The following is a 55,394-nucleotide window of genomic DNA, read 5'->3' as shown; positions in this document are numbered from 1 at the left end:
TGATGGCGTCTGCCTCTTCCTTCGTCTTCACGAGAATGTGACGGGCATGCACCTCGTTGACGGCCGGCTGCGCGGCGATTTCCTTGTCGTAGCGGGCGCGCACCTCGTCGTCGGTGATCTTGTCGACCACCTCCTTCTCGACGATCTCGCCATGCAGCGCGCGTTCCTGCAGGAAGGCGGCGCGGCGCTGGAAATCGGCGTCCTTGTCGAGGCCGTCGGCCACCGCCTTGGCGGCCATCACCTTGATCTCGATAGCGGCCGAAAGGGCCGCGGCGCGGCGCTGCTCGGCCGGCAGCTGCGCGAATTGCTGGGAAAGCTCGCCCTCGGCCATGGCAAGGTCCGCCTCGGTGATCGGCTTGCCGCCGATGGTGGCAACCACGGCATCAGGATCGACGGGCTTGGCGGCCGCCGCTGCATCCGGCGCGGCAGGGGCGGTTTCCTGCGCCGCCAGCGGCGACAGGACAAGGGCCGACAGGCCGAGCGCCAGGCCAAGGCCGGCAAACGACGGGCGGCAGAACGAAAATTGCATGAAGATCACTCCGGTGGGGGAACTGTCCGGCTGTTGAGATCAACCGAAATGTGGCGGAATTGGGCGCGCTCGAGCCGGCGCACGCAACGTTGACATCGTTTGTGGCCCCTCTTATCTGTCCAGCGACTTTGCGTCCAGAACAAGTTCCGGGCGCTTTTCGGTGTTTTATCCGTTCAGGATCGGCTTGACGGGCCTCGATCGAGCCCGCCGCCACGATCAGGAATACAAGCGAAAGGACCATTTATGGTCAGTCTCGGCTCTCTCGCCCGCAAGGTCTTCGGATCGGCAAACGACCGTCGCGTCAAGTCGACGCGCCCGCGAGTGGAGGCGATCAATGCGATGGAAAACGAGATGCGGGCGTTGTCCGACGCCGATCTCGTCGCCCGCACGCAAAAATTCCGCGACGATCTCGCCAACGGCGCCTCGCTCGACGACCTTCTGGTTCCCGCCTTCGCCACCGTGCGCGAGGCGGCGCGACGCGTGCTCGGCATGCGTCCCTTCGACGTGCAGCTGGTCGGCGGCATGGTTCTGCACGGCGGCGGCATCGCCGAGATGCGCACCGGCGAGGGCAAGACGCTGGTCGCCACCGCGCCCGTCTATCTCAACGCGCTGGCCGGCAAGGGCGTCCATGTCGTCACCGTCAACGACTACCTCGCCAGCCGCGACGCCGAATGGATGGGCCGCATCTACAAGTTCCTCGGCATGACCGTCGGCATCATCGTCCACGGCCTCGACGACGAGGAGCGGCGCGCGGCCTATGCCTGCGACATCACCTACGCCACCAACAACGAGCTCGGCTTCGACTATCTGCGCGACAACATGAAGTACGAGCGCGCGCAGATGGTGCAGCGCGGCCACAACTACGCAATCGTCGACGAGGTCGACTCCATCCTGATCGACGAGGCGCGCACGCCGCTCATCATCTCCGGTCCGCTGGAGGACCGTTCGGAGATGTACAACACCGTCGACGCCTTCATCGTCCAGCTGCTGCCCGAAGACTACGAGGTCGACGAGAAGCAGAAGACGGCGATCTTCACCGAGGACGGCACCGAGAAGGTGGAAAACATGCTGCGCGGCGCCGGCCTGCTCAAGGGCGAGTCGCTCTACGACGTCGAGAACGTCGCCATGGTCCACCACGTCAACAATGCGCTCAAGGCGCATCGCCTGTTCCAGAAGGACAAGGACTATATCGTCCGCAACGGCGAGATCGTCATCATCGACGAATTCACCGGCCGCATGATGCCCGGCCGCCGCTATTCGGAAGGCCTGCACCAGGCGCTGGAGGCGAAGGAGCACGTGGCGATCCAGCCGGAAAACCAGACGCTCGCCTCGGTCACCTTCCAGAACTACTTCCGCATGTACAAGAAGCTGGCCGGCATGACCGGCACGGCGCTGACCGAGGCGGAGGAATTCGGCAACATCTACGGCCTGGAAGTCACCGATATCCCGACCAACCTGCCGGTCCAGCGCATCGACGAGGACGACGAGGTCTACCGCACGGTCGAGGAAAAGTACCGCGCCATCATCCAGGAAATCCGCGACACCCACGCCAAGGGCCAGCCGGTGCTGGTCGGCACCACCTCGATCGAGAAGTCCGAGCTTCTGGCCGAACTGCTCAAGAAGGCAGGCATCAAGGGCTTCCAGGTGCTCAATGCCCGCCATCACGAGCAGGAAGCCTCCATCGTCGCCCAGGCCGGCGTGCCGGGCGCCATCACCATCGCCACCAACATGGCCGGCCGCGGCACCGACATCCAGCTCGGCGGCAACGCCGACATGCGCATCGAGCAGGAGCTGGCCGACATGCCAGCCGGCCCCGAGCGCGAGGCGCGCGAGAAGGCCATCCGCGAGGACGTGGCGAAGCTGAAGGAAAAGGCGCTGGCCGCCGGCGGCCTTTACGTGCTGGCCACCGAGCGTCACGAAAGCCGCCGCATCGACAACCAGCTGCGCGGTCGCTCCGGCCGCCAGGGCGATCCCGGCCGCTCCAAGTTCTACCTGTCGCTTCAGGACGACCTGATGCGCATCTTCGGCTCCGAGCGCATGGACGGCATGCTGACCAAGCTCGGCCTGAAGGAGAACGAGGCCATCATCCATCCCTGGATCAACAAGGCGCTGGAGAAGGCCCAGACCAAGGTCGAGGCGCGCAACTTCGACATCCGCAAGAATCTGCTGAAATACGACGACGTCTCCAACGACCAGCGCAAGGTGGTGTTCGAACAGCGCATCGAACTGATGGACGGCGAGAACCTGTCGGAGACGGTCGCCGGCATGCGCAACGACGTCATCGACGAGATGGTCGCCAAGGCGATCCCGGAAAACGCCTATGCCGAGCAATGGGACGCCGCCGGCCTGAAGGCGGAGGTGCAGCAGTACCTCAACCTCGACCTGCCGATCGAGGAGTGGGTGAAGGAGGAGGGCATCGCCGAGGACAACATCCTCGAGCGCATCACCGCCGCCGCCGATGCCGCCGCCGCCGACCGCGCCGGCCGTTTCGGCCCCGACGTGACGGCCTATGTCGAGCGCTCCATCGTGCTGCAGACGCTCGACGCCCTGTGGCGCGAGCACATCGTCAACCTTGACCACCTGCGCTCGGTGGTCGGCTTCCGCGGCTATGCCCAGCGCGACCCGCTGCAGGAATACAAGCAGGAAGCCTTCGAGCTGTTCCAGGCAATGCTCGGCAACATGCGCCAGGCGGTGACGGCGCAGTTGATGCGCGTCGAGCTGGTGCGTCAGGCCGCCGAGGCGCCGCCGCCGGAAGCGCCGCAGGCGATCGGCCAGCATATCGACCCCGTCACCGGCGAGGACGACTTCAACGAGGGCGGCGCCCTGCTCGCCGTGCTGGAGAACACCCGCACCGTGCCGGCGGAAGAGCGCGACCCGGCCAACCCCGCCACCTGGGGCAAGGTCGGCCGCAACGAGCCCTGCCCCTGCGGTTCGGGCAAGAAATACAAGCACTGCCACGGCGCCTTCGCCTGAGGCAGCGCCTCTCTCCGCAAATCGTTGAGCCGGCCGCCCGGGCCGGTTCCGCTCATGCCGGTTGCGGCAAGGCCGGCTTCACCCGCGGGAAAGCCAGCGCCATGCCGGCCGCGCCCAGCCCGACCAGCGCCGAGCCGATGAACAGCCACGAATAGCTGGCATAGGCGTCGTAGATCATGCCGCCGGCCAACGGGCCGAAGGACATGCCGAGCGCCGACAGCATCGTCGCCGCGCCGAACACCGTGCCCATGATGCGCGGTCCGAAATACTCCCGTGCCAAGACCGCATAGAGCGGCATGGTGCCGCCATAGGTGGCGCCGAAGATCACCGCCAGCCCGTAGAACTGCCCGAGCCCGCCGGCCAGCAGATAGGCCGGGATCACCGCCGCCTGGATCAGCAGGCCGGCGACCAGCACCGGCTTGGCGCCCAGCCTGTCTCCGGCGACGCCGAACAGGATGCGCCCGCCCAGCCCCGCCAGCCCTTCGACGCTGTAGATGGTGACCGCCGCCATCGGCGCCACGCCGCACAGCATGGCGTAGCTGACCATGTGGAAGATCGGCCCCGAATGCGCCGCGCAGCAGGCGAAGAAGGTGAGCCCCAGCACCAGGAACTGCGGCGAGCGCAACGCCTGCCAGACCGTCATGTCCGGCTCACCGGCGATTTCGCCGCCGGCCGGCACATCCCCTGCCGTTTGCGGCGGCTGGCGCACCAGCAGCGCGGTCGGCAACAGCAGCACCCAGGCGCCGATGCCGATGACCAGCATGGCCGTGCGCCAGTCATAGGCAGTGATCAGCCAGCGCGCGAAGGGCGAGACCGTCATCGGCGCAACCCCCATGCCGGCCGAGACGAGCGAGACGGCAAGGCTGCGCTGTCGGTCGAACCAGGCGGTGGTGAGCGCGATCATCGGTGCGAAGAAGGTCGACGCCGCGATCCCCACCAGCACGCCGTAACCGAGCTGGAAGGCCAGTAGCGAGTGAGCCTGGCTCGCCAGCACCAGCGCCAGCCCCAAAAGCACCGCGCCGGTCAGCACCACGATGCGGGCGCCGAACCGGTCCGTCACCGCGCCCCAGGCGAAGCCGCTCACCCCCATGACGAGGAAGTTCAGCGTCATGGCGCTGGAGATGCCGGCACGCGACCATTGCGTATCGACGGCGATCGGCTCAAGGAAGATGGCCAGCGAAAACATCGCGCCGATGGCCACGCAGCCCATCAGGGCGCCGGCGGCGACGATCATCCAACGGTAGGAATGCGTCATTCTCGTTCCTCCCGGATACGACGCATCGCAGACGAAATGAAAGCGCGCGCGGTCCGTTTATGCAAGGACGGCGCGACGCGGCACGATCCGACAGGATTGAAAAAAGAGGCCGATACCTTCCTGCCACGACCTGCCATCAGGTCGCGACAGGCAGGAAGAAGCGGTAGGAGACCGCATCAACCGCCGGGAGCGGCGGTGTCGGCGGCCGGCGTGCCGTTGTCCAGCATCTCGCCGTAGAAGCCGACGCCGCCCCAGACGGCGAAGGCGAGCAGCAGGGCCGCGACAAGCACGATCAGCACATGCCAACCCCAGCGCCCCTGACGGGCTTCGTTGTGTGGAATGATCTTGACCATGGTCGCCTCCTTGGAGCGCCGTGTGCCGCAGGGCACAAGGAATCCAACGCATTGATCCTGCATTGGAACGCGACGCTTTCAGGGAGGCTAACGATGGGTAACCGCGAAGGTTCCAGCCTTCGGGCGCCTCAAATGCCGGCTCCAGGGTCCGGGTCGTCCGGTCCGGATTTGACGTTCTCGCGGTAGATCGCATAGGCGAGCATCGCCGCCGCCGGACCGAGGATCAGGCCTAGCCCGCCCTTGCCGCGCGCGAGCGCCGGCAGCAGCGCCAGCGCCGCGGTGAGACCGACCGCGGTCATGTCGGCCTTGCGACGGCGTTCCCGCTGCCTGGCACGCGAACCGGCCGACAGCCTAAAGACAAGCAGGATCAGTCCCGCGATGACCAGGAAGCCGACGCCGAACCCGGTGGCGGCCTCGATCGAGCCATAGCGCAGCGCCGTCCAGATATAGAGGGCGCCGACGAGGAAGCCGGCGCCGACAAGTGCCGCCGTTCCAGCAAGCAGATGGACGATTGCGGCGAGCTTCGCTCGCTTCAACGCAGCGGCCGTCTCCCCTGAGGCGAAACCCGCGAGCAGCGATGCCAGTGTTCCCATGGCGGCGCCCGGCTAGAGCATGTTGCAGCCAAGTGGAAACACTTGGCGTCGCATACATGCGGCAAAATCAAATAGATAGATCATGATGTCGTCCGAAAACCGTTTCACACTTTTCGGCATCATGGCCTAGCGGCGCGACAGGAGCGCGAACAGAAAGCCGACGCCGGCCGCGATCGCCAGCGATGTCACCGGCTTTTCGCGCACGCTCGCCAGAACCTGTTCCTCCAGGTCGCGCGCATTGGTCTTGAGGCTGTCCATCGCCGCCTCGCCCTGCACGCGCAACTGCTCGACGCCCTCGGCGGCGGCGCGACGCGCGGTGCCGTAGCCCTGCTGGCCGGTGGCCGCCATCTGCTTGGCCAGCTTTTCGATGTCGGCCCTGAGCTGCCGGATATCGGCTTCGAGATCGGCCGTGGCATTGTCGCCGGCGGTGGTCTGGTTGACGGTCTTTGCGGTCGCCATTCTGGTGCTCCTGTGTTTGGTCATTGCAAACGTCCGGTACGGTCCATTGTTCCGCCAGCGTTCGGCCTGCCGAAAACGGCCGCCTCATACCAGCGGCCGGCGCTCCTCGCCGAGCCCTTCCCAATGCGCCAGTTCCTTCAATCCGTCGACATCGAGCACCTCGCAGCCGCCGTCGCGCCAGCGCACCAGCCCGCGCGCCGCCAGCTTGCGGATCGTCTTGTTGGTGTGGACAAGCGACAGGCCGAGCGTATCGGCGACATGCTGCTGGGTGATCGGGATGGCGACGGGCTTGCGCGCGATCAGGCCGACGCCGTCCGCGCGCGCGCATATGAAGGCGATGAGATAGGCGCAGCGCTCCAGCGCCGAGCGACGGCCGACGCTGAGCAGGTTCTCGTCCAGCATCCGTTCCTCGCGCGAGGCAAGCCATGTGATGTCATAGGCCAGTTCGGGATAGTTGCGATAGAGATCATGCAGTTCGCCGCGCTCGAACACGCAAAGCAGCATCGGCGACAGCGCTTCGACCGAGTGCTGCATCTCGCCCATGACGCTGCCCTGCAGGCCGATCAGGTCGCCCGGCATGGTGTAATTGAGGATCTGCCGCCGGCCGTCCGACAACAGCTTGTAGCGAAACGCCCACCCGGACAGCACCGTATAGAGATGCGCGCTGTGGCTGCCTTCGACCAACACGGTCGCGCCCCGCTCCACCGCCAGCTCGCCCTTCTTGAAATGGGTGACATAGGCGAGTTCCTTGGCCGTGAATTCGCGGAAGACCGGCAACGGCCGCAACGGGCAGTTTTCGCAAGGATATCGACGCGTGGAAACGGAGCGGCCGTTTTGACCTGACATTCAGACCCCCTCAATGCCGGACAGCAACGTCCCAGCGTCGATAGGGTTCCGCCCGCTCACGCTCAGATGTCGCCCCGCATGTCTTTTTTAAATGACAGGAGCGCCGTCAACGCTCATGACTCGCCGGCTTTTTAAGGACGCGATTCTGCGGTTTGCCGAGGCTCAACGAATGTCTGATTTGCTCGACGGCCTGCGCGTGCTCCTGCTCGAGGATGAACCCTTGATCGCCATGGACGTGGAACAGTTGTGCCTGGACAACGGCGCGGCGGAGGTCATCACCGTGCGCGCGCTGGAGGAAATCGACCCGCAGGCCGCCGTCTCGTCCGTCGACGTCGCCATCGTCGATCTGATGCTCAACGGCGTCTCGACACTCGATTTCGCCCGCCGGCTGCAACAGGCGGGCAAACCGTTCGTCTTCGCTTCGGGCCATTCCGACGCCGACGAAGTCCAGGCTTCGTTTCCCGAAGTCGCCTTCGTCGCCAAACCCTATGCCGGCGCCGACCTGGTGAACGCCGTCGCCGCGGCCTGCGGCCGCCTCTCGCCGGCCTGAACGCGGATCAGGCGGCCGGCTTGCCCATCACCTGGGTGGAGATGGCGTCCGGGCCGTACTCGTCCTCGCCGGTGATCTGCAGGATTTCCTGCAGCTTGGCACGGGCCCGCGAGACGCGGCTCTTGATGGTACCGACAGCACAACCGCAGATCTCGGCCGCTTCCTCATAGGAAAAGCCGGACGCGCCGATCAGGATGATCGCCTCGCGCTGGTCCTCCGGTAGCTGCTCCAGCGCGCCGCGGAAATCCTCGAGGTCGAGCTGGCCGTGCTGGGCCGGATGGACGGCGAGCTTGGCCGTCATGATGCCGTCGCTGTCCTGCACCTCGCGGCCGCGCTTGCGCATCTGCGAATAGAACTCGTTGCGCAGGATGGTGAACAGCCAGGCCTTGAGGTTGGTGCCGGGCTGGAAGGAGGCGTGCTTGTCCCATGCCTTGACCAGTGTTTCCTGGACGAGGTCGTCCGCCTTGTCAGCGTTCTGCGCCAACGACAGCGCGAACGCGCGCAAGGACGGGATCGAACCGAGCAGATCGGTCTTGAAGCCCTGCGAAACGGCCATGCGTCAGTCCTTCTTGGAGGCAGGTTTTGCCTGCTCCAGCTGCGCCAGCAGCTGGGCGAAGCGATCCGGCACGTCCTCGGAAACCAGGTCGTCGTAATATTGTCGGAGTTTGCGGCCGATTTCAGAGTTCGGCCCGAGCAGGTCGCCGGAACCCTTCCGACGCTGTCGCGCGTCAGCCGTGGAGGTCTTCATCATGTCCTTCATATTTTCCCCGTCCCCGCCGCCGTCCACCATACGTCAAGGCGAGCGGCACCCTTGTCTGGTCACCCCGATTGGAGCCGAAAACGCATGTTGCGGAAAATCGTTCCCTTGCCGCGGAACTTTTTTCACCGGCTGACGTTTTTAGGTCCGGGCCTTGCACCGTGGGGGTTTGCAATCCGCCTGATCCGATCCTAAGCACGTCATCTGAGGGAGACGTTCATCATGAGCTTGTCCGCAACCATCGCTCCGCACCTGCCGTTCCTGCGCCGTTTCTCACGCGCCGTTTCGGGCTCGCAGGAAAGCGGCGATGCCCTGGTGGCCGCGATGCTGGAAGCGATCATCGCCGACGTCGACATCTTCCCCAAGGCGTCCAGCGACCGCATCGCGCTCTACAAGGTCTTCGCCAGGCTGTTCACCTCCGTCGCCATCCGCGTGCCGCAGGAGGAAGCCCAGTCGGCATGGGAACAACGCGCCGCCGCCAACCTCAACGCGCTGGCGCCGCTGCCGCGCCAGGCTTTCCTGCTGGTCGCGGTCGAGGGCTTCAGCGCGGCCGAAGCCGCCGAGATCCTCGACATCGACGAAGACGCCTTCTCCGACCTGCTGGCCGAGGCCTCGAACGAGATTTCGCGCCAGGTCGCGACCGATATCCTCATCATCGAGGACGAGCCGCTGATCGCCATGGACATCGAGGAGATGGTGGAAAGCCTCGGCCATCGCGTCGTCGGCACGGCACGCACCCATGCCGAGGCGGTTGCCCTTTTCGGCCGCACGCACCCGCATATGGTGCTGGCAGACATTCAGCTCGCCGACGGCAGCTCGGGCATCGAGGCCGTCAACGAGATCCTGTCCTCGACCTCGGTGCCGGTGATCTTCATCACCGCCTTCCCGGAGCGGCTGCTGACGGGCGAGCGTCCGGAACCGGCCTTCCTCGTCACCAAGCCGTTCAATCCCGATATGGTCAAGGCGCTCATCAGCCAGGCGCTGTTCTTCGACCGGCAGGCCAAGGCCGCCGCCTGAGGCGGCGCTTTTCGCACAATCATGGAACAAACGGCGATGACCGGCGTTTTCAGCCATCGCTTGAAGGAGATGGACAATGCTCTACTGGGCGCTGGTGTTTCTTGTCGTGGCCATCATCGCCGGCGCGCTCGGATTCGGCGGCATAGCCGGGGCCTCGGCCGGGCTGGCCAAGATCCTGTTCTTCATCTTCCTGGCGTTCCTCGTGCTCTCCCTGCTGGCCGCGCTCTTCAGGCGAGCGTGAATGGCCGGCCGTTCGATACTGGAAGCCGCCCCCCTCAATCGGTTTCCAGTCGCCGCCGGGTTGCGGTCCTCACCGGACAGCAGCCCGGCGGAACCCTTTCGTCACACTTTTCACCGATCATCGCCGGCCTGATGGAACCTAATCCAGCATATGCCGTTGCAACTGCCTGGAGGGGATGCGTTGGCACATGAGTTTCGGGTCTACCCCAAAAGGGCAGAGTTCCTATAGCGACGAGACGATAGGCCTGCCGACCGACGAGAAAGACGGACAGCTCGGCCGGGCGCTGATGCACGCCCTGCGCAATGCGGGCGTCGCCGTGCTCTACCAGGACCGTGACCTGAAGATGGTGTGGGGCCGCAACATGCGCGCGCCCTGGGTATCCGGCGACGGCGAGGCCGGGCAGAACATGCTCCCGGCCGCACAGGCCGAACGCCTCGACACGGCCCGTCGCAAAGTCGTCGCCACCGGCAAGCCGGAGCGTTTCGAGATCGGCATGCCGGCCGAAGACGGCATGCGCTGGTTCGAGATCTGGGTCGACGCCGACCTCGACGACAGCGGCGCAGTGCAGGGCATCGTCACCACCAAGGTCGAGACCACCGAGCAGAAGCGGCGCGAACAGACGCTGCGCACGCTGCTGCGCGAAGTCAGTCACCGGTCCAAGAACCTGCTTGCCATCATCCAGGGCATCGCCTCCCAGACCGGCCGCTATTCCGACGGCATCGCCGACTTCCTGACCCGCTTCCGCGGCCGGCTGCAATCGCTCGCCTCCTCGCAGGATCTGGTGACCTCGTCGAACTGGCGCGGCGCGCGGTTGCGCGAACTGGTGGCCGGCCAGGTCGGCCGCTACGGCCCAGACCCGGTGAACAGCCTGCGCTTCGAGGGCGCCAACCCGTTCCTCAACCCGAACGCCGCCCTCCACATCGGCCTTGCCATGCACGAGCTAGCCGTCAATTCCGTCAGCTACGGCGCGCTCTCCAGGCCGGACGGCTTCGTCGAGGTCGTTGCCGGGCTTGAGGGCGAGCCGGACGACCTTTCGCTGTCGCTGGCATGGCACGAACGGATCGCGCCGCACAAAGAACCGAAGAACGGCAAGCGCTTCGGTTCGGTGGCGCTGGAACGTGTCGTGCCGGCCTCGCTCAACGGCGCGGCCAAGCTCGATATAGGCAACGACCGTCTGGACTACAGTCTCACCGTGCCGCACGGCAACTTCGAGATCGATTGAGCCCGACGGGCCGGGAGCATCGGGCAGGGCCGGCATGACGACGCATCCTCGGCCGGTGCGCGGTTAACCTCTCATTTACCATAACGGCGCATGGTTCGCGGGGGAGCGGTCGACGATACGCGAGGCTTCGAAAATGGGCGCCGACATGTACAGGCTCGAACGCGCCGCCCGGCTGGCCATGGGACCGATCCCGGACATCGCGCCGGAAATCCTGCCGCCGCAGCCGGCCTTCCGCATAGCCCAGCACTTTGCCGTCCTCGCCGCGGCAACGGTGGCGTTGGCGGCCGCGACAGCCCTATTGCTTTTCTAGATCAGATTCGCGCCCATCCCGCCGGGCCACCCGCCACGGCAGCCGAGCGAATTCCCGACCGAGCGGAAAACAGCGGATCAGCGCGTCGGCACCGGGTGCTCGCCGCGATAATCGTAGAAGCCGCGGCCCGCCTTGCGGCCGAGCCAGCCGGCCTCGACATACTTCACCAGAAGCGGGCATGGCCGGTACTTCGAATCCGACAGGCCATCATGCAGAACCTGCATGATCGACAGGCAGGTATCGAGGCCGATGAAGTCAGCCAGCTGCAGCGGTCCCATCGGGTGGTTGGCGCCGAGCTTCATCGCCGTGTCGATCGCCTCGACGCTGCCGACGCCTTCGTAGAGCGTATAGATTGCCTCGTTGATCATCGGCAAAAGGATGCGGTTGACGATGAAGGCCGGGAAATCCTCCGACACGGTGGCGGTCTTGTCGAGTTGGGCGACATAGCCCTTTGACGCCTCGAAGGTGCGGTCGTCGGTGGCGATGCCGCGCACCAATTCGACGAGCTTCATCACCGGCACCGGATTCATGAAATGGATGCCGATGAACCGCTCGGGACGGTCCGTGGTGGACGCCAGCCGCGTGATCGAAATCGAGGAGGTGTTGGTGGCGAGGATCGCTTCCGGGTTGAGCAGCGGGCAGAGTTGCGCGAAGATCTTGCGCTTGACGGCCTCGTCCTCGGTGGCCGCTTCGATGACCAGATCAGCCCCCGCAAGCCCCGCCATGTCGGGCGCTGCCGAAATGCGCGCCATGGCGTCCTTGCGCACCTGCTCCTCCAGCTTGCCGGAGGCGACCTGACGGGCCATGTTGCCGCTGATGGTGGCGATGCCCGTCTCGATGCGCTCGGCGCCGACGTCGTAGATCAGAACCTTGTAGCCCGCGAGCGCCGACACATGGGCGATGCCGCCGCCCATCTGACCCGCGCCGACGATACCGATGGTTTCGATCTTGCTCATGATGGCATCCCGTTGCCCGCTTTTTGTGCACCGCAAAATTAAAAGGGCGGGGCGACTTCGTCTACCCCGCCCTTACAATTTAATATCGGATCGGAACCGCCGTCAAAGCGCCTTCTGGAGTTCCGGCAGGACGGTGAAGAGGTCGCCGACGATGCCGTAGTCGGCGACCTGGAAGATCGGCGCTTCCTCGTCCTTGTTGATGGCGACGATGACCTTCGAGTCCTTCATGCCGGCGAGGTGCTGGATGGCGCCGGAGATGCCGCAGGCGATGTAGAGGTCGGGCGCGACCACCTTGCCGGTCTGGCCGACCTGCCAGTCGTTCGGCGCATAGCCGGCGTCGACTGCCGCACGGGAGGCGCCGACGGCGGCACCCAGCTTGTCGGCCACCGGCAGGATGACCTCCTGGAACTTTTCCGCCGAACCCAGCGCACGGCCGCCCGAGATGATGATCTTGGCCGAGGTGAGCTCGGGACGATCCGATTCCGACAGCTTGTTCTCGACGAAGGTCGACAGGCCCGGATTGGCGGCAGCAGATACGGTCTCGACGCTGGCCGAGCCGCCTTCGGGGGCCGCCTGGAAGGAGGCGGTGCGCACGGTCACCACCTTCTTGGCATCGGTCGACTGCACCGTCTGGATGGCGTTGCCGGCATAGATCGGCCGCTTGAAGGTGTCCGGCGAGACGACCTCGATGATTTCCGACACCTGCGCCACGTCGAGCAGGGCGGCGACGCGCGGGGCGACGTTCTTGCCGGTGGCGGTGGCGGGCGCGACGATCGCGTCGTAGTTGCCGGCGAGCGAGACGACGAGTGCGGCGGTCGGCTCGGCCAGCCGCTCGGCCAGTTCGTCGGCCTCGGCCAGAAGAACCTTGCGGACACCCTTCAGCTTGGCGGCGGCATCGGCCGCTGCCTTGGCGCCCTTGCCGGCCACCAGCACGTCGACATCCGAGCCGATCTTGCTTGCCGCCGACAGCGCCTTGGCGGTCTGGTCCGACAGCGAGGCGTTGTCGTGTTCGGCGATGAGGAGAATTGCCATTTCTTGTTCCTTTCCCGATCGCTTACAGCACGCCGGCTTCGTTCTTGAGCTTGTCGACCAGCTCGGCGACGGTCTTGACCTTGACGCCCGCCTTGCGGCCGCCCGGCTCCTCGGTCTTGAGCACCTTCAGCCGCGGCGCGACGTCGGCGCCGAAATCGGTGGCCGTCTTCTCGTCCAGCGGCTTCTTCTTCGCCTTCATGATGTTAGGCAGCGAGGCGTAGCGGGGCTGGTTCAAGCGCAGGTCCGCCGTCACGATGGCCGGCATCTTCAGATCCACCGCCTGAAGGCCGCCGTCGACCTCGCGCGTTACCTTGGCACGGTCGCCGGCAAGCTCGATCTTCGAGGCGAAGGTGCCCTGCGACCAGCCCAGAAGTGCGGCCAGCATCTGGCCGGTCTGGTTGGAATCGTCGTCGATCGCCTGCTTGCCGAGGATGACGAGGCCGGGCTTCTCCGCCTCGACCACGCCCTTCAGAACCTTGGCGACGCCCAGCGGCTCGACCTCGCCGTCGACCTTGACCAGGATCGCCCGGTCGGCACCCATGGCGAGCGCGGTGCGCAGCGTCTCGGCCGCCTGCGCGGGACCGATCGACACAACCACGATCTCCTCGGCCTTGCCGGCTTCCTTCAGCCGGATCGCCTCTTCCACCGCAATCTCGTCGAACGGGTTCATCGCCATCTTGACGTTGGCAAGCTCGACGCCCGAACCGTCGGCCTTCACACGAACCTTCACGTTGGCGTCCACAACCCGCTTCACGGGCACGAGAACTTTCATCTCAATCTCACCTCTCAACGATGTCCGGGTGCGCTCTTACCAGCGCCTGCCCGGCGGGATTTGCCGAATGCCGACATTTGCGGCGAAAATTCCGTTCTTCCGACGCCTCGCGGGTGGCGGAAAGGCTGCCAAAGGCGCGCGGACCCTAGTGGCGCCCGCCCTCACCGTCAATATCGCAGTGCACACCAAATCGGTTGAAAGACCTGCCTTTTCGACCTTACTGGCGACCCCAGCGCGGCGCGGACACCGCCGCCGGCGGCTCCTCGACAGGCACGATCGGCTCGGCGTCGATGGAAGCCGGCGCCACGACGATCTCCTCATCCTCGAGCGGCACGTCGCGGCGGCGCAGGATGAGCACCAGCACCGCGCCCGCCACGATGCCGCCGACATGGCAGGCCCAGGACACCTGGTCCTCGCCGCCGGCCAGGAACATGACCACCTGCAGGAAAATCCACAGCGCCAGCACGATATAGGCGGGAATGCGCAGCGGAATGCGGGCGAAGGCGAGGATCCACACCTTCACGCGGGGAAACAGGATCAGGTAGGCGGTGACCACGCCGGCGATGGCGCCGGAAGCGCCGATCAGCGGCTCCTGCGAATCCGGTGCGACGAGGCCGTGGACGAAGGCGCCGGCAACGGCGCAGGCCAGGTAGAAGACAAGATAGCGGACATGGCCGAGCGCATCCTCGACATTGTCGCCGAAGACCCACAAAAACAGCATGTTGCCGCCGAGATGGAAGATGTCAGCGTGCAGGAAGGCGTAGCTGAGGTAGCTCAGGCTCTCCGGGATGACGACGAATTGCGGAGCCAGTTCCGCCGTGTCGTGGACGACCGAGGGGATGAAGCCGAGGCCGAGCACGGCGGCGTTGGTGAACTGCTCCCCACCGAGGCTGGTGCACAGATAGGCCACGACGTTGAGCGCGATCAGCCCGAAAGTGACGTATTGCAGGCTGATCGAGCGCAGATGGTTGGAATCGTAAAGCGGAATGAACATCAGGCCGGTTCCCGGTGCCTTCCGCCCGACCCTGTTGCATCCAACCCGGCCGTCAGCGGTTCTTGCCCGGCACCCATAGCACGTCCGCCTTGCCGTTGTCATTGACGGCGCGCGCGGCGACGAACAGGAAATCGGACACGCGGTTGAGATATTTGAGCGCGTCGCGGTTGACATGCTCGTCCGGCTCCTGCGCCAGCGCCACGACAAGCCGTTCGGCCCGCCGCGCCACGGTACGGCCAAGATGCAACGCCGCCGCCGCCGGCGTTCCGCCGTTCAGCACGAAGGAGCGCAACGGCGCGATCTCCTTGTTGAGCAGGTCGATGTCCTTTTCCAGCCGCTCGACCTGGGCGGGCACGATGCGCAGCGGCTCGTAGTCCAGCTTCTCGCCGGTATCGGGCACGGCAAGGTCGGCGCCGAGGTCGAACAGATCGTTCTGGATGCGCGCCAGCATGGCGTCGATTTCAGGATGCGACGCCCCGGTATGGATCCGCGCCATGCCGACGCAGGCATTGACCTCGTCGACGGTGCCGTAGGCTTCCACCCGAAGATCCGATTTCAGCCGCCGCTCGCCGGAGCCGAGGCCGGTCGTGCCGTCGTCGCCCGTGCGGGTGTAGATCTTGTTCAGTCTGACCACGACGAGCCTCCGCTTCCGGCTACTTGCGCGTCATGTAGACGACGATCAGGATCAGCACCAGCGCCACGAACTGCAGCAGCACGCGCGCCTGCATGAGCTTGTTGGAGGTCACGCCGGAACCGCCGCGCATCATGTTGACGAGGCCGCGGACGAGCACCGCCACGACGGCGACCATGGCGACGATGGCGAGGGCTTTGACGAAGGTTTCCATGGACGTTCCCGATTGGTCAGGTCGTGCGGGCAAGGATACGGTAAAACAGCGCCGCCGGCAGCACGCGCTTGAGTATGACGCCGAGTCGCGCCGGCATGGTTACCACATAATGCGGCTTCGGGCGTTGCGACAGAAGCGCATGCCTGAGCGCCGCGTAGACGACCTGCGGATCGTTCCTGCGGGCCTCGGCGGCAGCCAGCCGCGCCTGCTCCATTTGCTCGCCATAGCCGGCGCTGTGGACCGAGGCTGCCTTGTCGATGGTCTTCTCGAACAGCGGCCTGCCGTTGGCGTGGATGTTCGAGCGCACAGGCCCCGGCTCGATCAGCGAGACATGGATGCCGCTGCCGCGCAGTTCCTGCCGCAGGCATAGCATCAGTCCCTCGATCGCGTATTTCGAGGCGCAGTAGGCGCCGCGGAAGCGGGCCGGCATCAGCCCGAGGACCGAAGAGCAATGCACCAGCCGGCCATGACCCTGCCGGCGCATCACCGGCACGACGCGCCGGGTGAGATCGTGCCAGCCGAAGACATTGGCCTCGAACTGGTCGCGCAGCGCCTCGACCGGCAGGTCCTCGACCGCACCCGCCTGCGCATGCGCTCCGTTGTTGTAGAGTGCGTCGAGCCGCCCGCCGGTGCGTTCCAACACCAGTGTCACCAGCGCCTCGATGGAGGCGGCGTCGCGATAGTCCATGAAGAAGGCCTCGAAGCCCTCCGCCTCAAGGGCCGCGATATCCGCCGCCTTGCGCGCGGTGGCGAAGACCCGCCAGCCGTCGGCCTTAAGCGCCCGCGCGCAATAGGCGCCGATACCGGAGGATGCGCCGGTGACGATGATGGACGGCGGCTCGGCCGCGCGATCGGTGGCTGCAAGGCTTGCCATTTGCGGCAAACCCTTCCCATATTCGCGGCCGGTACACAATCGCAGGTAGGGACCCTTGCTGCGCAACATCGTCGCCGTAAAGCGCGTCCTCTACGATGCGTTGGGCCATTTCAACAACGACGACGGCTGGGCGATGTCCTCTCACCTGGCCATCACGGCGCTGATGGCGTTGTTCCCCTTCCTCATCTTCGCAACGACGCTGGCCTCCTTCCTCGGCGCGCAGGCCTTCGCCGACACCGCCGTGCACATCGTCTTCGACACCTGGCCCGAGCAGATCGCCAAGCCGATCGCCCGCGAGGTGCTCAATGTGCTGACCGTGCAGCGCACCGACCTTCTGACCTACGGCGTGGTACTGGCCGCCTATTTCGCCTCCAACGGCATCGAGGCGCTGCGCACCTCGCTCAACCGCGCCTACCGGGTGAGCGAAACGCGCGGTTTCTTCTACCGCCGCGCCCAGAGCCTCGTCTTCGTGCTCATCGCCACGGCGGGCATCCTCGCCATATCCGTTCTGCTCGTCTTCGCGCCCATCCTGGCGCGGCTGGCGGAAGCCCATATCGAGTGGATCAAGCCCTACATGGGCACCATCACCGTTTGGCGCTACGCCGTCGCCTCGGCGGTCATCGTCGGCGGCCTGTTCGCCGTGCATTTCTGGCTGCCGGCGGGCAAGCGGCGCTTCGTCTCGCTGGTTCCCGGCATCCTGTTCACGCTGATCGGCTGGCTGATCGGCTCGACCGTCTTCGCCAGCTATATCGACCATTTCTCCAGCTATGTGACGACCTATGCGGGACTGGCCTCGATCATGATCGCCGTCGTCTTCCTCTACATCGTCTCGGCGGTCTTCATCCTCGGCGGCGAGCTCAACGCCGCCATCAGCCGCTACCTGGAGGCGCGGGCGCGGGTGACCGGCTGAGGCACCTTCTGGGCCGTCGCCAGACCGACGCCCAGCGTGGCGACCGCCATGCCGAAAATCTGCACAAGGTTGAGGTCCTCGCCGAACAGCAGCCATGCCATGACGGCGGTGACGGCCGGCACCAGGTAGAACAGCGAGGCGACCTTCGCCATCGCGCCCTCGCGGATCATCAGCATCAGAAGGAAGATGGCGCCGATCGACAGCACCAGCACCAGCCAGGCAAGCGCGAAGACCAGCTCGCCGTTGAAGGTGACCTGGCGCGTCTCCAGAAGGGCCGAGCCCAGCGCCACGGTCGCCAGCCCGCCGACATATTGCCAGAACGTCGCCGCCCACAGGTTGCCGCCGGAAGCGAAACGCTTCTGCCAGACGGTCCCCAGGCTCATGCCGATCACCGAGACGATCGACGCCGTCAGCGTGGCGGCGGTGACGCCGCTGCCGAGCGCGCCGAGCTTCGGCCACAGCACGATGACGACGCCGACGAAGCCGACGGCCAGGCCGAGCCAGTGGCGCGGCAGGATTTTTTCGCCGAGCAGTTTGCCGGCGATAACGGCGGTGATCAGCGGTTGCAGCCCGACGATCAGCGCCGAGATGCCGGCAGGCAGGCCGCGATGGATCGCCCAGAACACGCCGCCGAGATAGACGCCGTGCATCAGAACGCCCGCGATCGCCGCGTGAAACGCTTCGGCCGAAGTCAGGCGTTTCGATGCGAGAGCAGTCATCAGCGCGGCGAACAGGACCGCGGCGATGCCGAAGCGCAGCGCCAGGAAGGTGAACGGCTCGGCCCACGGCATGGCGTAGCGCGCGCCGATGAAACCGGTCGCCCACAGGACGACGAAGGTGGCGGGAACCAGCCGCTTCAGGCCGTGCATTGCCGGGAAACCTTGTCCGGAGGAATCGGAAGCGCCGATGTAATGCGGTTTGGCTGGCCAGGCAAAACGAAACCGCTGATTCATAGACTAAGGGGAGCTGAAGGGCAGACCGCTATTCCAGCCCCACCGCCCGCCGCACGTCGCCCGGCGTCGCACCGGCCTCCCGCAAAGCCGCCAGTCCGGTATCCCTGAAACTCTTGGAAAGCTTGCGGCCGTCCGGCCCGAGGATCAGCCGGTGGTGGAAATGGCGCGGTGCGGGAAACCCGAGCAATTCCTGCAACAGGCGCTGCACACCGGTCGCCCGATAAAGATCCATGCCGCGCACGACATGGCTGATGCCTTGCAAGGCATCGTCGGCCACCACCGCCAGATGGTAGCTCGTCGGCACGTCGCGCCGCGCGATCACCACGTCGCCCCAGGCTTGCGGCTGCGCCTCGACCTGCCGGGACGCCGAAAGCGTCTCGTCGGTGAATTCCGTCCAGCAAAGCCCCTCGCCCGCCCGCGCCGTCGCCGCCCGCATATCGAGCCGCCACGAAAACGGCGCGCCGTCTGCGATCCGCCTTTGCCGTTCCTTGTCCGGCAGCGCCTTGTCGACGGCCGGATAGAGCGGCGCGCCGTCGGGATCGCGTGGCCAGCTTGCCGCCTTGCCGCTGTCGGCGATGAAGGCGCGGATTTCGCCCCGGCTCATGAAGGCCGGATAGACCAGCCCCTCTTGCACCAGCCGGTCGAGCAGCCCCGCATAGTCGGCGAAATGCCCGGACTGGCGCCGCACCGGCCTTTCCCATTCGAGGCCCAGCCATTCGAGGTCGCGATAGATGCCGGCTTCCAGTTCGGGCGTGCAGCGCGCCGTGTCGATGTCCTCGATGCGTAATAGAAGCCGCCCGCCAGCCGTCCGCGCCAGCTTCTGGTTGAGCAGCGCCGAATAGGCATGGCCGAGATGCAGCGCGCCGTTCGGGCTCGGCGCGAAACGGAATGTCAGCAGCGTCATGATGCGGCAACGGTCGGGCTGTGCGGCATGGCTTTCGATTGCTACCGTGCGGCCATGGAAGTCAAGTCGGCGGGCATCGCCTTCGGCCATGGAGGAAACATGCAGCGCATCGCCACGCTGGACGACGTTGCGCGCGGGCTGGATGCGCTCGTCGCGCTCGACCCGCGCCTCTCGGCGGTGCGCGGCAGGGCCGGCGCTGTGCCGCTGCGCTTGTCCGAGCCGGGTTTCGAAAGCCTCGCCTCCATCATCGTCTCGCAGCAGGTGTCGCGCGCCAGCGCCGACGCCATCTTCGGGCGGCTGACCGGCCTGCTCGACCCACTGACGCCGCAGGCGGTGCTCGGCGCCGGCGAGGCGGTGTTCCGCGAGGCAGGCCTGTCGCGGCCGAAGCAGCGCGGGCTCCTGGCGGCCGCCCAGGCGGTGGCCGGCGGCCTCGACCTCCACCACCTGTGCTCGCTCGATGCCGGCGAGGCCATCGCGGCGCTGACCGCCGTGCCGGGCATCGGCCCCTGGACGGCGGAGTGCTATCTTCTGTTCTCGGCCGGGCACCCGGACGTGTTTCCGGCGCGCGACGTCGCCCTGCAGAGCGCCGTCGGCCATGCACTCGGCATCGATCCTCGCCCGCCGGAAAAAACGCTGATCCGCATAGCCGAATCATGGGCGCCCTGGCGCGGCGTCGCGTCGCGGCTTTTCTGGGCCTACTATCGCGAAATGAAGGGCCGCGACGCCACGCCGATCGCCTGAACCGCGAAAATGCGTGAAAATAGCGCATTTTCGGCGTCTCGCGCGGCTCACAATCCGCTTCACATCGCTGTCATGTCGGGCTTACAGTATCGGCACCGTACGGTTCGAGACACAAGGAGACGAGGAACGTGACGGTTGCCGTATCTCCGGATGCGCTGCCCGCACTGGTGCTGAACGCGGACTACCGCCCGCTCAGCTACTACCCCTTGTCGCTGTGGTCCTGGCAGGACGCGATCAAGGCGGTGTTCCTCGAGCGCGTCAACATCGTCGCCGAATACGAGCACGCCGTCTCCTCGCCGACCTTTTCCATGAAGCTGCCCTCGGTGGTCAGCCTCAAGGCCTACGTGAAGCCGTCCCGGCATCCGGCCTTCACCCGCTTCAACGTGTTCCTGCGCGACCGTTTCCAGTGCCAATATTGCGGGACGGGGGAGGATCTCACCTTCGACCATGTGGTCCCGCGTCATCGCGGCGGCGCGACGACGTGGGAAAATGTGGTAGCCGCCTGTTCGCCCTGCAATCTCAGGAAGGGCGGCATGATGCCTGCGCAGGCCAAGATGTGGCCTTTGCAGAAACCCTACAAGCCGACCGTGCACGACCTCCACAACAACGGCCGCCTCTTCCCTCCCAACCATCTGCACGAAAGCTGGATGGACTATCTCTATTGGGATGTCGAACTGGAGCCGTAAGGCGCCGTCTTCCCCGCACTTCAATCCTTGCCGAACGCGCCCTTGAAGGCCACCGCGCCGAGGATGAGGGCCGCGATCGCCTGCCAGCCGGCCAGAGACAGGCCGAGGATGCGCAGCGCCGCCTTGTCGCAGGACGGCGGCACGAACTCGTTCAGCGCGTCGAGCACGCCGTTGCCGCCGGTATCGACCGAGACGCCGACCGTGGTGCAGTCGGTCGGCCCCGGCCACCAGCCCCATTCGACGCCGGAATGGAAGACGCCGAGATAGAGGCCGTAGACCATCAGGAGCCCCCCGATGGCAAGCAGGCCGCGCACGGCCCAGGCCGGCGCCCGCATCAGCGAGGCGAGGCAGGCTACCAGCATCAGCGGCGCGCCGATATAGTAGGGCAGACGCTGCTCGTAGCAGAGCTTGCAGGGGATGTAGCCGCCTATGTACTGGAAGGCGAGCGCCCCGCCGACGGTGGCCGCCATGGCGACGGCGAGGAAGCCGGCGATCTGCGTGCGGCGGAGCGTGGCGGCAGGGGTGGCGATATCGGTCATGGCAAGGTCATCCGTGATGAAGTCCGCTCAGAACACCCATTTGACGACGATGTAGAGCAGAATGAGGGCGACGGCGGCAGCGCCCGCGATCATGCCGAGGCGCTTCTCGATGAAATCCTTGATCTGCTCGCCGTAGCGGCGCAGCAACCAGGCGAGCAAAAGGAAGCGCGCCCCGCGCGCGACGATGGCGAGCCCGATGAACAGGACAAGGTTGACGCCGATGACCCCCGACAGGATGGTCACCACCTTGATCGGCGGCAGGTGGGCGGCGCCCGAGGTGATCAGCATCAGGATGATGAAGCCGATGCCGGAGGAGGTGCGCAGCGCCTCGAACTCGTCGTACTTGCCGTAGAATTGCAGGATCGGCACGGCGATCGTCTCATAGGCGTAGTGGCCGATGAACCAGCCGGCGACGCCGCCGAGCACCGAGGCGACCGTGGCGATCAGCGCATAGCGATAGGCCCGGTCCGGCCGCGACAGCGCCATCGGCAGGTAGAGCACGTCGGCCGGCACGAGGAACACCGAGCTTTCGACGAAGGCGATGACGGCCAGCCACCATTCGGCGGATTTCCTTGCCGCGAGCGACAAGGTCCAGTCATAGAGTCCGCGAAGCATGGAAAGCCCTCGTGATGCGGAGCTTGTCTAGAAAGTTTCCGCCCGCCGCACAATGGCGCAGGGTTCACGAAATCGACAGCGCGGTAAACCGGCGAGGCCAGTTGACGAACAGGCCCCTGACCGTATAGTCCGCGCCCATCCGGACCTGCCCGGTCCGTGCCCCTATGGCGGAATTGGTAGACGCGCTCGACTCAAAATCGAGTTCCGCAAGGAGTGCTGGTTCGATCCCGGCTAGGGGCACCATTTTCCTGATCTCATGCGAATTCGCTTCGCTCACCGCTCCGATTGGGCGGCCTGACGGTCGACGAACGGTCGTCATCGCGAACCCTGCGGGTATCTGAAAAGGGCAACGGGCGCGCTTTTGGCGCGCCCGTCTCCCCCCGTTGCCGGCCTATTGCTTGGCCGGCCCCTCATGCATGATGTCGTCGTTCTTCGGGCCGTCGACGATCAGGTAGCCCGCCAGGCCGCGCTCGGCGCGCGACAGGGCATGGTCGACCAGCACGTAGTGGCCGCCGCGCTCGATCTTGAAATCGACGACCGTGGCGCCGCCCGGTGGCACGCTCACCGTCTGCACGCCCGTCAGCGGCGGCGAAGTCACGCTGCCCAACGAATAGACGTGGTCGAAGATCTCGCCGATGACATGGAAGGACGAGGTGTAGTTCGGCCCGCCGACACCGAAGAAGATGCGTACCGTTTCGCCGGCATTGGCGTAGAGCGGATGCGCCTTGGTGAGCGCGCCGACCGAGCCGTTGAACAGGAAGTATTCCGGGCGCTCGGAGATCAGCTTGTCGTAGTCCATCTCCATCTCGCCCTTCGTGCCGAACGGCTCGACCGTATAGAGCTCGCCCTGCATGACGTAGAACTCGCGGTCGACCTGCGGCAGGCCGCCTTCCGGTTCCACCACGATCAGCCCGTACATGCCGCTGGCGATGTGGTGAGCGACGCTGGGCGTGGCGCAGTGGTAGACGAAGACGCCGGGCTTCAGCGCCTTGAACGTCACCACGGCTTCCTCGCCGGGCGCGATCTGGGTGAAGTCGGCGCCGCCGCCGGGGCCGGTCGCGGCATGGAGGTCGATCGAGTGCATCATGACGCTGTCGGCCGCGTTCTTGATGTGAAGCTCGACCGTGTCGCCGACGCGCACCCTGAGCATCGGTCCGGGAACCTTGTTGTTGAAGGTCCAGTAGACATAGGAGGTGCCGTCATCCAGCCGGCCCTTGAGCTCGACGGTCTCCATGTCGACGCGCACCACCTGCGGCGGCCGCTGCCCGATCGGACCCGGCAGGTCCGCAGGATCGCGCACGATGTCGGCCGCGTCCGTCGCCATGCCGGAGCGCGGGCCGGGCATCACCTGGATCACGCCCTCCATGCCCGCCGCACGGTGGCCGGCGATGGAGCAGAAATAGGCGAATTCGCCGACCTTGTTGGCGAGAAACGAGAAGGTCGAGGAGGCGTTCTTGCCGACCACCACCGCCGAGCGGGCGGCGTACTGGTCGAGCACGATGTCGTGCTCGGCGCCCTCGCCGTTGATGAGGTTGATCTGCACCAGCTCGCCCTCGTGGACCATCAGGGTGGGATTGACCTTGCCCTCGATGTCGCCGCCGACGCCGATATAGACCATGCGGCCCTCGGCGATGCCGGTGCGCAGGGTGAAGATGGTGGCGCTGTGATAACTGACGACGCCGCTGGCGTCGGCCGGCGCATTCGAGGCCGCCGGCGCCGCCGTGTCCTGCGCGGTCTGCGCGTTTGCGCCGTGATTGTGCGTCTGGGTGAAGGCCGGCGCCAGCGGCACGGCGAACGCCATCGTCGTCGCCAAAAGGCCTGCCATGACGCGCCGCGTCACCTTGCCCGCCATAGGCGCGACGCCGATCGACGCGGGGCTGGCTCTGCTCTTGCTTTCCATTTCCAACTCCTTCTTTGCGAAGCTGAGGAAAGCCGTATCAGCGGGCGCCGGGACGCTCGTTGATCTAGCGCAAGCAAATCCGCGTCCGGTTCCCGACTGTCGCGAGGAGGTTGGCTAGTCCTTGCCGTCCCGCCCTTCGGCAATGCGCGAAAGCCGGTCGCGGTCGGTGACGGTGACCTTCTGGCGTCCGCTCAGGACCAGGCCCTTGCCTTCCCACGCCGTCAGCAGCCGGCTGACCGTGTGAAGCGTCGTCCCGGTCATTTCGGCGATATCCTGGCGCGAGATGGGGAAATCGATCAGGAGCCCTTCGCTGGTCTGCTTGCCGCTTTGCCCCACCAGCTTGAGCAGCGCATGGGCGACCCGCCGGTCGACCTGCTCGGTCGACATCTCGACGACGCGCGTATGAGCATCCTGCAGCCGGTCGCCAACGGTCTTGTAGGTATTCGCCCCGAAGGAAGGGATCGCGGCGGCGAACTCGGCCCACAGGGCGCCGGGCCAGGCAAGCACCACGCAGTCGACGGCCGCGATCGCATTCGCCGGATAGGTGGAACGGCCGAGCGCCTGGGCGATGCCCATCAGCTCGCCCGCGCTGATGTAGCGCACGATGACGTCCTGCCCCTCCGGCGTCGACTTGACGACGCGCACATGGCCGTCGAGCAGCAGGAAAAAGGTGTTCGCGGCGCCGTCCTGTTCGAAAATGGCCTGGTCCTTGGCGACACGCTGCGAGCGCGCCCGGCCGACGATACGGTCGAGATCGGCCGCGCTCATGCCCCGGAACAGCGGCAGGTCTGCAATCAGGGAACGGTCGAGACGGCTCACGGACTCTCCTGGGACTCGGTCCTGTCAATCGGCCGCACCATCCCATAGGGATGGTGCAAACGGCAAGTCGCGAGGCTTTTGGCCAGTTATGCCTTGATTCGGTTTTGTTTGCGCTGCAACAAAGTGGGCCGACGGCGATACCCCTACATGACACCCGGCGGGTCGCCGCCGCACCGAGAAAAGGAAAGGCAAGTTCCATGAAACGCGTAGTCGCTGCAGCAACCATCCTCGCCGCCCTGATGCTGGCTGGAGGCGCACAGGCTGCCGATCATCAGATCCAGATGCTCAACAAGGGCGAGAAGGGCACCATGGTGTTCCAGCCGGACTTCGTCCAGGCCGCCCCCGGAGACACCGTCACCTTCGTGCCCACCGACAAGGGCCACGATGCCGAAAGCATCAAGGGCATGATCCCCGACGGCGCCGAGCCCTTCAAGGGCAAGATCAGCCAGCCGATCACCGTCACGCTGGACAAGGAAGGCGTCTACGGCGTCAAGTGCACGCCCCACTACGGCATGGGCATGGTGGCGCTGATCGTCGTCGGCAAGCCGGTGAACCTGGAGCAGGCCAAGGCCGTCAAGCAGAGCGGCAAGGCCAAGAAGGTCTTCGAGGCGCTGCTTGCGGAAGTCCCGGCCGGCAACTGACCGCCGGCATTCTCCAGTCTTCGAACCGTCGGCCGGGTGGGTATCCCTCTCCCGGCCGTATCGTCGTCTCCCGCCTGACGGTCAGCGCCGGCCCAGCAGGCTTCTGACGCGATTGCGCAGGATGCGCGCCATGTTGCGCGTCTCGCGGTAGAGATGCAGCTGCGAGGCCGCCTGGCGCGCTGCGCGGTCGGCCTCTGGCGACAGACCGATCACGAAGGTGCCGACCTGCCGGCGCTCGCTCCACAGCCGGCTCATCACCGGATGGTCCGGCACCGCGCAGGAATCGGTGACGTCGATGTTGGGATCGTCGAGGTGCTGCTTCGTCACCTCGATCATCAGAAGCGTACCGGGCGAATAGGCCGCAAGCGTCTCGTCGTATGCCGTCTTCCAGGTGTAGGCGACGCCCGCCTCGACGAACACGATCAGGCTGGCGATGGTGCGCCCGTCGAGCTCCAGCGCGTGGATGCGGCACATATCCTGCTCGGCCAGCCGGTGTACAGCCTCGCGCGCGAAGGCGGCCCGATAGCGGTCGATGACCATGGCGGTCCGCTCGCGGCCCTTCCAGCCAGCCGCCTCCAGCGACAGGAAACGCTCGATGGCGTGGCGGATCTCCTCCGGCCCGCGCGCCACCGTATGTTCCAGCCTGCCGGTGTCGGCGAGGCGCCGCTTGAGGCGCCGGAATTCGCGGTAGTGATGCGCCTTCAGCGATGCACGCAGATAGGCCTCGCCGTCGAGCGCGCTTTCCAGCACCGGCCGCTCGTTCGCTCCCGTGACGGCAAGCGGCAGCCTGCGCATCTCGGCCACGGTCTTGATGAGTGCGGCCACCGGTCCGTCCATCCGCATATCGGGGAAGACGAAGACCTTCGGCAGGTTGAGGCGCGGCCTCGACAGCATGCCAAGGAAGTCGTCCAGCACGCCGACCGGGTCGTCGCGGTCGATCAGCGGCGTGCCCATCGGCCCGAACGGGCTCGACCATGTGCGCATGACCGGAACGCCGAGCGGAACGGCCGGCCGCTCGATCGAATAAGGCACCAGGAAACGCAGCCGGCTGCGGTAGTCGTCGCCGTCGCGGATGACGGCGAGCCGCACCTCGCGGTCCTCCAGCCTGGGCATCGCGGGCGCCAGGAAGCGCGGATTGAAGAAGACGTTGGGCTCGACGGTGCGGGCACTGAGATAGTCGAGTTCCTCGACGAGATCGAACCCGGCCGAGGCCGGGTAGATGGCCAGCCGCCGCTCGGGCCGCCCATGCGCGATGAGTTCGAGCTGGGCAGCGTCCGCCGCATCGCGCGCCAGCCCGGCGAGGCCGGACACCATCGCGCCGGCCGGGCCGCCGCTGCTTTCTTCGATCAGGGGAACGGCGGCCATCAGGCAGGTCTCCGGGCGGGAAGGAAGATCACCATGGCGATGCCGAGCCGGCGCCGGACGGTGAAGGAAAGGGCTGCGGCCTCGAAGACCATGGCGAGCGTCGTCGAGGCAGCGGCTCCCCACAGCTGAAACTGCGGGATGAGCACGATGGTGAGGCCGATGTTGAGCACCAGCGCGATGGCGTAGACGGCGGCACAGATATTCTGGTTGCCGCTCATCGTCAGAAGGCTTTCGCACGGGCCGACGGCCGCGCGCGCCACCACGCCCAGAACCAGCAGGAACAGCAGCGGGTAGCCGGCGGCGAAGCCGGGGCCGAACAGGGAAAGCATTGGTTCGCCCAGCGTCAGCACCGCCGCCGCCATCGCCAGCGAGGGCCAGAACGTCCACGACACGGTCTCGCGCGCGAAGGCGGCAAGCTTCTCCGGCTCGCCATGGGTGAACTCGGCATAGCGCGTCGCCGCCCCCGCCTTGACGGCGAAATAGACGAAATGCACCAGCGCCAGCGTCTTGACGGTGGCGAAGTAGATGCCGACGTCATCGGGCTTCAGGTAGAAGCCGACCATCAGCACGTCGGCGTTGGTGAGCAGGAAGAAGAAGCTCTCGACCAGGAAGATCGGCAGCGACACGGCGAACCAGTGGCCGAAGCGGATGGTCGTCGGGCCGCGCGGCAGGCCGGCGTCGATGCGCCGAGTGAGGCCGAGCAACTGGCCGAGGCTGGTGGCGTAGGTAGCCGCGATGGCCGCCAGGATGCCGGTGCGCGCATCCGGCGCGAAGCCGGTGGCGAGCATCAGCGCCATGAGGGCGAGGATCAGCAGGGGCCGCACGATATAGGTCGGCAACAGCGCCGACAGCGCCCATGAATGGGCGCGCGCGATGCCTTGCAAGAGATCGGACAGCGCCACCATCGGCAGGCAGGTGATGCCGAGCACGAAAGGCACGACGTAGTAGCTCTCGATCCAGCCGGAAGAGAGCCAGACGCCGAGCCCGCCGACAAGCGCGAAGACGCTGGAGATGGTGAGCACGAACAGCCGGCTGGACACAAGGACGCCGCGCAATTCCGCCAGCCGGCCATGCTGCCGGTATTCGGGGATGAAACGGACGACCGAGGCATGGAAGCCGAGGCAGGACAGGCCGCCGACGATGATCATCGTCGTCCAAACAAGCACCATGATGCCGTATTCGAAGGAGCCCATCCAGCGCGCCATGAGCACCTGGCTGGCAAAGGCGATGACGGCCGAGACGATGCGGACGACGAAGGCGATGACCGACATGCGGCCGGCCTCGCCGCGCGCGTCGGCGCCGGACAGCACGGCATCGATGCGGCCGAGCAGCGGCCGGGCGCGCAACGCCAGACGTTGCGGCAGCAACCGTTCGGCAGTGGTCGCCGCGGAAAGACGCACCCTAATTCTCCGTCTGCCCCTGTCGTCCGGTTTTAGGTCCGCACCCCTTAAGAAACGGTTGGGTGAAAGGGTGGCTTTGTTCCTGTCGCCGCTGCCGACGGTTGAAAACGATGCCTTTCCAGCGGTTTGCAGGCGAAGCGGGACGTGGGTTGGCGTCCGGAAATGGGGCGAGCTTCAGTCAGGCTTTGCCGACACCAGCACGTTGAGCGCGCCGGGGTGGATCCTGAATTCCGTCTCGGCTTCCAGCGCCACCAGTTCGCCGTCCATCACCGCGCGCGGCTTGCGGCGACCGGCACGGACGGAAAGCACCACGCGGTCGGCCTGGTGGATCTCGACATGCTGGTTGTCGCGCCAGCGGCCGCGCGCCATGTTGAACGCATGGCGGACCAGTTCGCCCGGCTGGCTGGCGACGTTGACGTAGATGCCCAGCACGCCGCCGGCCGGGTCGTCGGCATAGGGCAGATGGCCCTCGCCGAACAGGTTGTTGGTGACGCCGATGCCGGTGGTGCGCGCCGCAATCTCCGCCTCGCCGACCATGAGCGTGGCGTTGAGCGCCGGCGGATTGCGCAGCGTCATCCAGGCGGCGCGGGCGGAGGCGCGCATCTTGCCCAGCCGCGAGCCGAAATCCATCTTCTCGCGCAACTGCACCATCCTGGCGTGCATGCCGATGGAGAACTGGTGCACGAACGGCTCGCCGTTGGCGGTGGCGATGTCCACCGCCTTCACCTTTCCTGTGGCAAAGGCCTCGACCGCGCCGTCGAGCGTCTGGGGGATGCCGAGCCCGCGCGCGAACAGGTTCATGGTGCCGGCCGGCAGGATGGCGAGCGCCTTCTTCTTGCCCATCAGCCGCGTGGCGGCCGTGGAGATCGTGCCGTCGCCGCCGCCGGCCAGAACCACGTCGACGCTGCGCCGCGACACTGCCTTGTCGAGGCCAGCGGCGACGTCAGCGCCGCCGACGATGTCGATCTCGACTTTGTGGCCGGCCGCTTCGAGGGTGGTGCGCATGCGCTCCGCGAACGCGTCGAGATCCGTCGTGCGCAATGTGCCGCCATCGCGGTTCAGCACTGCCTGAAATCGCATGCCCCTCTCCATGTGATCGTTTCGTTCAAGCAATTGGAAGCGCCGCGGAAACGGCAGGGAGCGGCAATGGTTCCGATCAAAGATCGGGCGCCGCGCACGCCGCAGGCCACGGAACGGAACCGGCATCACCACGTTGTGAACGGGTAGGACGCCACGCCGTGCCTGTCCGCAACGGGACAGGCCGGCATGGCGCATGAAAACGCACGAGGAGAGACAACCATGACCCGCAAACTTTTGGCAACGACCGCGCTGGCGATGCTGTTGGCCTCCGGCGCCTTTGCACAGGAAACGACGACGCCGGCTCCGGCCGCGCCCGCGACAGAGAACGCCGCGCCGGCGGCTCCCGTCGTGCAGGCCGACGGCAGCCTGATGACCAACATCATCGGCGAGAGCGTCTATAACGGCACCGCTGACGATGCCGAGAGCATCGGCAAGGTCACCGATGTCGTCTTCACCAAGGACGGCCAGGCGAAATCCATCGTCATCGGCGTCGGCGGCTTCCTGGGCGTTGGCGCCAAGAACGTCGCCTTCGACTATGACAAGCTGAAATGGGCCGAGAAGAACGGCGACCGCTGGCTGGTGGCCGAGACCAGCAAGGAAGACCTGACGGCGCAGCCCGATTTCGACCAGACGCCCTACCTGCCCGCGCCTCCGCCCGCCGCCGCGGCCGGCGGCACGGCGGCACCTGCGGGCGGCGACACGGCGATGGCGCCGACCCCGCCGGCCGAGATCGTCGAGCCGGACGGCACGCTTGCCAGCCAGGTCATCGGCGAAAGCGTCTACAACGGCACCGCCGACGACGCGCAGAAGATCGGCGACGTGAAGGACATGGTGCTGAACAAGGACGGCAAGGCCGAATCGCTGGTCATCGGCGTCGGCGGCTTCCTCGGCATCGGCACCAAGAACGTCGCCTTCGACTACAACAAGGGCAAGTGGGCGGAAAAGAATGGCGACCGCTGGATCGTCGTCGAGGGCGCCTCGAAGGAACAGCTTGAAGGCCTGCCGGACTTCGACCGCAAGGCCTACGACCCGGTGCCCGCGAGCACGGCTGCGGCACCCGACGCCCCGCCGGCGGTGACGCCCGCGACCACGGCTGCCGAGAAAGGTGACGCGGTGACCGACAAGACGGCCGAGGCGCCGGCGGCGGCCTCCGGCACGACGGCGACCGACGACACCCAGACGGCGGCCATCGACAAGTCCACCCTGACCGAGATGCCGGCCGACAAGATCAGCGCCGACAACCTTATCGGCACGACGGTCTACGGCGCCGACGACGCCAATATCGGCAAGATCGGTGACATCGTGCTGACGTCCGACAATCAGGTGGACGCCGTCGTCGTCGATGTCGGCGGCTTCCTCGGCATCGGCGCCAAGCCGGTGGCGATCGGCATGGACAAGCTGAAATTCATGACCGACAAGGGTGGCAAGACGTACCTCTACACCAACTTCACCAAGGATCAGCTCCAGGCCCAGGCCGCCTACGACAAGGGCAGCTACGCCGACAAGCGCGACGAGCAGCGCATGATCCTGCGCTGATTCCTGACGACGAAGTGAAGCGAAGGCCCGCGCTGGCGACGGCGCGGGCCTTCCAGCATGTTTTTCTCGGAGTGAACGAACGCCTATCCATTGTTCACTTTTTCAGCACAGATCATCCTGTGTTTGCCATCTGTGCCGCTGGCTATATCGGCCTCATATTGGCAGGGACAGAGCGGCAAGGGCCGCCGGAACCAAAAGGGAGCAGGACCATGCTCGACCAGATCAAAGGGCTGCATCACGTCACCTCGATGGCGGGCGATGCGCGCCGCAACAACGAATTCTTCACGCACAAGCTCGGCCTGCGCCGGGTGAAGAAGACCGTCAACTTCGATGCGCCGGACGTCTACCACCTCTACTATGCCGACGAAGTCGGCACGCCCGGCTCGGTGATGACCTATTTCCCCTTTCCCAACATCGGCAAGGGCCGGCCCGGTGTCGGCGAGGTCGGCACCACTGTTTTCTCGGTGCCCGAAGGCACGCTTCCCTACTGGGAACAGCGTTTCGCCGAACAGGGCGTCACCGGCTTGACGCGCGAGGAAAAATTCGGCGAGAAGCGCCTGACCTTCACCGGCCCCGACAATGACAGCTTCGCGCTGGTCGAGGCCAAAGGCGACGACCGCGCCCCCTGGGTGAAAGGCGGCGTGCCGGGCGATGACGCCATCCGTGGTTTCCATTCCGTGTCCCTCAGGCTGCGTGACGGCGGCGCCACCGAAGAGCTCCTGAAATTCATGGGCTACGAGGAGGCGGACCGCGCCGGCAACATCAAGCGGCTGGCGATCAAGGGCGGCAAAGGCGCCGACGTCGTCGACATCGAGACGCTGCCGGGCGCGAACGTCGCCGGCCTCGGCGCCGGCTCGGTCCATCACGTCGCCTTCGCGGTGGAGAACCGCGAAAAGCAGCTCGAAGTGCGCAAGGCGCTGATGGATACCGGCTACCAGGTGACGCCGGTGATCGACCGCGACTACTTCTGGGCGATCTATTTCCGCACGCCGGGCGGCGTCCTGTTCGAGGTCGCTACCAACGAGCCGGGCTTCGACCGCGACGAGGACACCGCCCATCTCGGCGAGGCGCTGAAACTACCCGGCCAGCACGCGCATATGCGGCCTTGGCTGGAACAGCACCTGCAGCCGCTGGACGATTGAGGAGGAAGCCATGAGCATCGACGGCTACATCCATAAGGTCCTGCCCGGAAAGCCGGGCGGACCGCTGCTGTTCGTCTTCCACGGCACCGGCGGCGACGAGAACCAGCTTCCCTCGCTCGGCCACGACCTCGTGCCGGGAGCGACGATCGTGTCGCCGCGCGGCGACGTGTCGGAATTCGGCGCCGCGCGCTTCTTCCGCCGCACCGGCGAGGGCGTCTACGACCTCGCCGACCTTGCCCGCGCGACGGCCAAGATGGCGGATTTCGTGGCCGCCCACGTTGCGGCGGCAAAACCGTCGGCCGTCTACGGCCTCGGCTACTCGAACGGCGCCAACATCCTCGCCTCGACTGTCTTCGCGCGGCCGCAGCTGTTCGACGCGCTGGTACTGATGCATCCGCTGATTCCGTTCGAACCCCGGATCGACGGCAGCCTCGCCGGCAAGCGCATCCTTCTCACGGCGGGCCGCCACGATCCGATCTGCCCACCGGACCTGACGGCACGGCTCGACGCCTATTTGCGCGCCGCAAATGCCGATGTCACGGTGGAATGGCACGAGGGCGGCCACGAGGTCCGTCCCAACGAGATAGCGGCGGCCCGGACATTTCTGTCGGCCGCGCCTGTTGAATCTGTTGAAGGAGTGGACCGATGAGCAACACCTTGCCGAAGATCGAACGGGAAGACGTCGGCGGCGGCAAGGGTCGCTACGTCGTGCGCGGCCCTGACGGCGCCGAGGCGGAGATGACCTTCACCAGCATCGGCACGCACCAGATCATCATAGACCACACCGGCGTGCCGGACGCCTTCCGCGGCCAGGGCGTCGGCCTTCACCTCGTAACCCGCGCGGTCGAGGAGGCACGCGCGGCGGGCAAGAAGATCATCCCGCTCTGCCCTTTCGCCGCCGCGCAGTTCCGCCGCCATCCCGAATGGGCGGACGTGCTGAAGCGATAACCCGGCCGGCCGGCCGGGAGCGAGCCCGGACGGAACCTAGTCGGGGGCGAAGCCGTTTCTGGCGCGGAGGTTTCCGCCATGGAACACATCGCCGCCGTGCTTTTCATCGTTGGCTGTTCGCCCGATCTCACCCAATGCCACGAGCTGCCGGTGCCGACGCCGATCTTCGAGACGAGTGAGGACTGCGCCAGCGAACAGCCCTTCGCGCTGGAGGACCTCGCAGGCCGTGCGCCGCGCGTGCTCGGCACCTGCATCGCTGTCGATCCGGCGATGGAGGAAGAAGACGGCGAGATCGTCTGGAGCATCACCGACGGCAGATTGCAGGCCTCGGTCGAGAAACCGTCCGTCATGATCGCCGCCAACACCCCCTGAGCGCCCGAAAAAAGACTCTCTTAGCCAAGATGGAAGCAGGGCAGACGCGAACCGATCTGGTGTGCTAGAGATCGGCCTGCGCTGCAAAGCGAGGGACTGATTCAGCGAGAGGAGTACTTGATGCGCAAGATTTTGGTGGTCGTGGCAATGGTCGCCGCTGTGAGCGGCTGCACCACGACCGAGCAGGATGTCAGCGTCGGGACGGGCGCGGGCGCGCTCATCGGCGGCGCCATCGGCGGCTGGAAGGGCGCGGCTGTCGGCGCGGTCGTCGGCGCCGGTTCGGGCCTGCTGGTGCGCAACCTGCGCAACGGCTACTGCCAGTATCGCAGCCCGCGCACCGGCCGTATCTACACCGCGCGCTGCAACTAGAGCCTGTCTCCCGAAGGGAACCTGAAGCGCAGCCGGCGAATCCGATAGATCGCGGCGCGCTTCGGGCAGGCAACGAGAACAAAAAGGCGGAAGCCGGGGTCCCGGCTTCCGCCTTTTTCCTGACGGCACGTCAACCTGCGAGCGGAATGTCGATCGTCACCTTCAGCCCGTCGGACTGGAAATCGCGGCTGATCGTGCCATGCAGTTCGCGCGTGATGTTCATGTCGATCAGCTTCGTGCCGAAGCCCACCTTCGACGGCGCCGCGAGCTTTGTCTGGCCCGATTCGCGCCAGTTCAGCACCAGCTTGCGCGTGCCGCCTCGCCCGTCGACCCGCCAGCCCACCTTCAGCCTTCCGACGGCGTTGGCATCGCCGTATTTCAGCGCATTGGTCGCCAGTTCGTGAAAGGTCAGGCCGAGCGCCTGCGTCGTTTTCTCGTCGAGCAGCACCTGCGGACCCGTCAGCAGGCCGTCGGGAAGCTCCTTGCCGAACGCTTGGCTGAGCTCGATGCGCAGCAGGTCGCCGAGGTCGGCCTTCTGCCAGCGTGAGCGCGTCAGCATGTCCTGCGAGGCGGCCATTGCCTGCAACCGCGCCGAGAAGGACTCCGAGAACTCGTCAATCCCGCTCGATCCTGCAGCCGTCTGGCGGGCGATGGCGAGCACGCGGGTGATCGAATTCTTGATGCGGTGCTTCATTTCCTGAAGCATCAGGTCCTTTTCGACCAGATTCATCTCCGACGTCTCGTGCAGCAGCGAAACGGCGTCGTAGGCGCGCTCCTGGTAGCGCGCGATGAGCGCGATCGCGCCGGCAAGCAGCAGGCCGAACAGGCCGAGCATCACCGGGATGGCGCGCGACGACGGCGGCGTGAACGCGCTGGTGGGGCGAAACAGGATCGTCCATTCGCGCCCGGCCACGGTGACGGTGCGCGCCGCGACGAGCCTGTTGCCCAGCCCGGACGCCGGCGGCGTCTCCGAGCGAAACAGCAGCCGCCCCGCCTCCGGTGCGCCGTCATAGACCTCGATGTTGACCGGCAGCAGCGGCTCGCGCCGCAGCGCCGCCTGGAAAAGCTGCTGCGCCCGAAAGGAGGCGAACAGGAAGCCGGTCGCCGTCTTGCCGGACGCTTCGATGCTGTCCGGCGCGGTCCGCACGTTCAGCCGCACGAAGACGATGAAGCCGGCATAGGCCTGGTCGGCCCCTGTCTCTTCGCCCAGCATCGTCAGGCCGCTGGCGTGTTGCTCGTCGTCGGCCGCCGCCTTCTCGATCGCCGCGCGCCGCATGGGATCGCTCATCATGTCGTAGCCGATCGCCTTCTGGCTCGCCGGGTCGAGCGGCTCGAAGAGCACGACGGGCGCCCGCCAGGGCGTATTCGAGGCGGGAAAGATGGCGCGGTCGAAGCCGTGATCGCGGCGGATGATGCGCTCCGCCACCGCCTCGTCGCCCGCCTTGACCATCTTCAGGAAGCCGATGCCGCGCAAGCCGGCGAAATTGCCGTCTACGTCGAGCGCGTCGAAGAACGACTTGAATTCGCTGCTCGAAATGTTGCCGTTGCGGGCGTCGAACAGCGCCTGGGTGGAGCGCAGCAGTGAAAGATGCAGGTCGACGCGGCTTTCGATGCGGTTCAGCGCGTCGTCCGCCGTTGCCGAGAATTTGATGCGTGCGGCTTCCTGCGTGGCGAAGTAGGCGAACCCCGCCATGATCAGGCTGGCCAACGCAACGGCCACGAAGGCCATGATTGGAAAGAGCTTTTTCAACTGCGGGGTTTCGCGCGCCGTGAAGTCCTGCCTCTTTCTAGCAAGTCCCCGCGTCAACGCAATGGAGGCGGCCCCACCGCCGACCGGAACGGGATCAATCTTCCCTGATCGCGTAGCCGGCGCCGCGTATGGTGCGGATGATGTCGGGCATGCGGCCGTTGTTGACGGCCTTGCGCAGCCGCCCGACATGGACGTCCACCGTGCGCTCGTCGATATAGACGGTCTCGCCCCAGACGTTGTCGAGCAGTTGCGTGCGCGAGAACACCCGGCCGGGATGCCGCATCATGAATTCCAGCAGCTTGAATTCGGTCGGTCCGAGCTTGAGTTCGTTCTTCTTGCGGTAGACGCGATGCTGCTCGCGGTCGAGCACGATGTCGCCGACCTTCAGCATCGAGGACAGCACTTCCGGCTTGGCGCGGCGCAGCAGCGCCTTGACCCGGGCCATGAACTCCGGCGTCGAGAACGGCTTGACCAGATAGTCGTCGGCCCCGGTGGAAAGCCCCCTCACCCGGTCGCTCTCCTCGCCGCGCGCCGTCAGCATGATGACCGGCAGCCGCTCCGTCTCCGGCCGCATCCTGAGGCGCCGGCACAGTTCGATGCCGGACACCGCCGGCACCATCCAGTCGAGCACCAGAAGGTCGGGCACGTTCTCCTGCAGGCGCAACTCGGCCTCGTCGCCACGCGTCACCACCTCGACCTGGTAGCCTTCCGATTCCAGATTGTAGCGCAGGAGGACGCCCAGCGGCTCCTCATCCTCCACCACCATGATGCGCGGCGCGATCATTGCAATCATCCCGTCTGTGCCTTCACGCGGCCGGTGCCGGCATCGCCGTCTCGTCGGTCTTCGGCCGCGCCGCCGGCAACTGCTCGCCGGTCAGCACATAATACGCGTTTTCGGCGATGTTCGTCACATGGTCGCCGATGCGCTCGAGATTCTTGGCGCAAAACAACAGGTGCGTGCAGGCGGTGATGTTGCGCGGGTCTTCCATCATGTAGGTGAGAAGCTCGCGGAACACCGAGGTGTATTTCACGTCGATGCGCTCGTCGTCGTTCCTGAGCCGCGCCAGCGCCGCGGTATCGCCGGCGCTGTATTCTTCCACGACACCCTTGACCTGGATCAGCACCAGTTGCGCCATGGCGTCGATGGAATGCGAAAGATCGCGCGACATGCTGCCCTGGCCGACGGCGCCGACGCGCTTGGCGATGTTCTTGGCGAGGTCGCCGATGCGCTCGAGGTCGCCCGCCATGCGGATGGCGCCGACCACCGCGCGGAGATCGTCCGCCATCGGCTGGCGCTTGGCGATGAGAGTGATGGCGCGGTTGTCGAGTTCGCGCTGGCGCGCGTCCATCACCACGTCGTCGGACACCACGCGCTGGGCAAGCCCGGTGTCGCTCTCGATCAGCGCCCGCGTGGCGTCGCCGACCATCGTGCCGGCGAGGTCGGCCATCGCGCCGACAAGCCTGCTGATATGGGCGAGATCGTCGTCGAAGGAGGTGACCGTATGTTCAGCCATGATGCTGTTTCCGTATCCGTGCTGGCGGTCAGCCGAAGCGGCCGGTGATGTAGTCCTGCGTGCGCTTTTCGCTGGGCGCGGTGAATATCTTCTCGGTCTTGTCGAACTCGATCAGCTCGCCGAGATACATGAAGGCGGTCTGGGCCGAGACGCGCGCCGCCTGCTGCATGTTGTGGGTGACGATGACGATGGTGTAGTCGGCCTGCAACTCGTCGATCAGCTCCTCGATGCGCGCCGTCGACAAGGGATCGAGCGCCGAGCACGGCTCGTCGAGCAGGATCACCTCGGGCTTCACCGCCACCGTGCGGGCGATGCACAGGCGCTGCTGCTGGCCGCCGGACAGCGAGGTGCCGCTGGCGTCGAGCTTGTCCTTGACCTCGGTCCACAAGGCCGCGCGCTTCAGCGCCTGTTCGACGCGCTCGTCCATTTCGGCCTTCGTCAGCTTCTCATAGAGGCGGATGCCGAAGGCGATGTTCTCGTAGATCGACATCGGGAACGGCGTCGGCTTCTGGAACACCATACCGATCTTGGTGCGCAGGAGGTTCAAATCCTGCGACCGGTCGAGGATGTTGGTCCCGTCGAGCAGCACCTCGCCGTCGGCGCGCTGCTTCGGGTAAAGCTCGTAGATGCGGTTGAAGACGCGCAGCAGCGTAGACTTGCCGCAGCCCGACGGGCCGATGAAGGCGGTGACGCTGCGCTCCGGCAGGGACAGCGTGATGTCCTTCAGGGCCTTCGATTCGCCGTAGTAGAAATTGAGGTTCTTCACCTCGATCTTGGTCTTCGGCGTCGCTGCGTTGATGACGTCGGCCGTGATGATTTCGTTGGAGAGCATGGGTTTCATGATCCTTTAGATCCTGCGTCCGGTCAGGCTGCGGGCGAAGATGCTCAAGCCCAGTACGGTGAAGGTGATGATGAGCGCGCCGGTCCAGGCGAGCTGCTGCCACTCCTCGTAGGGGCTGAGCGCGAACTGGAAGATGGTCACCGGCAGGCTGGCCATCGGCGCGTTGAGGTTGCCCGACCAGAACTGGTTGTTGAGCGCGGTGAAGAGCAGCGGCGCCGTTTCGCCGGAGATGCGGGCGACGGCCAGCAGGATGCCGGTGACGATGCCGGACAGCGCCGCACGATAGGCGACCGAGCGGATGACGATCCAGCGCGGTGCGCCGATCGCGGTTCCCGCCTCGCGCAGCGCGTTCGGCACGAGGTTCAGCATGTCCTCGGTGGTGCGCACCACCACCGGTATGACCAGCATGGCGAGCGCCACCGCACCCGCCAGCGCCGAGAAATGGCCCATCGGCCGCACCATCAATTCGTAGATGAACAGGCCAATGATGATCGACGGCGCCGACAGAAGGATGTCGTTGATGAAGCGCACCACCACGGTGATCTTCGAGAAGCGGCCGTATTCCGCCATGTAGGTGCCAGCGAGGATGCCGACCGGTGTGCCGACGACGACGGCGATGACCGTCATGGCGACCGAGCCGGCGATGGCGTTCAACAGGCCGCCGGCTTCGCCGGGCGGCGGCGTCATCTCGGTGAAGACGGCGAGGTTGAGGCCGGCGAGCCCTTTCCAAAGCAGCGCGCCGAGGATCAGCGCCAGCCAGGCAAGCCCGATGCCGGCCGCGACGACGCACAGCGTCATCATCACCGAATTGCGGGCCTTGCGGCGGCTATAGAGCGAGGAGGCAGCGGACATCGGTCAGGCTCCGGCACGCCGCTCGATACGCATGAGCATATAGCGGGCGGCGGCAAGGATGATGAAGGTCATGACGAACAGGATCAGGCCGAGCGCGATCAGCGAGGAGGTATAGATCTCGCCGTCGGCTTCGGTGAATTCATTGGCGATGGTGGCCGAGATCGTCGTGCCGGGCGCGAACAGCGAGGCGGAGACGCGATGCGCGTTGCCGATGACGAAGGTCACCGCCATAGTCTCGCCGAGCGCGCGCCCGAGGCCCAGCATGACACCGCCCATGATGCCGACGCGGGTATAGGGAATGACGATGCGGCGCATGACCTCCCAGGTGGTGCAGCCGACGCCGTAGGCCGATTCCTTCAGCACCGCCGGCACCGTGTCGAACACGTCCTTGGTGATGGAGGTGATGAAAGGCAGCACCATGATCGCCAGGATCAGCGCCGAGGTCAGCATGCCGATGCCGTAGGGCGGACCGGCGAACAGCGAGTTCAGCACCGGCACGTCATGGAAGACGGAGATGACGAAAGGCTGCACCGTGCGCTGCAGGAACGGGGCGAACACGAACAGGCCCCAGATACCGTAGATGATGGAAGGAATGCCGGCCAGAAGCTCGACGGCGATGGCGATCGGCCGGCGCAGCGGCCGCGGGCAGAGTTCGGTCAGGAAGATGGCGATGCCGATGCCGATCGGAACGGCGATCAGGATGGCGATGGCCGAGGTGACGACCGTGCCGTAGATCGGCGCCAGCGCGCCGAAATTCTCGGTCACCGGGTTCCAGCTTTCGGTGCCGATGAAAGCGGGACCGAACTTCGACAGCGCCGGCCAGGCGCCGACCACCAGCGAGACGGCGACGCCGCTGAGGATCAGGAGCACGAGGATGGCCGAACCCTTGGCCACGCTGCGGAAAATGAGATCGGTCAGCGCGAAGCGGCGCACCGTCGCCTCGCGCTCGCGCAAGGCTCTGCCTTCACTCGACGAATTCGCCGTTGCTACCAGGGTCATCCAGCCAATCCCGATCGGTTTGCGCAAGCAAGGTCAGGCAGGCGGGACCGGAAATCCGGTCCCGCCAACCGTGGCTATCAGTTGGTGGCCGGGAACAGCGCCTTGCCGTCCGCGTCGACGATTTCCTTGGCCCAGGTCTCCTCGACGCTCTTCACGACGGAGTCGGGCATGGCGACGTAGTCGAGCTCGGCGGCGGCATCGTCGCCCTTGGCATAGGCCCAGGAGAAGAACTTCAGCGCCTCGGCGGTGGCCGTGGCATCGTCGGGCTTCTTGTAGAGCACGATCCAGGTGGCTGCGGTGATCGGCCAGGATTCGGCGCCCGGCTGGTCACCGAGGATCACGCCATAGCCCGGAACCGAATTCCAGTCGGCATTGGAGGCGGCCGCCTGGAACGAAGCGGCGGTCGGCTCGACCTTCTTGCCTTCCTTATTAATCAGGTCGGTGTAGATCAGCTTGTTCTGCTTGGCGTAGGCATATTCGACGTAGCCGATGGCGCCGCCGGTCTGGGCGACGTTGTTGGCGACGCCTTCATTGCCCTTGGCGCCGATGCCGACGGGCCATTCCAGCGCGGTGTTGACGCCGACCTTTTCCTTCCACTCGCCATTGGTGGCGGCGAGGTAGTTGGCGAAGTTGAAGGTCGTGCCCGAGCCGTCCGAGCGGTGCACGACGGCGATGGCCATATCGGGCAGCTTGGCATCGGGGTTCAGCTTGGCGATGGCCGGATCGTTCCAGTTGGTGATCTTGCCCATGAAGATGTCGGCGAGCGTGGCGCCGTCGAGCACCAGGGCGCCCGGCTCGATGCCTTCGATATTGACGACCGGCACGATGCCGCCCATCACCATCGGGAACTGCACGAGGCCGGTCGCCTCGAGGTCCTCGCCCTTCAGCGGCGCATCCGAGGCGCCGAACGTCACGGTCTTGGCCTTGATCTGCTTGATGCCGCCGCCCGAGCCGATGGACTGGTAGTTCAGCCCCACGCCGGTCTCCTTCTTGTAGGCGTCGGCCCACTTGGCATAGATCGGATAGGGGAAGGTCGCGCCGGCGCCGGAAATGTCGGCCGCCAGGGCCGGGAAGCTGAAGGATGCCGCAGTGATGGCGATCGCGGCGACCGCCGAGCGGGTGAAATGTCTCATCTGGCCTGCTCCTGTTCGGATTGGTCTCTCGACGCCTTTTGGCGGCGCCCGGTGAGGCCATAGACCCGCTGTGTTACAGTCGCATGACAGTTTCGTGTCGGCGGTTTGACACCGCACAAGCGCGCCGCGCGGGTCTCCCCGCACGGTTGCCGTATCGCGGATGGACCGGCGTCAGGCGCGTCGCTGTGTGTCGGCCCTGCCGCCCAGCCACCGCTCTACCTTCTCGGCCAGCGCCTTGGGGCTGATCGGCTTGGGCAGGTAGTCGTCCATGCCGGCCTCGATGCAACGCTCGCGGTCGCCCTTCAGCGCATGCGCGGTGACGCCGACGATGGGAACGTGCGTGCCCTCGATCTCTTCGCGCCGGCGGATCTCGCCAGTGGCCTCCAGGCCGTTCATCTCCGGCATCGACACGTCCATCAGGATCATGCGTGGCTTGAGCTTGAAACAGGCCTCCAGCGCCTTGCGGCCGTTGCCGACGATCTCGAAGCTGAAGCCGGTTTCGCCGAGGATCTGGGTGAAGACGAGTTGGTTGACCTCATTGTCCTCCGCCACGAGGATATCCAGCCCCGCGCCCTCGGCGACGGCCGGACGCGGCCGGGCCGGCGGCGGGGCGAGCATCGCCCGCTCCGTCGCAGGCGCGCGCCGGGGTCCGGGTTGCACCGCGCTCGCGGCGGACGGGGTGGCATTGTCGGTCGGCACCGGCTCTGCCTGCTGCTGGTGCATGGCGACGGCATGATGACGCTGGATGGTGGCGACCAGCGTTTCCAGCAGCGCCGAGGAGCGCGCCGGCTTGATGAGCTGGGCATCGATGCCGAGCTCGCGGTAGCTGGAGCCGGCAAGCGACTGGTCGACCGAGGTCAGCAAGATGATGGGCGTGCCCGCCAGGCCTTCGGTGGCGCGCACGATACGCGCCATTTCCAGCCCCGACATGCCGGGCATCTGGTAGTCGAGCACGATGCAGTCCACCGGCAGGCCGTAAGCGGCGGCGGCCACCAGCACCTTGAGCCCTTCCGTGCCGCTTTCGGCCGCGCAGGAATCGAACCCCCAGGAGGCCATCTGCTCGCTCAGGATCGAGCGATTGACGGCGTTGTCGTCGACGATCAGCACGCGCGCGCCGCTGACGTCGATGGGCATGATGCGGCGTGCGCCCTGCTCGGCGGCGCTCGGCAGCGTCACCGTGAACCAGAAGGTCGAGCCCTTGCCCTCGTCGCTCTCGACGCCGATCTCGCCGCCCATCATCTCCACCAGTCGCGAGGTGATGGCAAGCCCCAGCCCCGTGCCCTCGTGCCGGCGGGTGGAGGAAGCGTCGACCTGGCTGAACTTCTCGAAGATCTGCCTGAGCTTGTCCGGCGGAATACCGATGCCGGTATCGGTCACCGAGATGGTCAGGCGGGTGCCGGCCGGCATCCTGCGGCCGGTGACGTCCACCAGCACATGGCCTTCGTCGGTGAACTTCACCGCATTGCCGAGCAGGTTGGTGACGATCTGGCGGATGCGCCCGACGTCGCCGACGAACATCGAGTCCAGTCCCGGCTCGACGCGCACGATCAGCTCCAGGTCCTTTTCCTTCGCCCGCGTCGAGACCAGCGTCGCCACGTCTTCGATCGCTTCCGCCAGGCTGAACGGCGCGGGATCGAGCACGAGCTGGCCGGCGTCGATCTTGGAGAAGTCGAGGATGTCGTTGATGATGGTGAGCAGCGCGTTGCCCGACTTGACGATGATGTCGGTGAAAGTGCGCTGCTTGGCGTCCAGCTCCGATTTGGACAGCAGTTCGGCCATGCCGAGCACGCCGTTCATCGGCGTGCGGATCTCGTGGCTCATATTGGCGAGGAATTCGGACTTGGCGCGGTCGGCCAGCACGGCGCGCTGCTCGGCCTGCTGCAACTCCGCCTCGCGCTGCTTGAGCAGCGTGATGTCGGTGGTCGAGCCGATCAGGTAGAGCGAGCCGTCGGAGGCGATCATCGCGCCCTTGCGGGCGAACTGGTGGCGCACGGAACCGTCGGCCGACGTCACCGTCTCCTCGACTTCCTGCGTCTCGCCGGAGCGAAGCACGGCGAGGTCGCCCGCCACAAAGGCCTCGCCGTCGGCGCCGAAGACCTCGATGTCGGTCCTGCCGATCGCCTCTTCCTTGGAAACGCCGGTGAGGTCGCACCAGCCCTTGTTGACGTAGAAAAGCCTGAGGTCCGAGCGCTTGGCGTAGATCGACACCGGCACGTTGTCGATCAGCGAACGGAACACCTCGTTCTCCCGCATCGACTCCCGCAGCGCCTGCTCGCGTTCCTTCAGTTCGGTGATGTCGACGCGCACGCCGATGAAGGTGCCGTCCTCGGTGCGGGCATCGTAGGCCTGATACCAGCGCCCGTCCGGATTGCGCCGCTCCGAAACCCGCCTGGGGCCGTGATACAGCGCCACCCGCCTGTCCAGCCAGCCTTCCGGATCGCTGTCGTAGAGCGCGTCGAGCGCCGGATCGCCGCTGTTGCGGAAATAGCCGGCCCGATGCCCGATCTCCATCGCCTGCCGCAATGTCGAGCCGGGCACCCATGCAGCCGTCATTTCCGGCTGCGATTCTTGCAGCTTGCGGTTGGCCAGCACGAACCGGTCGTCGCGGTCGTAGATGATGACGCCGGCCGGCAGCGATTCCAGCACGCTGGCCAGGCGCTGCCTTGCCTCCTCGGCCTCCGTCTCGCGCCGTTTCATCTCGGTCACGTCGAAGATCGAGGCCGCGAGATAGGCCTTGCCGCTGGCCGATCCGACCCTGTTCTTGCGCACGATGCGATAGACCTCGGCGCCGTTGCGGACGTGGGCCGTCTGGACCTCGTAGATCTCGCCGGTTTCCAGGACCCGCCGTTCGTCGTCCTCGAACAGGCCCTGCTCGTGCGCCGGCACGAGGCTGGCGTCGGTCTGGCCGACGATCCTTTCGGGCGTCGTGTCGAAGAAGTCGGCGAAGGCCTGGTTCACCAGGACGTAGCGGAGGTTTTCGTCCTTGACGAACATCGGGTTCGGCACGCTGTCGATCACCGCCTCGGCGAGCTTGGCCTTCTCCAGGGCCTCGGCGAGTTCGGCCTCGCGCTCCTTCAGTTCGGTGACGTCGTAATAGGAGATGAGTCGTTTGCCGCCGGAAAGCGCCGTCACCGAATAGATCATGACGCAGCCATCGGCCCGGCGGAACTCGCGCGGTGCGACGTCTCCGGCGCGGATCTCCGTCAGTCGCGAAGCGACGTAGATTTCCCAGCGGTCGTCGGCGACATCGTAGATGCCGTTGTGGCGATTGACGTCCATCAGGGCGCGGAACGGATCGCCGATGCCCACCTGCTCCGCCGTCACCTTCCAGATGTCGTAAAAGGCGCGATTGACGAGTTCCGCCCTGAGGTCGGCATCGAGGATGACGATGCCCATCGTCATGGCATCGATCGTACGCTGCAGGTCGAACAGGAGGTCGCGGTCGACTTCGCCGGTTGTCGGCGGCCTCTCCCTGCCCTCCCCTTTCAGATCTGCGAACGCATCCGCCATGGCGGTGACGTTGCGGCCGACGCCGCGATAGCCGATGAAACGGCCTTCCGCATCGAAACGAGGCACGCCGGATGTCGATATCCAGCGGCATTCGGGCTTGCCGCCGCCAAGCTCGTAGACGAAATCGCGGAACGGCCGGCGTTCCTGCAGGTCCTCGAGATGCGCGGCGGCGCTTCGACTGCCCGCCAGCACGGCCTTGAGGAAATCGAAGCGGAAGCGGCCGATCACCCGGGCGGGATCGATGCCCGTTGCTTCGCGATAATTGTCCGACAGCCAGGAGAAGCGCAATTCCGCATCGGTTTCCCACAGCCAGTCGCAGCCGACATCCAGGAATTCGCGCAACGCTCCGCTGGGGAGCGCATCGCCGCTCGCGACCTTGTCGTCCGCCTTCGTCATCCCATCCCCGCCAATGCACGATCGGGCCTCCCCGCGACCCGACGCAGGAACTGTGCACTACACCTGTTAACGATCGACTAACCTTAACCGATGCGAAGCGCGGCCGGATGCCATCGTCATGCCGCAGTTGCGCTGCATTTTGGCCGCCTCGACAGGGTGCGCCGGAACGCCATCCAGTCGACAGGAACGGACGAATCTCTGGAAATGAAAGCGGGCAGAGGCCGGCAGGCCGCCGGCGGGACAGTCGGGTTGTCGATATTGCTTCTGGGCTGCCTGCTGACGGCAGGCGGCTGCGTGCGCACACCCGACGGCACCATCGCCGTGGCGAAGGAACTGGACGTCGGCCGCTATTGGCGCCCCCGTCTCCCGCCGCCGCAAACGCCTCCGGTCCAGAGCGGGACGGAGGTCTTTCCCGTGGCTCCGACGACCGGCTGGTCGAGGCCGGCCCGCCGGCCGCATCGTGCGGCTCACAAAAGCCGGCCAGCGAAAAGTGGGATAGCCCAGAGTGGGCCGGCCCAGAGCAGGCCAGCAAAGGCGCTTGCCTGCCACAACGAGATCCGTCCCGGGCAGCGGGCGCGCGTTGTCTGCGAATAGGCCTGCGCCCGACGGAACTGTGCCCTTTCCGCGGAAAACCCGCTCAACCGGCGTCAACCATACGGCGGCTCGGCAATTTCCGCTGCGGCAACCATTTCTTAACGGGTTGCGCGGCACCATCGCGGTGCCTCGTGGCGGAATGATACGCGGCGGACCGCAAATCCGTGCATCCCCGGTTCAATTCCGGGGCGAGGCATCCACCTTCCTCCCCGGTCCATCAGCCGCGCAGAGAGCGGATACCAGGCCGCCCGCCGTCCTGGCGGACCACAAATCGCCGTCATTCATCGTTACGGCGACGAAAGTGCGGAGGTACGGCGATGCGCGTGAGGACGGGTTCGGTGCTTTTCTGTGTGGCACTGGGCGCCTGCGCCAGCCAGCCGCCGGCACCGGACGTGCCGGGAGCCGATTCGGTCGCGGTAGTCGATCATATCCAGGGCACGCCGGTGATGCTCAAGCGAATTACGGTCGCGGCCTGCGCGCCGACCATCGGATCGCCCATGCCGACACAGGCCGAGGCCCTGCCCCTGCTGAAGGAAAAGGCGGCCGCGCTCGGCGCCACCGCCATATTGCGGGCAAAGTACAAGCCGGCGGGCCTTTTCGACGGCTGCGGCCTCGTTCCGGCTCTTAGGGCAACGGGCATCGCGTTCCGCGTCGCGCCTTGAGGCGCATTGCCGGCCACGTTCCTGTGAAAATGAAACTGGTACGCCGGAGAGTGCGAAGATGAGAACTTCGAACTGGTGATCGCACTATGAGTGGCTCAAGCGTCACCCTTGGCGATATCGAAGCACTGAACGGAGTTCTGGAGCAGCGTGATCGTCTCGAAGCGGTTTTGGCATTTCTCGAAAAGAACGGCGCAGAAGAAGAGCTTTTGGGAGCTATTGATGAGGCCATCGAGGATCTGGAACAATTCCTCGATGAAAAGCTGCTGAGTAAAATCCCACGCCAGCCGCGCTCGGCCACATGAGCAATCGGTAATGCCCACTCTGGGTCGCGAGCGGCCCGTCAGGTAGCACGCTTTCGGCGCCCCGGTATCGCTGGCGACTCTTGCCTTCGCTGACGTCACCGTCACAGGAGTGCCGATCGCTAGGGATCCCGCCGCGATCCTGTCACAGTACGTCCCGACCTCGCCTGTGCCGCCATTGCCATGGCCACGATGGTGGCCACCAATCCCTTCCTTTTCTGGCAACGACCATCGGCGCGGCCACCAACGCCATTGCCGAGTCCTGGGACCATGTACTGAACCGCTCCGGGTTTGCCGGAGGTCGTTTCGTTTGAGTCACGCTGCCATGGCCACTTCTTCGAGCAACCTTCAGGACGATGGCCATCCTGTCGCCACCTTCCAGCAGGCCATGCAGCAGCCTATATGATGTGGCGATTTTGCCACGAAGGCATAATGATTAGGCCAATTCAAGTGGGGAAACACTAACGGCTCTTGTCGAACGCGAGTTATTGTGTGCTAGAACAGCAATGGGTTTAAGTCGACTGGCGCGGTCGACAAGTTGAGGGGCAAGCGGGTGATGTTTTCGAGCCGTATGGCGTGTTCAGCCAAGCGCGTGGCAATATTGCTTGCCGCTACGTTCCTCTCAGTGGGCAGCTCAAATGCTCTTTCCTTGAAGGAAGCTATTGCGGTCGCAGTAGAATCGAATCCGGAAATCGGTCAGGCGATAGAAAACCGCGAAGCGATCGAGTTCGAACTTCGTCAGGCCAAAGGTCTTTACCTGCCGAGCGTCGATCTCGAGGCATCGACCGGCGTGCGTCGCCTCGACAATCCATCGCGCCGCGCCCTTTCGGTAGAGAATGATACGCTTTACCCGTCGGAAGCCGGGGTCACGGTAACCCAGAAGCTGTTTGACAGTGGCGCCCGCCGAGCGGAAGTCGATCGTCAGGCCTCGCGGGTCGACGGCGCCTCCTTCCGGGTTCTGGAGCGCTCCGAGTACATCGCTCTTTCGGTCGTCCAAGACTATCTGGAATACATGCTTCAGGCCTCCATCGTCCGTGAGGCAAAGAAGAATCTCGGATTCCACCAATCCATCCTCGGCGATATTCGCGAGAGCGTCGCTGGTGGCGCGCTGACCGATGCGGATCGCCAGCAGGCTGAGGAGCGCGTTCTGGCGGCAAAAGCGCGTGTCCAGGAAGCTTCCGAAGAATTGGAGGCCGCCAAGATTCGCTTCTTCAAGACTGTCGGCAAACCACTCACCAATCCGAAAATGCCCGGATCGGTCGCTAGGGCCCTGCCGCGTTCTCTCGACGAGGCGATCGGGCTGGCCAGGCAGAGCAACCCGCGCATTCATATGGCCAACAGCGATATCGATGCGGCGACCGCGCTGGTGGACGCGGCGAGATCCAAGTACGGCCCCGAACTGGTCGCGGAAGGCTCTGCCCGCACGGGTGACGATGTAGACGGAACGGAAGGACGCACTGATGATCTCCAGGCGCGGCTGGTGCTGCGCTGGAATCTCTATCGCGGGGGTATCGACAAGGCCAACGAGCAGGAGCAGATCAGGCGCGCCAGCGAGCAGCGGTTGGCCTTGCACCAGGTCTATCGAGAGATCGAGGAAGCTGTTCGCACTTCGTGGGATCGTCGCTTCAAGCAGGCGGACCTTGCAAAGACGCTGCGTCAACAAGCGGCAACGAACGAGCGCCTTGTGGCGTCATATCGAGAGCAATTCAAGGTCGGCCAACGTTCGCTCCTCGATGTGCTGGATGCGCAGAACACCCGCTTCAACACGGCGACCCTGGCCGACACGGCAGTCTTCGCATCGCTTTTTGCGGAATATCGCCTGCTTGCTGCGACTGGTCAGCTTCTGCGGACCGAGGGGATAACGCCTCCCAAGCAGGCCAAGGCTTATGCGCGAACGGAGTTCGCCGTGCCGGAAACGGCGGATGTCGAAACTTTCGCGCGGACGCCATCGGAACAGACCAACGACCTTCCGTTAGATATCCTGGCGCCCGTTCGCAAGAAAAAGTAATGCCTCGGACGCCGGCAATGAGGCCTGGTTGAGTGTGTCGTGAATCAGCATCCTCAACTCCAAACGCCGGGAAACGCGTTTAAAGCCTGCTTTTCTGCGATCGCCGCCTTTCTCGGGCGGCCGAGCGCGGAAACGGTTTTGTTCGCAGGCGTGCCGCTGTCGGATGCGCGCATCGAGATCGACGAAATCCGCCATCTGGCTGAGCGTATAGGTCTGGAGGCTAGGGAGTTCGCCGCTCGCGATTTTCGCGCTGGGCGGGTGGACCTTCCCGCCATATTATTTCGGAACGGCCGGGTGCCGATAGCGCTGCTTTTCGAAGAGCCAAGTGGCTTTGCGACGGCGCTCCAGGAGGATGGACGCACAACCATCACCACTGCGGAACTGCAAGGCAACACCATAGCCGGCGGCGTATCGTTTTCCATCACCTACGCCAATACTGCGGAGGAGATGAACGTCGGCGTCGCCCCGAAGATCGAACGGCGGCACTGGCTCGGCGGCACGCTGGTGGCGTTCTGGCGTTCCTACGCCAAGGTCATTCTCGCGGCGACGTTCATCAATCTCCTGGCGCTGGCCTCGCCCATCTTCACCATGAACGTCTATGACCGCGTCTTGCCCAACAAGGCCGTGTCGACCTTGTGGGTGCTGGCATTCGGCATAGGGGTGGTGGTGCTGTTCGACCTGCTGTTGAAAACAGCTCGCGCTGCGCTGATCGACTATGCCGGTCATCGGGCCGACATCCGTATCTCCTACATGCTTTTTGACAAAATCCTGAATTCTTCGCTGGCGGCTCGCCCTCAGTCCACGGGAGAATACGCCAGCCGGGTGACGCAATATGAGTTCGTGCGCGAATTCTTCACCTCGAACACCATCAGCGTGTTCATCGATTCAATTTTCATCTTCGTCTTCCTCATCGTCATCTATGTGGTGGGCGGCTGGATCGTCGTTATTCCAGCGATTGCGGTGGCCATTGCGGTTTGCGTCGGGTTGGTTGCCCAGAGTCGCATCGGCAAATGCGTGACTGCCTCCATGAACGAGACCTCGCAGCGGCAGGCGCTGCTGGTGGAAGCGATTTCCACGCTAGAGACGATCAAGTCGCTTCGAGCCGAATCCTACCTGCTGCGCAAATGGAACGAGCATTCCAAAAATACGGCCAATACGTCGGAGAAGATCAAGGAACTGTCTGCCGCCGCCGGCAATATCACCTATGCGCTGCAGCAACTGGTCACGGTGGGTCTTGTGGTCGCCGGCGCCTATTCCTTCGCGGCCGGGCACATGTCTACCGGTGCCATTATCGCCTCCGTCATGCTGGCGAGCCGCGCCGTGGCGCCAATGGGCCAGATTGCAATCACGCTCGCCCGGCTGCGGCAGGCGCTTCTGTCGCTGCGGATCGTCAACGGCATCATGAACCAACCCGAGGACCGGCCGGAGACGGTCGGCTTTGTCAACCGGCCCGTCCGCACCGGCGCGCTGGCTTTTCGAAATGTGGGTTTCGTCTATCCTGGCACCGAGAATGAGGTGCTGACCGGCCTTACTTTCAGCGTGAAGCCGGGCGAACGGATAGGCATCATCGGCCGCATCGGTTCGGGCAAGACCACCTTGGGGCGGTTGATCGGTCGCCTGTTCCTGCCAACATCGGGTGAACTCTATCTCGACGGCATCGACGTGCGGCAATACCATCCCTCAGAGGCCCGCGCGGCTGTCGGCGTCGTGGCGCAGGCGGGCGATCTTTTCTCCGGGACCATCAAGGAAAATCTGCTGATGGCCTGCCCCGGCGCCACCGACGAGGAGATCATCCAGGCGGCCAAAGCGGCCGGCGTCGACGACTTCGTGTCGCGCCATCCGCGCGGTTACGACATGGCTGTCGGCGAGCGCGGCACGAACCTGTCGGGCGGGCAACGGCAGGCCGTCGCCATCGCCCGCCTGCTTCTCACCAGGCCGAAGATCGTTTTCCTGGACGAGCCATCAGGCTCGATGGACCTTGCGTCGGAGCGATTGTTGATCCGCCAGTTGAAAAAGGCGTTCGATGGAAACACGACACTCATCGTGTCGACGCACCGATTCAGCATGCTGGAACTGGTGGACCGCCTTATTGTTGTCGAACAAGGCAAGATCGTAGCGGACGGACCGAAGGATCAGGTCATTCAGGCGCTTCAGAAGCCTGGTGGCGGTTCATAATCGGGGCGGGCTGAATTTCTTGGTGCGATGAGTTCAGTTGGGCACGGGGCTAATGCTGGCTAGGGAAGATCGACCGCCGCTGTTCGCGTCGGCCACCACAATATTGATAGCGCTGCTGTTGGTCGCCTTCGTCTCCTGGTCGTCCCTCGCCGAGGTCGACGAGATAGCGCGTGGCGAGGGCAAGGTCATTCCGGCGTCGAAAACCCAGATCATCCAGGCCAGCGAAGCTGGCGTGGTTCAGGAGATTGCTGTCAAGATTGGCCAGACGGTTAAGAAAGACGAACTGCTGATCCGTCTAGACAACACGATGAATTCATCGAGCCTGGGTGAGCAGGAGGCCAAGGCGAGGGCACTGAAAGCGCGCATAGCCCGCCTGAAACAAGAGCAGAGCGGGCAGGTCGACGCGACATTTGTCTGTCCACCGGACATCCAGAAAAGCGCACCTCAGATTTGCAACAACGAAGAAAAGCTGCTTGTCGCGAGGCAGGAAAATTTCGCTAACAAGCTTTCGGTGCTGAAATCCCGGCTGGAACAACGGCAAAAGGAACTGGATGAGGCGAATGCCAATCTCGACCGCCTGAATGAAAACCTTGCTGTCAGCGACCGGGAAGCCAAGCTCGTCAACGCAATGGCCAAGAAGGGCCTGATTGCTCAAACGGAGCAGATCCGCGTCGAGCGCGAGCAGACGGAGTTGAGCGGCCAGATCAAGCTGGCGACCGAAACGATTGAACGCAGCAAGGCCGCTATCGACGAAGCACAACTCCAGGTCAACGAAGTCGGCCTCGAACTGCGGCAGGAAGCGCTCAACGATCTCACACAGGCGCTGGCTGACCTGTCGGTCGTAGAGGAGACCATCCGCGGGGCGACTGATCGCGTTGCCCGTACCGATATCCGCTCGCCCGTCGACGGCATCGTCAATACGCTGAGCGTCAACACGCTGGGCGCCTTCGTTCAACCCGGAGCGGTGGTCGCCGACATTGTGCCGACATCGGAAACCTTGCTCGTGGAAGCGCGTATCTCGCCACGCGACGTCGCCTTTGTTCGTCCTGACCAGGAAGCCCTGATCAAGATCACCGCTTACGATTTCTCGATTTTCGGTGGCATAGAGGGAAAGGTCGCCAACGTTACCGCCGACAGTCTGGTCGACGAGAAGACCGGAGAGCCTTACTACCAAGTCCGCGTCACCACCGACAAATCGACGCTGCAGCGTGACGGCAAGACCTATTCCATCATCCCGGGCATGATCTGTTCGGTAGACATCAAGACCGGGCGTAAGACGATCCTCAACTACCTGTTGAAGCCGATCAACAAGGCTCGGGAGGAGGCCATGCGTGAGCGATAAAGCCGCGCTGCCGGACTCCCGTAAAGGGCAGCCCGATCAACCACAGGTTCCAGACCTTGAGCCCGAATTCAGGGTCGTCGCGCACAATGGCCAAAGGCGCGGCATTCGCCTCGAACATGGGTTCTGGGAGGCATTGAAGAAGATCGCGGCGCAAAAAAAATGCACGCTCGGCACAATTGTCGACGAGATAGCTGAGGCAGCAGGCGAAGGCGCCAATCTAAGCTCAGCGCTACGGGTTACTTGTTTGCAGAATGCCACTCTGGAAAATGCGGCACTGCGCCGGCTCGTTTCGGTCGAAACAGTGAGAACTATTCTGCTCGCCTGCCCGGCCCCCGCTTTCGCACTCGAGAACACGCGAAAGATCTTGACGTTCAATCCGCCGTTTCAGAATCTCGTGCGCCGCCAGTTGCCCGCCGGACTCAACGACGACGGCCGCCATGAACTGAAACTGGCGCTCGACCTGAACATCTCCGACATACTGGAGCGGTTGCGCCTGAACGGCAATCTTCCTGTCGCCTCGGGCTTTGTGATCGGTTTCGGCGAGCGCCGCTATCGCGGGCAGATCAATGCTGCACGGGCACCCGTGGTGGGACCGGAACTGTTGATGGCCTTCGTCGTCAACGGCTGACTGAAAGGGCGGCCGCGTCGAAACCGGGCAACGGGGCATGCGGACACATGCGGGCCTGGATCAGTTCATGGCCCCTTCGCCAGGGGCGATACCGGCAAAGCCACCCTTGAGCGAAGCCACGCGGCTCTCTCCCGTTCTGGTGCCGTGAACCCAGGCGCGGTCGGTGCTGAAAGAATAGAGCGGCGCGTAGTTTGAAAGTGAAGTATCTTTCACGACAGCGTTGTCGAGAATATCGAGAATGAAAGCGCCGTTCGACGTACTGACGGAGAGAACGGCGTGGAAGACCCGCCGTTTCGTGTCCTGCAGCACCACCAGCGACATGCTTGACGCCGGCACGCCCGCCTGCAGGAGCGCCGCCATTTTCAGGATGGCGAAATCCTCGCAGTCGCCGGCCCGCCGCCTCAGCGTCTCTTCCGGCGAAGCCCAATAGTCGAGCCTGCCATATGTGGCACTGTCCTTGCGATAGGCGATGAGCTGGTTGATGCCGCTGTTGACGAAGGCCAGCTTGTCGCTGAAATTCTTGTTCTTCACCGCATCGACAATGAATGCGAAACCAGGGCTGAGGCGATCGCATTCGTTGCCGCAGGCGCGAATAGCCCTGTAGACGGAGGCCCATCGCGTGGAAGCGGGAAAGTTACGCATCGATATGGCGACAGAACCGAACACGCCGGGAATGACGGCGCCGGTCTGGATCGGGTCCAGCATCGGCTGCGGTTCTTCCGTTACGCGTTCTTCGTCCGTTATCGGTCCAAAGGCGCTCGATACGGCAATGCGGTAGGCCGACGGCTCGACAATAGCATTCGGGGAGGGCAGCGCGACACCGCCAAGGAACTCGACGGTGAAATATGGCGTTGCCCGCACGGGCGCGCCCGCGGACAGGGCCTGGCTCGTGGCGGCCTGGGCCGACGCGCCAATTCCCAGCATCGCGGCAAGGAGAAACGCGCGATATTTTTTCTTCGTAGTTGGAGCCAGTTTTATTGTCATAGCACTCACCATTTGCTGGGAATGCTATCGAAAAGCTCTGAAATTACGGAAAAGAAGGATGATAAATTATAGAGATACGGAAATGATCTTATTTATGTAAAACTTTAGAAGATTACACTCATTGGCAACTTCATGAACGTTCCGATCTCTATCGTTGGCGCTCTCGCGGTTTTACCGGTAATTCTTTTTGCCGTACTTTTGGCGGATTGCCCCCTGTCGCCTTGTGAGCGCGGGATCGAAAACTGCCGTCAAGAATTCTTTCCAGTTCGCGCGTCAAGCCGCGATGACGGTAACGCCACGCCATCGCAAATATTAACCAGTCGTAAAAATTCTGTCTGAGATCATATCGGGATATATGTTGGCTATTTCCGAATGGTTGCAAAAGGATGGTCCTGACTGTTTGGTCTGAAACCTTGGCAAGGGGTTTTGGGCTATGGCTACCAGCATTGAGCTTGAGAGCAATTCTGCCTCGTGGGACCAGCATGAGGATCACGGCGAACATGGCAGGCAATCGCCCCAGCTTGAACTAGCACAAGCGGCCACACCCGGCGGCGGCACCACTGACGCCGATGGCGGCAATGCGGCACCTGTCGCAGCCGCACAGGCGCCGGCAGCGTCATCCGAACCCGTGCCGGTCGATGTCGGTGCTCCTCCGGCCCTGGCGGGACAGCAGGCCCCGGGTCAGGCGGCGACCACCACGCCTCCGGCGACCAACGGCGAATATGTCGCCGATGCAAGTAATGTCGTTCATCTTCCGGCCAACGCCTCGATCGACAACATTCGTGTCGAAGGCGCCAACCTGGTGTTGCAACAGGCCGATGGAACCGTCATCGTCATCAAGGACGGGGCCATAAACGTTCCGAGCTTTGTCGTCGGTGACGTCGAGGTTCCGCGCGTCGCCTTGCTCGCGGCGCTCGAATCGAACGGCGTCAACGTCGCCTTCGGCGCCGACGGCTCAATTTCTGCTGGCCCTGCGGCTGCCCAGCATAACAGCGCGGGTGGCAATTTCGAGCACCCGGCCGGCGACATCGGTAACGGCTTCGACATCAGCGCTCTGCTGCCGCCGACGGAATTGCGGTTTGGCGGACTCGACCGGTACGAGCTCTATGCCGCCGTAGGGAACCGTGATCCGCATCTCGCGGATTTCGCGGCACGTCCGGTATCGGAAGAGGGGCTGAACGATGGCAATCCGGATAGTGACGGTTCGAACGATACGACGAACGCGACGCTGATTGCCGGAACCTTCCCTGGCTCGGATCCCGATAACGACGCGCTGTCTTATGTTTTCGGCCAACCGTCTTCTCTCACATCGGGCGGCAGCCCGGTTGTCTGGGCCGGCCTTGGCACCGGCGAGCTGATTGGATCCGCAAACGGCATCGAGGTCATCAAGATCACCGCGACCGGCAACAGCTATGCCGTCGAGCTTTTCGGGCCCATCGATCACCCGAACGACTCCCGTCCCGGCGCCGAAGACGACTTGACCTTCCTCGTGCCGGTGACCGCCACGGACGGCCACGGCAGCAGCGCCACCGCCAACATGGCGATCACCATAGAGGACGACGGTCCGGCGATCGCGTCGGCGGTTGTTGGCTCGTCTGTGACGTTGGACGAGACGGCGAACGGGCCGACGTCTGACGGCGTGCTTGACCCGGCGATCATGACGGCGACGAGTGCGGCTCCGATCGTGACGGTGACGTCGGACTACGGCGCGGACGGCGCCGGGACGACGACGTATGCGCTGTCGCTGACGGCGGCGAACTCCGGCCTGCAGACGGCGCAGGGGGATCACGCGATCACGCTGGTGCAGGCAGTCGCCGGGGGTCCGATCGAGGGCCAGTACACGGACGTCGGCGGGACGCAGACGGCGTTCACGGTGACGCTGAACGCCGACGGCACGCTGAAGGTTGTGCAGAACGTTGCGCTGGAGCACCAGAGCGACGGCGACGACGTGACGCCGGCGGGTTCGTACAACGACGCGCTGGACCTTGCGGGCAAGATCGCGGTGACGGCGACGGTGACGGACGCGGACGGCGACAGCGCGTCGACGGCGGCGATCGACGTCGGCTCTGCGGTGACGTTCCTGGACGACGGTCCGGCGATCGCGTCGGCGGTTGTTGGCTCGTCTGTGACGTTGGACGAGACGGCGAACGGGCCGACGTCTGACGGCGTGCTTGACCCGGCGATCATGACGGCGACGAGTGCGGCTCCG

At 65.0% G+C, this 55,394-nt stretch carries 56 protein-coding genes and 2 tRNA genes (1 of these 58 running past the window's edge); 25 read left to right on the top strand and 33 right to left on the bottom strand.

The annotated features are described in order from the left end of the window. On the bottom strand, positions 1 to 529 hold the 5' portion of the coding sequence (locus E6C48_RS19340; protein ID WP_136359828.1) for a peptidylprolyl isomerase. The gene continues 386 nt to the left of window position 1, outside the view; 529 of the gene's 915 nt are visible here — the first part of the coding sequence; it begins with the start codon at positions 527 to 529; its stop codon lies beyond the left edge, outside the window. A 243-nt stretch (positions 530 to 772) separates the two neighbouring features. Here E6C48_RS19340 and secA point away from each other — a divergent pair, with 243 nt between their 5' ends. After that, a complete protein-coding gene (secA, locus tag E6C48_RS19335) occupies positions 773 to 3,502 on the top strand; it encodes a preprotein translocase subunit SecA (RefSeq protein ID WP_136359827.1) in 2,730 nt (909 codons plus the stop codon). A 52-nt stretch (positions 3,503 to 3,554) separates the two neighbouring features. Here the strand turns inward: secA and E6C48_RS19330 are convergent, their stop codons facing one another. The 5 genes from E6C48_RS19330 to E6C48_RS19315 form a co-directional block, all read right to left on the bottom strand. Continuing rightward, positions 3,555 to 4,757 (bottom strand): MFS transporter, encoded by a 1,203-nt coding sequence (locus E6C48_RS19330; protein ID WP_136359826.1) that lies wholly within the window; start codon positions 4,755 to 4,757, stop codon positions 3,555 to 3,557. Between the two features lie 176 nt (positions 4,758 to 4,933). After that, positions 4,934 to 5,110, bottom strand: coding sequence for a hypothetical protein (locus E6C48_RS22630; protein ID WP_168734586.1), 177 nt, complete (start codon positions 5,108 to 5,110; stop codon positions 4,934 to 4,936). Between the two features lie 128 nt (positions 5,111 to 5,238). After that, positions 5,239 to 5,703, bottom strand: a complete 465-nt coding sequence (locus E6C48_RS19325; RefSeq protein ID WP_136359825.1) for a hypothetical protein — start codon at positions 5,701 to 5,703, stop codon at positions 5,239 to 5,241. A 126-nt stretch (positions 5,704 to 5,829) separates the two neighbouring features. Next, complete coding sequence (locus E6C48_RS19320) at positions 5,830 to 6,162, bottom strand: DUF883 family protein (protein WP_136359824.1); 333 nt, start codon at positions 6,160 to 6,162, stop codon at positions 5,830 to 5,832. 84 nt (positions 6,163 to 6,246) lie between these two features. Further along, positions 6,247 to 7,008 carry a Crp/Fnr family transcriptional regulator gene (locus E6C48_RS19315; protein WP_136359823.1) on the bottom strand — a complete coding sequence of 254 codons (762 nt, stop codon included), beginning with the start codon at positions 7,006 to 7,008 and terminating at the stop codon, positions 6,247 to 6,249. 169 nt (positions 7,009 to 7,177) lie between these two features. Here E6C48_RS19315 and E6C48_RS19310 point away from each other — a divergent pair, with 169 nt between their 5' ends. Beyond that, positions 7,178 to 7,558, top strand: coding sequence for a response regulator (locus E6C48_RS19310; RefSeq protein WP_136359822.1), 381 nt, complete (start codon positions 7,178 to 7,180; stop codon positions 7,556 to 7,558). A 7-nt stretch (positions 7,559 to 7,565) separates the two neighbouring features. On the opposite strand, the gene E6C48_RS19305 is transcribed toward E6C48_RS19310, so the two are convergent. Next, positions 7,566 to 8,114 carry a sigma-70 family RNA polymerase sigma factor gene (locus E6C48_RS19305; RefSeq protein WP_136359821.1) on the bottom strand — a complete coding sequence of 183 codons (549 nt, stop codon included), beginning with the start codon at positions 8,112 to 8,114 and terminating at the stop codon, positions 7,566 to 7,568. Positions 8,115 to 8,117: 3 nt separating this feature from the next. Then, the gene (locus tag E6C48_RS19300; protein WP_407941025.1) at positions 8,118 to 8,318 is read right to left on the bottom strand and encodes a NepR family anti-sigma factor; all 201 of its coding nucleotides are present in this window, start codon (positions 8,316 to 8,318) and stop codon (positions 8,118 to 8,120) included. 219 nt (positions 8,319 to 8,537) lie between these two features. Here E6C48_RS19300 and E6C48_RS19295 point away from each other — a divergent pair, with 219 nt between their 5' ends. From E6C48_RS19295 to E6C48_RS22625, 4 genes are all read left to right on the top strand, one after another. After that, complete coding sequence (locus E6C48_RS19295; RefSeq protein WP_136359819.1) at positions 8,538 to 9,332, top strand: response regulator; 795 nt, start codon at positions 8,538 to 8,540, stop codon at positions 9,330 to 9,332. 76 nt (positions 9,333 to 9,408) lie between these two features. Continuing rightward, a complete protein-coding gene (locus E6C48_RS19290) occupies positions 9,409 to 9,573 on the top strand; it encodes a DUF1328 domain-containing protein (RefSeq protein ID WP_136359818.1) in 165 nt (54 codons plus the stop codon). Positions 9,574 to 9,760: 187 nt separating this feature from the next. Beyond that, positions 9,761 to 10,795, top strand: a complete 1,035-nt coding sequence (locus E6C48_RS19285; RefSeq protein ID WP_136359817.1) for a sensor histidine kinase — start codon at positions 9,761 to 9,763, stop codon at positions 10,793 to 10,795. A gap of 133 nt (positions 10,796 to 10,928) precedes the next feature. Continuing rightward, entirely contained in the window at positions 10,929 to 11,105 is a 177-nt protein-coding gene (locus E6C48_RS22625; protein ID WP_168734585.1) for a hypothetical protein, read from the top strand. Between the two features lie 77 nt (positions 11,106 to 11,182). On the opposite strand, the gene E6C48_RS19280 is transcribed toward E6C48_RS22625, so the two are convergent. The 7 genes from E6C48_RS19280 to E6C48_RS19250 all read right to left on the bottom strand — a co-directional run bounded on the left by E6C48_RS19280 (position 11,183) and on the right by E6C48_RS19250 (position 16,578). Continuing rightward, complete coding sequence (locus tag E6C48_RS19280; protein ID WP_136359816.1) at positions 11,183 to 12,061, bottom strand: 3-hydroxybutyryl-CoA dehydrogenase; 879 nt, start codon at positions 12,059 to 12,061, stop codon at positions 11,183 to 11,185. A 102-nt stretch (positions 12,062 to 12,163) separates the two neighbouring features. Next, entirely contained in the window at positions 12,164 to 13,093 is a 930-nt protein-coding gene (locus E6C48_RS19275; protein WP_136359815.1) for an electron transfer flavoprotein subunit alpha/FixB family protein, read from the bottom strand. Between the two features lie 22 nt (positions 13,094 to 13,115). Then, positions 13,116 to 13,865 (bottom strand): electron transfer flavoprotein subunit beta/FixA family protein, encoded by a 750-nt coding sequence (locus E6C48_RS19270; protein ID WP_136359814.1) that lies wholly within the window; start codon positions 13,863 to 13,865, stop codon positions 13,116 to 13,118. A 217-nt stretch (positions 13,866 to 14,082) separates the two neighbouring features. Further along, entirely contained in the window at positions 14,083 to 14,859 is a 777-nt protein-coding gene (locus E6C48_RS19265; RefSeq protein WP_136359813.1) for a rhomboid family intramembrane serine protease, read from the bottom strand. Between the two features lie 52 nt (positions 14,860 to 14,911). After that, positions 14,912 to 15,493 carry a cob(I)yrinic acid a,c-diamide adenosyltransferase gene (locus E6C48_RS19260; RefSeq protein WP_136359812.1) on the bottom strand — a complete coding sequence of 194 codons (582 nt, stop codon included), beginning with the start codon at positions 15,491 to 15,493 and terminating at the stop codon, positions 14,912 to 14,914. 19 nt (positions 15,494 to 15,512) lie between these two features. Then, positions 15,513 to 15,704: a twin transmembrane helix small protein gene (locus E6C48_RS19255; protein WP_136359811.1), complete on the bottom strand. Its 192-nt coding sequence runs from the start codon at positions 15,702 to 15,704 to the stop codon at positions 15,513 to 15,515. A gap of 16 nt (positions 15,705 to 15,720) precedes the next feature. Beyond that, the gene (locus E6C48_RS19250) at positions 15,721 to 16,578 is read right to left on the bottom strand and encodes an SDR family oxidoreductase (protein ID WP_136359810.1); all 858 of its coding nucleotides are present in this window, start codon (positions 16,576 to 16,578) and stop codon (positions 15,721 to 15,723) included. A 55-nt stretch (positions 16,579 to 16,633) separates the two neighbouring features. Between E6C48_RS19250 and E6C48_RS19245 the strand changes: the two genes are divergently transcribed. After that, a complete protein-coding gene (locus E6C48_RS19245) occupies positions 16,634 to 17,488 on the top strand; it encodes a YihY/virulence factor BrkB family protein (RefSeq protein WP_136359809.1) in 855 nt (284 codons plus the stop codon). Here E6C48_RS19245 and E6C48_RS19240 read toward each other — a convergent pair. Together E6C48_RS19240 and gluQRS are read right to left on the bottom strand one after the other, a co-directional pair. Beyond that, a complete protein-coding gene (locus E6C48_RS19240; protein WP_136359808.1) occupies positions 17,455 to 18,357 on the bottom strand; it encodes a DMT family transporter in 903 nt (300 codons plus the stop codon). The genes E6C48_RS19245 and E6C48_RS19240 overlap by 34 nt on opposite strands. Before the next feature lie 112 nt (positions 18,358 to 18,469). Further along, entirely contained in the window at positions 18,470 to 19,345 is an 876-nt protein-coding gene (gene gluQRS, locus E6C48_RS19235) for a tRNA glutamyl-Q(34) synthetase GluQRS (protein ID WP_136359807.1), read from the bottom strand. 99 nt (positions 19,346 to 19,444) lie between these two features. Here gluQRS and E6C48_RS19230 point away from each other — a divergent pair, with 99 nt between their 5' ends. Next, entirely contained in the window at positions 19,445 to 20,086 is a 642-nt protein-coding gene (locus tag E6C48_RS19230; protein ID WP_136359896.1) for a DNA-3-methyladenine glycosylase family protein, read from the top strand. A 128-nt stretch (positions 20,087 to 20,214) separates the two neighbouring features. After that, positions 20,215 to 20,772 carry an HNH endonuclease gene (locus E6C48_RS19225; protein WP_136359806.1) on the top strand — a complete coding sequence of 186 codons (558 nt, stop codon included), beginning with the start codon at positions 20,215 to 20,217 and terminating at the stop codon, positions 20,770 to 20,772. A 20-nt stretch (positions 20,773 to 20,792) separates the two neighbouring features. Here the strand turns inward: E6C48_RS19225 and E6C48_RS19220 are convergent, their stop codons facing one another. Both E6C48_RS19220 and E6C48_RS19215 read right to left on the bottom strand, forming a co-directional pair. Then, positions 20,793 to 21,311 (bottom strand): disulfide bond formation protein B, encoded by a 519-nt coding sequence (locus tag E6C48_RS19220; protein WP_136359805.1) that lies wholly within the window; start codon positions 21,309 to 21,311, stop codon positions 20,793 to 20,795. Positions 21,312 to 21,338: 27 nt separating this feature from the next. Next, positions 21,339 to 21,926, bottom strand: a complete 588-nt coding sequence (locus E6C48_RS19215) for a YqaA family protein (protein ID WP_136359804.1) — start codon at positions 21,924 to 21,926, stop codon at positions 21,339 to 21,341. Between the two features lie 158 nt (positions 21,927 to 22,084). Here E6C48_RS19215 and E6C48_RS19210 point away from each other — a divergent pair. Then, positions 22,085 to 22,169: transfer RNA gene (locus tag E6C48_RS19210), tRNA-Leu, on the top strand. A 148-nt stretch (positions 22,170 to 22,317) separates the two neighbouring features. On the opposite strand, the gene nirK is transcribed toward E6C48_RS19210, so the two are convergent. Together nirK and E6C48_RS19200 are read right to left on the bottom strand one after the other, a co-directional pair. Next, positions 22,318 to 23,826 carry a copper-containing nitrite reductase gene (gene nirK / locus E6C48_RS19205; RefSeq protein WP_230978869.1) on the bottom strand — a complete coding sequence of 503 codons (1,509 nt, stop codon included), beginning with the start codon at positions 23,824 to 23,826 and terminating at the stop codon, positions 22,318 to 22,320. 114 nt (positions 23,827 to 23,940) lie between these two features. Continuing rightward, a complete protein-coding gene (locus E6C48_RS19200) occupies positions 23,941 to 24,645 on the bottom strand; it encodes a Crp/Fnr family transcriptional regulator (RefSeq protein ID WP_136359803.1) in 705 nt (234 codons plus the stop codon). Positions 24,646 to 24,842: 197 nt separating this feature from the next. Between E6C48_RS19200 and E6C48_RS19195 the strand changes: the two genes are divergently transcribed. Further along, positions 24,843 to 25,286, top strand: a complete 444-nt coding sequence (locus E6C48_RS19195; protein ID WP_136359802.1) for a pseudoazurin — start codon at positions 24,843 to 24,845, stop codon at positions 25,284 to 25,286. A gap of 81 nt (positions 25,287 to 25,367) precedes the next feature. On the opposite strand, the gene E6C48_RS19190 is transcribed toward E6C48_RS19195, so the two are convergent. From E6C48_RS19190 to E6C48_RS19180, 3 genes are all read right to left on the bottom strand, one after another. Next, positions 25,368 to 26,651, bottom strand: coding sequence for a GNAT family N-acetyltransferase (locus E6C48_RS19190; protein ID WP_136359801.1), 1,284 nt, complete (start codon positions 26,649 to 26,651; stop codon positions 25,368 to 25,370). Continuing rightward, positions 26,651 to 28,051, bottom strand: coding sequence for a lipopolysaccharide biosynthesis protein (locus E6C48_RS19185; RefSeq protein ID WP_136359800.1), 1,401 nt, complete (start codon positions 28,049 to 28,051; stop codon positions 26,651 to 26,653). The genes E6C48_RS19190 and E6C48_RS19185 overlap by 1 nt, the downstream gene beginning before the upstream one ends. A gap of 174 nt (positions 28,052 to 28,225) precedes the next feature. After that, entirely contained in the window at positions 28,226 to 29,131 is a 906-nt protein-coding gene (locus tag E6C48_RS19180; protein ID WP_136359799.1) for a diacylglycerol/lipid kinase family protein, read from the bottom strand. 219 nt (positions 29,132 to 29,350) lie between these two features. On the opposite strand from E6C48_RS19180, the gene E6C48_RS19175 reads away from it, so the two are divergent. From E6C48_RS19175 to E6C48_RS19150, 6 genes are all read left to right on the top strand, one after another. Further along, on the top strand, positions 29,351 to 30,667 hold the full coding sequence (locus E6C48_RS19175) for a PRC-barrel domain-containing protein (protein WP_136359798.1): 1,317 nt from the start codon (positions 29,351 to 29,353) through the stop codon (positions 30,665 to 30,667). 209 nt (positions 30,668 to 30,876) lie between these two features. Beyond that, a complete protein-coding gene (locus E6C48_RS19170) occupies positions 30,877 to 31,809 on the top strand; it encodes a VOC family protein (RefSeq protein WP_136359797.1) in 933 nt (310 codons plus the stop codon). 10 nt (positions 31,810 to 31,819) lie between these two features. After that, positions 31,820 to 32,458 carry an alpha/beta hydrolase gene (locus E6C48_RS19165; RefSeq protein ID WP_136359796.1) on the top strand — a complete coding sequence of 213 codons (639 nt, stop codon included), beginning with the start codon at positions 31,820 to 31,822 and terminating at the stop codon, positions 32,456 to 32,458. Next, complete coding sequence (locus E6C48_RS19160; RefSeq protein WP_136359795.1) at positions 32,455 to 32,757, top strand: GNAT family N-acetyltransferase; 303 nt, start codon at positions 32,455 to 32,457, stop codon at positions 32,755 to 32,757. The genes E6C48_RS19165 and E6C48_RS19160 overlap by 4 nt, the downstream gene beginning before the upstream one ends. 78 nt (positions 32,758 to 32,835) lie before the next feature. Continuing rightward, on the top strand, positions 32,836 to 33,129 hold the full coding sequence (locus E6C48_RS19155) for a hypothetical protein (RefSeq protein WP_136359794.1): 294 nt from the start codon (positions 32,836 to 32,838) through the stop codon (positions 33,127 to 33,129). A gap of 120 nt (positions 33,130 to 33,249) precedes the next feature. Continuing rightward, a complete protein-coding gene (locus tag E6C48_RS19150) occupies positions 33,250 to 33,498 on the top strand; it encodes a YMGG-like glycine zipper-containing protein (protein WP_136359793.1) in 249 nt (82 codons plus the stop codon). 130 nt (positions 33,499 to 33,628) lie between these two features. On the opposite strand, the gene E6C48_RS19145 is transcribed toward E6C48_RS19150, so the two are convergent. The 8 genes from E6C48_RS19145 to E6C48_RS19110 all read right to left on the bottom strand — a co-directional run bounded on the left by E6C48_RS19145 (position 33,629) and on the right by E6C48_RS19110 (position 44,493). Next, positions 33,629 to 35,248, bottom strand: a complete 1,620-nt coding sequence (locus tag E6C48_RS19145) for a CHASE domain-containing protein (RefSeq protein WP_136359792.1) — start codon at positions 35,246 to 35,248, stop codon at positions 33,629 to 33,631. Between the two features lie 94 nt (positions 35,249 to 35,342). Further along, positions 35,343 to 36,032, bottom strand: coding sequence for a phosphate regulon transcriptional regulator PhoB (phoB, locus tag E6C48_RS19140; RefSeq protein WP_136359791.1), 690 nt, complete (start codon positions 36,030 to 36,032; stop codon positions 35,343 to 35,345). A 22-nt stretch (positions 36,033 to 36,054) separates the two neighbouring features. Beyond that, positions 36,055 to 36,762: a phosphate signaling complex protein PhoU gene (gene phoU / locus E6C48_RS19135; RefSeq protein ID WP_136359790.1), complete on the bottom strand. Its 708-nt coding sequence runs from the start codon at positions 36,760 to 36,762 to the stop codon at positions 36,055 to 36,057. Positions 36,763 to 36,790: 28 nt separating this feature from the next. Next, the gene (gene pstB / locus E6C48_RS19130; RefSeq protein ID WP_407941024.1) at positions 36,791 to 37,603 is read right to left on the bottom strand and encodes a phosphate ABC transporter ATP-binding protein PstB; all 813 of its coding nucleotides are present in this window, start codon (positions 37,601 to 37,603) and stop codon (positions 36,791 to 36,793) included. A 6-nt stretch (positions 37,604 to 37,609) separates the two neighbouring features. Further along, positions 37,610 to 38,455 carry a phosphate ABC transporter permease PstA gene (gene pstA / locus E6C48_RS19125; protein ID WP_136359789.1) on the bottom strand — a complete coding sequence of 282 codons (846 nt, stop codon included), beginning with the start codon at positions 38,453 to 38,455 and terminating at the stop codon, positions 37,610 to 37,612. A gap of 3 nt (positions 38,456 to 38,458) precedes the next feature. Further along, positions 38,459 to 39,454: a phosphate ABC transporter permease subunit PstC gene (gene pstC / locus E6C48_RS19120; protein ID WP_136359788.1), complete on the bottom strand. Its 996-nt coding sequence runs from the start codon at positions 39,452 to 39,454 to the stop codon at positions 38,459 to 38,461. Between the two features lie 77 nt (positions 39,455 to 39,531). Further along, positions 39,532 to 40,587, bottom strand: a complete 1,056-nt coding sequence (gene pstS, locus E6C48_RS19115; RefSeq protein ID WP_136359787.1) for a phosphate ABC transporter substrate-binding protein PstS — start codon at positions 40,585 to 40,587, stop codon at positions 39,532 to 39,534. Positions 40,588 to 40,758: 171 nt separating this feature from the next. Then, entirely contained in the window at positions 40,759 to 44,493 is a 3,735-nt protein-coding gene (locus E6C48_RS19110) for a PAS domain-containing protein (RefSeq protein ID WP_136359786.1), read from the bottom strand. Positions 44,494 to 45,212: 719 nt separating this feature from the next. On the opposite strand from E6C48_RS19110, the gene E6C48_RS22620 reads away from it, so the two are divergent. From E6C48_RS22620 to E6C48_RS19080, 7 genes are all read left to right on the top strand, one after another. Continuing rightward, positions 45,213 to 45,287 (top strand) — tRNA-Cys (locus E6C48_RS22620). Between the two features lie 117 nt (positions 45,288 to 45,404). After that, positions 45,405 to 45,749, top strand: coding sequence for a hypothetical protein (locus E6C48_RS19105; protein ID WP_136359785.1), 345 nt, complete (start codon positions 45,405 to 45,407; stop codon positions 45,747 to 45,749). An 86-nt stretch (positions 45,750 to 45,835) separates the two neighbouring features. Continuing rightward, a complete protein-coding gene (locus tag E6C48_RS19100) occupies positions 45,836 to 46,051 on the top strand; it encodes a hypothetical protein (protein WP_136359784.1) in 216 nt (71 codons plus the stop codon). A gap of 553 nt (positions 46,052 to 46,604) precedes the next feature. Further along, positions 46,605 to 48,056: a TolC family outer membrane protein gene (locus E6C48_RS19095; protein WP_136359783.1), complete on the top strand. Its 1,452-nt coding sequence runs from the start codon at positions 46,605 to 46,607 to the stop codon at positions 48,054 to 48,056. A 39-nt stretch (positions 48,057 to 48,095) separates the two neighbouring features. Further along, positions 48,096 to 50,231, top strand: coding sequence for a type I secretion system permease/ATPase (locus E6C48_RS19090; protein WP_136359782.1), 2,136 nt, complete (start codon positions 48,096 to 48,098; stop codon positions 50,229 to 50,231). A 52-nt stretch (positions 50,232 to 50,283) separates the two neighbouring features. Continuing rightward, complete coding sequence (locus E6C48_RS19085; RefSeq protein WP_136359781.1) at positions 50,284 to 51,573, top strand: HlyD family type I secretion periplasmic adaptor subunit; 1,290 nt, start codon at positions 50,284 to 50,286, stop codon at positions 51,571 to 51,573. Further along, the gene (locus tag E6C48_RS19080) at positions 51,563 to 52,201 is read left to right on the top strand and encodes a ribbon-helix-helix domain-containing protein (protein ID WP_136359780.1); all 639 of its coding nucleotides are present in this window, start codon (positions 51,563 to 51,565) and stop codon (positions 52,199 to 52,201) included. Before E6C48_RS19085 ends, E6C48_RS19080 begins: the two co-directional genes overlap by 11 nt. Before the next feature lie 60 nt (positions 52,202 to 52,261). Here E6C48_RS19080 and E6C48_RS19075 read toward each other — a convergent pair whose 3' ends face one another. Then, entirely contained in the window at positions 52,262 to 53,185 is a 924-nt protein-coding gene (locus E6C48_RS19075) for a transglutaminase-like cysteine peptidase (protein ID WP_136359779.1), read from the bottom strand. Positions 53,186 to 53,618: 433 nt separating this feature from the next. On the opposite strand from E6C48_RS19075, the gene E6C48_RS19070 reads away from it, so the two are divergent. Beyond that, the coding region (locus E6C48_RS19070) for a DUF5801 repeats-in-toxin domain-containing protein (RefSeq protein WP_230978868.1) at positions 53,619 to 55,394 on the top strand (1,776 nt) is incomplete at its 3' end.

Origin of the sequence: Ollibium composti, assembly GCF_004801285.1 — a bacterium.
GTDB classification, from domain to species: domain Bacteria; phylum Pseudomonadota; class Alphaproteobacteria; order Rhizobiales; family Rhizobiaceae; genus Mesorhizobium; species Mesorhizobium composti.
This window is presented reverse-complemented; position numbering and strand designations above follow the sequence as displayed.

Excerpts from the sequence above, each read along its gene's own strand:
- secA (WP_136359827.1), top strand. The coding sequence starts at position 773 with ATGGTCAGTCTCGGCTCTCTCGCCCGCAAGGTCTTCGGATCGGCAAAC.
- E6C48_RS19330 (WP_136359826.1), bottom strand. The coding sequence starts at position 4,757 with ATGACGCATTCCTACCGTTGGATGATCGTCGCCGCCGGCGCCCTGATG.
- E6C48_RS22630 (WP_168734586.1), bottom strand. The coding sequence starts at position 5,110 with ATGGTCAAGATCATTCCACACAACGAAGCCCGTCAGGGGCGCTGGGGT.
- E6C48_RS19325 (WP_136359825.1), bottom strand. The coding sequence starts at position 5,703 with ATGGGAACACTGGCATCGCTGCTCGCGGGTTTCGCCTCAGGGGAGACG.
- E6C48_RS19320 (WP_136359824.1), bottom strand. The coding sequence starts at position 6,162 with ATGGCGACCGCAAAGACCGTCAACCAGACCACCGCCGGCGACAATGCC.
- E6C48_RS19315 (WP_136359823.1), bottom strand. The coding sequence starts at position 7,008 with ATGTCAGGTCAAAACGGCCGCTCCGTTTCCACGCGTCGATATCCTTGC.
- E6C48_RS19310 (WP_136359822.1), top strand. The coding sequence starts at position 7,178 with ATGTCTGATTTGCTCGACGGCCTGCGCGTGCTCCTGCTCGAGGATGAA.
- E6C48_RS19305 (WP_136359821.1), bottom strand. The coding sequence starts at position 8,114 with ATGGCCGTTTCGCAGGGCTTCAAGACCGATCTGCTCGGTTCGATCCCG.
- E6C48_RS19300 (WP_407941025.1), bottom strand. The coding sequence starts at position 8,318 with ATGAAGGACATGATGAAGACCTCCACGGCTGACGCGCGACAGCGTCGG.
- E6C48_RS19295 (WP_136359819.1), top strand. The coding sequence starts at position 8,538 with ATGAGCTTGTCCGCAACCATCGCTCCGCACCTGCCGTTCCTGCGCCGT.
- E6C48_RS19290 (WP_136359818.1), top strand. The coding sequence starts at position 9,409 with ATGCTCTACTGGGCGCTGGTGTTTCTTGTCGTGGCCATCATCGCCGGC.
- E6C48_RS19285 (WP_136359817.1), top strand. The coding sequence starts at position 9,761 with ATGAGTTTCGGGTCTACCCCAAAAGGGCAGAGTTCCTATAGCGACGAG.
- E6C48_RS22625 (WP_168734585.1), top strand. The coding sequence starts at position 10,929 with ATGGGCGCCGACATGTACAGGCTCGAACGCGCCGCCCGGCTGGCCATG.
- E6C48_RS19280 (WP_136359816.1), bottom strand. The coding sequence starts at position 12,061 with ATGAGCAAGATCGAAACCATCGGTATCGTCGGCGCGGGTCAGATGGGC.
- E6C48_RS19275 (WP_136359815.1), bottom strand. The coding sequence starts at position 13,093 with ATGGCAATTCTCCTCATCGCCGAACACGACAACGCCTCGCTGTCGGAC.
- E6C48_RS19270 (WP_136359814.1), bottom strand. The coding sequence starts at position 13,865 with ATGAAAGTTCTCGTGCCCGTGAAGCGGGTTGTGGACGCCAACGTGAAG.
- E6C48_RS19265 (WP_136359813.1), bottom strand. The coding sequence starts at position 14,859 with ATGTTCATTCCGCTTTACGATTCCAACCATCTGCGCTCGATCAGCCTG.
- E6C48_RS19255 (WP_136359811.1), bottom strand. The coding sequence starts at position 15,704 with ATGGAAACCTTCGTCAAAGCCCTCGCCATCGTCGCCATGGTCGCCGTC.
- E6C48_RS19250 (WP_136359810.1), bottom strand. The coding sequence starts at position 16,578 with ATGGCAAGCCTTGCAGCCACCGATCGCGCGGCCGAGCCGCCGTCCATC.
- E6C48_RS19240 (WP_136359808.1), bottom strand. The coding sequence starts at position 18,357 with ATGCACGGCCTGAAGCGGCTGGTTCCCGCCACCTTCGTCGTCCTGTGG.
- gluQRS (WP_136359807.1), bottom strand. The coding sequence starts at position 19,345 with ATGACGCTGCTGACATTCCGTTTCGCGCCGAGCCCGAACGGCGCGCTG.
- E6C48_RS19230 (WP_136359896.1), top strand. The coding sequence starts at position 19,445 with ATGCAGCGCATCGCCACGCTGGACGACGTTGCGCGCGGGCTGGATGCG.
- E6C48_RS19220 (WP_136359805.1), bottom strand. The coding sequence starts at position 21,311 with ATGACCGATATCGCCACCCCTGCCGCCACGCTCCGCCGCACGCAGATC.
- E6C48_RS19215 (WP_136359804.1), bottom strand. The coding sequence starts at position 21,926 with ATGCTTCGCGGACTCTATGACTGGACCTTGTCGCTCGCGGCAAGGAAA.
- nirK (WP_230978869.1), bottom strand. The coding sequence starts at position 23,826 with ATGGAAAGCAAGAGCAGAGCCAGCCCCGCGTCGATCGGCGTCGCGCCT.
- E6C48_RS19195 (WP_136359802.1), top strand. The coding sequence starts at position 24,843 with ATGAAACGCGTAGTCGCTGCAGCAACCATCCTCGCCGCCCTGATGCTG.
- E6C48_RS19190 (WP_136359801.1), bottom strand. The coding sequence starts at position 26,651 with ATGGCCGCCGTTCCCCTGATCGAAGAAAGCAGCGGCGGCCCGGCCGGC.
- E6C48_RS19180 (WP_136359799.1), bottom strand. The coding sequence starts at position 29,131 with ATGCGATTTCAGGCAGTGCTGAACCGCGATGGCGGCACATTGCGCACG.
- E6C48_RS19175 (WP_136359798.1), top strand. The coding sequence starts at position 29,351 with ATGACCCGCAAACTTTTGGCAACGACCGCGCTGGCGATGCTGTTGGCC.
- E6C48_RS19170 (WP_136359797.1), top strand. The coding sequence starts at position 30,877 with ATGCTCGACCAGATCAAAGGGCTGCATCACGTCACCTCGATGGCGGGC.
- E6C48_RS19165 (WP_136359796.1), top strand. The coding sequence starts at position 31,820 with ATGAGCATCGACGGCTACATCCATAAGGTCCTGCCCGGAAAGCCGGGC.
- E6C48_RS19160 (WP_136359795.1), top strand. The coding sequence starts at position 32,455 with ATGAGCAACACCTTGCCGAAGATCGAACGGGAAGACGTCGGCGGCGGC.
- E6C48_RS19155 (WP_136359794.1), top strand. The coding sequence starts at position 32,836 with ATGGAACACATCGCCGCCGTGCTTTTCATCGTTGGCTGTTCGCCCGAT.
- E6C48_RS19150 (WP_136359793.1), top strand. The coding sequence starts at position 33,250 with ATGCGCAAGATTTTGGTGGTCGTGGCAATGGTCGCCGCTGTGAGCGGC.
- phoB (WP_136359791.1), bottom strand. The coding sequence starts at position 36,032 with ATGATCGCGCCGCGCATCATGGTGGTGGAGGATGAGGAGCCGCTGGGC.
- phoU (WP_136359790.1), bottom strand. The coding sequence starts at position 36,762 with ATGGCTGAACATACGGTCACCTCCTTCGACGACGATCTCGCCCATATC.
- pstB (WP_407941024.1), bottom strand. The coding sequence starts at position 37,603 with ATGAAACCCATGCTCTCCAACGAAATCATCACGGCCGACGTCATCAAC.
- pstA (WP_136359789.1), bottom strand. The coding sequence starts at position 38,455 with ATGTCCGCTGCCTCCTCGCTCTATAGCCGCCGCAAGGCCCGCAATTCG.
- pstC (WP_136359788.1), bottom strand. The coding sequence starts at position 39,454 with ATGACCCTGGTAGCAACGGCGAATTCGTCGAGTGAAGGCAGAGCCTTG.
- pstS (WP_136359787.1), bottom strand. The coding sequence starts at position 40,587 with ATGAGACATTTCACCCGCTCGGCGGTCGCCGCGATCGCCATCACTGCG.
- E6C48_RS19110 (WP_136359786.1), bottom strand. The coding sequence starts at position 44,493 with ATGACGAAGGCGGACGACAAGGTCGCGAGCGGCGATGCGCTCCCCAGC.
- E6C48_RS19105 (WP_136359785.1), top strand. The coding sequence starts at position 45,405 with ATGCGCGTGAGGACGGGTTCGGTGCTTTTCTGTGTGGCACTGGGCGCC.
- E6C48_RS19100 (WP_136359784.1), top strand. The coding sequence starts at position 45,836 with ATGAGTGGCTCAAGCGTCACCCTTGGCGATATCGAAGCACTGAACGGA.
- E6C48_RS19095 (WP_136359783.1), top strand. The coding sequence starts at position 46,605 with ATGTTTTCGAGCCGTATGGCGTGTTCAGCCAAGCGCGTGGCAATATTG.
- E6C48_RS19085 (WP_136359781.1), top strand. The coding sequence starts at position 50,284 with ATGCTGGCTAGGGAAGATCGACCGCCGCTGTTCGCGTCGGCCACCACA.
- E6C48_RS19075 (WP_136359779.1), bottom strand. The coding sequence starts at position 53,185 with ATGACAATAAAACTGGCTCCAACTACGAAGAAAAAATATCGCGCGTTT.